General features: G+C 66.5%; 54 protein-coding genes (1 of these 54 cut by a window edge). 16 read left to right on the top strand and 38 right to left on the bottom strand.

Annotated features, from left to right (window positions below; translation table 11 throughout):
• Positions 1–1535, bottom strand: the start of a protein-coding gene (locus tag C8C96_RS12540; RefSeq protein WP_121942534.1) for an efflux RND transporter permease subunit. The gene continues 1648 nt to the left of window position 1, outside the view; only the first 1535 of its 3183 coding nucleotides appear in the window; its start codon is at positions 1533–1535; its stop codon lies beyond the left edge, outside the window.
• Between the two features lie 8 nt (positions 1536–1543).
• The gene (locus C8C96_RS12535; RefSeq protein ID WP_121943996.1) at positions 1544–2767 is read right to left on the bottom strand and encodes an efflux RND transporter periplasmic adaptor subunit; all 1224 of its coding nucleotides are present in this window, start codon (positions 2765–2767) and stop codon (positions 1544–1546) included.
• Between the two features lie 242 nt (positions 2768–3009).
• Between C8C96_RS12535 and hpnC the strand changes: the two genes are divergently transcribed.
• From hpnC to C8C96_RS12490, 8 genes are all read left to right on the top strand, one after another.
• On the top strand, positions 3010–3918 hold the full coding sequence (gene hpnC / locus C8C96_RS12530; RefSeq protein WP_370107355.1) for a squalene synthase HpnC: 909 nt from the start codon (positions 3010–3012) through the stop codon (positions 3916–3918).
• A gap of 317 nt (positions 3919–4235) precedes the next feature.
• Positions 4236–5645 carry an L-serine ammonia-lyase gene (locus C8C96_RS12525; RefSeq protein WP_121942532.1) on the top strand — a complete coding sequence of 470 codons (1410 nt, stop codon included), beginning with the start codon at positions 4236–4238 and terminating at the stop codon, positions 5643–5645.
• 150 nt (positions 5646–5795) lie between these two features.
• On the top strand, positions 5796–6635 hold the full coding sequence (hpnD, locus tag C8C96_RS12520) for a presqualene diphosphate synthase HpnD (RefSeq protein WP_121942531.1): 840 nt from the start codon (positions 5796–5798) through the stop codon (positions 6633–6635).
• Between the two features lie 51 nt (positions 6636–6686).
• Positions 6687–7973, top strand: a complete 1287-nt coding sequence (gene hpnE / locus C8C96_RS12515) for a hydroxysqualene dehydroxylase HpnE (protein WP_233584321.1) — start codon at positions 6687–6689, stop codon at positions 7971–7973.
• Between the two features lie 169 nt (positions 7974–8142).
• Positions 8143–9153: a tripartite tricarboxylate transporter substrate binding protein gene (locus C8C96_RS12510; RefSeq protein ID WP_056064501.1), complete on the top strand. Its 1011-nt coding sequence runs from the start codon at positions 8143–8145 to the stop codon at positions 9151–9153.
• Between the two features lie 530 nt (positions 9154–9683).
• Complete coding sequence (locus tag C8C96_RS12500; RefSeq protein WP_121942528.1) at positions 9684–10352, top strand: response regulator; 669 nt, start codon at positions 9684–9686, stop codon at positions 10350–10352.
• A 3-nt stretch (positions 10353–10355) separates the two neighbouring features.
• Entirely contained in the window at positions 10356–11744 is a 1389-nt protein-coding gene (locus C8C96_RS12495) for a sensor histidine kinase (RefSeq protein ID WP_121942527.1), read from the top strand.
• A gap of 35 nt (positions 11745–11779) precedes the next feature.
• Positions 11780–12829, top strand: coding sequence for a tripartite tricarboxylate transporter substrate-binding protein (locus C8C96_RS12490; RefSeq protein WP_199737472.1), 1050 nt, complete (start codon positions 11780–11782; stop codon positions 12827–12829).
• 46 nt (positions 12830–12875) lie between these two features.
• On the opposite strand, the gene C8C96_RS12485 is transcribed toward C8C96_RS12490, so the two are convergent.
• The 12 genes from C8C96_RS12485 to C8C96_RS12430 all read right to left on the bottom strand — a co-directional run bounded on the left by C8C96_RS12485 (position 12876) and on the right by C8C96_RS12430 (position 23167).
• Positions 12876–14165: a FimV family protein gene (locus tag C8C96_RS12485; RefSeq protein WP_121942525.1), complete on the bottom strand. Its 1290-nt coding sequence runs from the start codon at positions 14163–14165 to the stop codon at positions 12876–12878.
• 143 nt (positions 14166–14308) lie between these two features.
• On the bottom strand, positions 14309–14521 hold the full coding sequence (locus tag C8C96_RS12480; RefSeq protein ID WP_056064510.1) for a DUF2788 domain-containing protein: 213 nt from the start codon (positions 14519–14521) through the stop codon (positions 14309–14311).
• A complete protein-coding gene (locus C8C96_RS12475; protein ID WP_121942524.1) occupies positions 14518–15381 on the bottom strand; it encodes a DUF2189 domain-containing protein in 864 nt (287 codons plus the stop codon). The genes C8C96_RS12480 and C8C96_RS12475 overlap by 4 nt, the downstream gene beginning before the upstream one ends.
• Positions 15382–15493: 112 nt before the next feature.
• A complete protein-coding gene (locus C8C96_RS12470; RefSeq protein WP_121943995.1) occupies positions 15494–16201 on the bottom strand; it encodes an HAD-IA family hydrolase in 708 nt (235 codons plus the stop codon).
• Between the two features lie 100 nt (positions 16202–16301).
• Entirely contained in the window at positions 16302–17378 is a 1077-nt protein-coding gene (locus tag C8C96_RS12465) for a LacI family DNA-binding transcriptional regulator (RefSeq protein ID WP_056064515.1), read from the bottom strand.
• Positions 17375–18400, bottom strand: coding sequence for a D-glycerate dehydrogenase (locus tag C8C96_RS12460; RefSeq protein ID WP_121942523.1), 1026 nt, complete (start codon positions 18398–18400; stop codon positions 17375–17377). The genes C8C96_RS12465 and C8C96_RS12460 overlap by 4 nt, the downstream gene beginning before the upstream one ends.
• A complete protein-coding gene (locus tag C8C96_RS12455; RefSeq protein WP_056747114.1) occupies positions 18397–19347 on the bottom strand; it encodes a sugar kinase in 951 nt (316 codons plus the stop codon). The genes C8C96_RS12460 and C8C96_RS12455 overlap by 4 nt, the downstream gene beginning before the upstream one ends.
• Positions 19344–20090, bottom strand: a complete 747-nt coding sequence (locus tag C8C96_RS12450; RefSeq protein ID WP_121942522.1) for a sugar phosphate isomerase/epimerase — start codon at positions 20088–20090, stop codon at positions 19344–19346. Before C8C96_RS12450 ends, C8C96_RS12455 begins: the two co-directional genes overlap by 4 nt.
• A gap of 62 nt (positions 20091–20152) precedes the next feature.
• Positions 20153–20932, bottom strand: a complete 780-nt coding sequence (locus tag C8C96_RS12445; protein ID WP_056064526.1) for an amino acid ABC transporter ATP-binding protein — start codon at positions 20930–20932, stop codon at positions 20153–20155.
• 27 nt (positions 20933–20959) lie between these two features.
• On the bottom strand, positions 20960–21766 hold the full coding sequence (locus C8C96_RS12440; RefSeq protein WP_015014908.1) for a transporter substrate-binding domain-containing protein: 807 nt from the start codon (positions 21764–21766) through the stop codon (positions 20960–20962).
• Positions 21767–21829: 63 nt separating this feature from the next.
• Positions 21830–22483 (bottom strand): amino acid ABC transporter permease, encoded by a 654-nt coding sequence (locus C8C96_RS12435; protein WP_056064532.1) that lies wholly within the window; start codon positions 22481–22483, stop codon positions 21830–21832.
• Between the two features lie 12 nt (positions 22484–22495).
• Positions 22496–23167, bottom strand: a complete 672-nt coding sequence (locus C8C96_RS12430) for an amino acid ABC transporter permease (RefSeq protein WP_056064535.1) — start codon at positions 23165–23167, stop codon at positions 22496–22498.
• Between the two features lie 202 nt (positions 23168–23369).
• Between C8C96_RS12430 and hemH the strand changes: the two genes are divergently transcribed.
• The 4 genes from hemH (at position 23370) to C8C96_RS12410 (ending at position 28773) form a co-directional block, all read left to right on the top strand.
• Entirely contained in the window at positions 23370–24482 is a 1113-nt protein-coding gene (gene hemH / locus C8C96_RS12425; RefSeq protein ID WP_108498418.1) for a ferrochelatase, read from the top strand.
• Between the two features lie 201 nt (positions 24483–24683).
• Positions 24684–27167, top strand: coding sequence for a Lon protease family protein (locus C8C96_RS12420; protein WP_121942521.1), 2484 nt, complete (start codon positions 24684–24686; stop codon positions 27165–27167).
• Between the two features lie 208 nt (positions 27168–27375).
• Positions 27376–27795 (top strand): hypothetical protein, encoded by a 420-nt coding sequence (locus C8C96_RS12415; RefSeq protein ID WP_121942520.1) that lies wholly within the window; start codon positions 27376–27378, stop codon positions 27793–27795.
• 102 nt (positions 27796–27897) lie between these two features.
• Complete coding sequence (locus C8C96_RS12410) at positions 27898–28773, top strand: RES domain-containing protein (protein WP_158605759.1); 876 nt, start codon at positions 27898–27900, stop codon at positions 28771–28773.
• A gap of 155 nt (positions 28774–28928) precedes the next feature.
• On the opposite strand, the gene C8C96_RS12405 is transcribed toward C8C96_RS12410, so the two are convergent.
• The 4 genes from C8C96_RS12405 to C8C96_RS12390 all read right to left on the bottom strand — a co-directional run bounded on the left by C8C96_RS12405 (position 28929) and on the right by C8C96_RS12390 (position 32193).
• Positions 28929–29816, bottom strand: coding sequence for an alpha/beta fold hydrolase (locus C8C96_RS12405; RefSeq protein WP_121942518.1), 888 nt, complete (start codon positions 29814–29816; stop codon positions 28929–28931).
• 71 nt (positions 29817–29887) lie between these two features.
• On the bottom strand, positions 29888–30688 hold the full coding sequence (locus C8C96_RS12400) for an alpha/beta fold hydrolase (protein WP_121942517.1): 801 nt from the start codon (positions 30686–30688) through the stop codon (positions 29888–29890).
• A 165-nt stretch (positions 30689–30853) separates the two neighbouring features.
• The gene (locus C8C96_RS12395; RefSeq protein ID WP_121942516.1) at positions 30854–31279 is read right to left on the bottom strand and encodes a hypothetical protein; all 426 of its coding nucleotides are present in this window, start codon (positions 31277–31279) and stop codon (positions 30854–30856) included.
• 215 nt (positions 31280–31494) lie between these two features.
• Complete coding sequence (locus C8C96_RS12390; RefSeq protein ID WP_056747103.1) at positions 31495–32193, bottom strand: class I SAM-dependent methyltransferase; 699 nt, start codon at positions 32191–32193, stop codon at positions 31495–31497.
• A 144-nt stretch (positions 32194–32337) separates the two neighbouring features.
• On the opposite strand from C8C96_RS12390, the gene C8C96_RS12385 reads away from it, so the two are divergent.
• The 3 genes from C8C96_RS12385 (at position 32338) to C8C96_RS24860 (ending at position 33877) form a co-directional block, all read left to right on the top strand.
• Positions 32338–33219, top strand: a complete 882-nt coding sequence (locus C8C96_RS12385) for a LysR family transcriptional regulator (protein WP_121942515.1) — start codon at positions 32338–32340, stop codon at positions 33217–33219.
• A gap of 113 nt (positions 33220–33332) precedes the next feature.
• Positions 33333–33581 (top strand): DUF2805 domain-containing protein, encoded by a 249-nt coding sequence (locus C8C96_RS12380; RefSeq protein ID WP_056747101.1) that lies wholly within the window; start codon positions 33333–33335, stop codon positions 33579–33581.
• Between the two features lie 128 nt (positions 33582–33709).
• On the top strand, positions 33710–33877 hold the full coding sequence (locus tag C8C96_RS24860) for a hypothetical protein (protein ID WP_158605758.1): 168 nt from the start codon (positions 33710–33712) through the stop codon (positions 33875–33877).
• Between the two features lie 43 nt (positions 33878–33920).
• Here the strand turns inward: C8C96_RS24860 and C8C96_RS12375 are convergent, their stop codons facing one another.
• From C8C96_RS12375 to C8C96_RS12340, 8 genes are all read right to left on the bottom strand, one after another.
• Complete coding sequence (locus C8C96_RS12375; protein ID WP_121942514.1) at positions 33921–34946, bottom strand: phosphotransferase enzyme family protein; 1026 nt, start codon at positions 34944–34946, stop codon at positions 33921–33923.
• Positions 34947–35080: 134 nt separating this feature from the next.
• Positions 35081–35818, bottom strand: coding sequence for an SDR family NAD(P)-dependent oxidoreductase (locus C8C96_RS12370; RefSeq protein ID WP_121942513.1), 738 nt, complete (start codon positions 35816–35818; stop codon positions 35081–35083).
• A gap of 47 nt (positions 35819–35865) precedes the next feature.
• Entirely contained in the window at positions 35866–37428 is a 1563-nt protein-coding gene (locus C8C96_RS12365) for a cryptochrome/photolyase family protein (RefSeq protein ID WP_121942512.1), read from the bottom strand.
• Positions 37425–38741, bottom strand: a complete 1317-nt coding sequence (locus C8C96_RS12360; protein ID WP_121942511.1) for a DASH family cryptochrome — start codon at positions 38739–38741, stop codon at positions 37425–37427. The genes C8C96_RS12365 and C8C96_RS12360 overlap by 4 nt, the downstream gene beginning before the upstream one ends.
• Positions 38738–38911 carry a DUF2256 domain-containing protein gene (locus tag C8C96_RS12355; RefSeq protein WP_121942510.1) on the bottom strand — a complete coding sequence of 58 codons (174 nt, stop codon included), beginning with the start codon at positions 38909–38911 and terminating at the stop codon, positions 38738–38740. The genes C8C96_RS12360 and C8C96_RS12355 overlap by 4 nt, the downstream gene beginning before the upstream one ends.
• A 3-nt stretch (positions 38912–38914) precedes the next feature.
• Complete coding sequence (locus C8C96_RS12350; RefSeq protein ID WP_121942509.1) at positions 38915–40486, bottom strand: FAD-binding domain-containing protein; 1572 nt, start codon at positions 40484–40486, stop codon at positions 38915–38917.
• A 23-nt stretch (positions 40487–40509) separates the two neighbouring features.
• Positions 40510–41517: an NAD(P)/FAD-dependent oxidoreductase gene (locus tag C8C96_RS12345; RefSeq protein WP_121942508.1), complete on the bottom strand. Its 1008-nt coding sequence runs from the start codon at positions 41515–41517 to the stop codon at positions 40510–40512.
• Between the two features lie 11 nt (positions 41518–41528).
• The gene (locus C8C96_RS12340) at positions 41529–42095 is read right to left on the bottom strand and encodes a lipocalin family protein (RefSeq protein WP_121942507.1); all 567 of its coding nucleotides are present in this window, start codon (positions 42093–42095) and stop codon (positions 41529–41531) included.
• A 116-nt stretch (positions 42096–42211) separates the two neighbouring features.
• Here C8C96_RS12340 and C8C96_RS12335 point away from each other — a divergent pair, with 116 nt between their 5' ends.
• A complete protein-coding gene (locus tag C8C96_RS12335; protein WP_056064575.1) occupies positions 42212–42454 on the top strand; it encodes a glutaredoxin in 243 nt (80 codons plus the stop codon).
• A gap of 169 nt (positions 42455–42623) precedes the next feature.
• Here C8C96_RS12335 and C8C96_RS12330 read toward each other — a convergent pair whose 3' ends face one another.
• The 12 genes from C8C96_RS12330 to C8C96_RS12275 all read right to left on the bottom strand — a co-directional run bounded on the left by C8C96_RS12330 (position 42624) and on the right by C8C96_RS12275 (position 56643).
• Positions 42624–43091 carry a DM13 domain-containing protein gene (locus tag C8C96_RS12330; RefSeq protein WP_121942506.1) on the bottom strand — a complete coding sequence of 156 codons (468 nt, stop codon included), beginning with the start codon at positions 43089–43091 and terminating at the stop codon, positions 42624–42626.
• A 45-nt stretch (positions 43092–43136) separates the two neighbouring features.
• On the bottom strand, positions 43137–44003 hold the full coding sequence (locus C8C96_RS12325) for an alpha/beta fold hydrolase (RefSeq protein ID WP_121942505.1): 867 nt from the start codon (positions 44001–44003) through the stop codon (positions 43137–43139).
• A gap of 48 nt (positions 44004–44051) precedes the next feature.
• Positions 44052–45218 carry an ABC transporter substrate-binding protein gene (locus tag C8C96_RS12320; protein WP_121942504.1) on the bottom strand — a complete coding sequence of 389 codons (1167 nt, stop codon included), beginning with the start codon at positions 45216–45218 and terminating at the stop codon, positions 44052–44054.
• A gap of 99 nt (positions 45219–45317) precedes the next feature.
• Positions 45318–47474 (bottom strand): D-(-)-3-hydroxybutyrate oligomer hydrolase, encoded by a 2157-nt coding sequence (locus tag C8C96_RS12315; RefSeq protein WP_121942503.1) that lies wholly within the window; start codon positions 47472–47474, stop codon positions 45318–45320.
• Between the two features lie 93 nt (positions 47475–47567).
• Entirely contained in the window at positions 47568–48641 is a 1074-nt protein-coding gene (locus tag C8C96_RS12310) for a branched-chain amino acid ABC transporter permease (protein ID WP_056640192.1), read from the bottom strand.
• A gap of 16 nt (positions 48642–48657) precedes the next feature.
• Positions 48658–49644 carry a branched-chain amino acid ABC transporter permease gene (locus C8C96_RS12305; RefSeq protein ID WP_056064590.1) on the bottom strand — a complete coding sequence of 329 codons (987 nt, stop codon included), beginning with the start codon at positions 49642–49644 and terminating at the stop codon, positions 48658–48660.
• Positions 49645–49759: 115 nt separating this feature from the next.
• Positions 49760–50497, bottom strand: coding sequence for an ABC transporter ATP-binding protein (locus C8C96_RS12300; RefSeq protein ID WP_121942502.1), 738 nt, complete (start codon positions 50495–50497; stop codon positions 49760–49762).
• Positions 50494–51276, bottom strand: coding sequence for an ABC transporter ATP-binding protein (locus C8C96_RS12295; RefSeq protein ID WP_056064596.1), 783 nt, complete (start codon positions 51274–51276; stop codon positions 50494–50496). Before C8C96_RS12295 ends, C8C96_RS12300 begins: the two co-directional genes overlap by 4 nt.
• A gap of 82 nt (positions 51277–51358) precedes the next feature.
• A complete protein-coding gene (locus C8C96_RS12290) occupies positions 51359–52843 on the bottom strand; it encodes a PHB depolymerase family esterase (RefSeq protein ID WP_121942501.1) in 1485 nt (494 codons plus the stop codon).
• A gap of 185 nt (positions 52844–53028) precedes the next feature.
• On the bottom strand, positions 53029–54222 hold the full coding sequence (locus C8C96_RS12285) for a substrate-binding domain-containing protein (protein ID WP_056064604.1): 1194 nt from the start codon (positions 54220–54222) through the stop codon (positions 53029–53031).
• A gap of 151 nt (positions 54223–54373) precedes the next feature.
• Positions 54374–55885, bottom strand: a complete 1512-nt coding sequence (locus C8C96_RS12280) for a sigma-54-dependent Fis family transcriptional regulator (protein WP_121942500.1) — start codon at positions 55883–55885, stop codon at positions 54374–54376.
• Between the two features lie 119 nt (positions 55886–56004).
• Positions 56005–56643, bottom strand: coding sequence for a DUF2325 domain-containing protein (locus C8C96_RS12275; protein ID WP_121942499.1), 639 nt, complete (start codon positions 56641–56643; stop codon positions 56005–56007).
• Positions 56644–56684 lie beyond the last annotated feature (41 nt).

Raw genomic sequence — 56684 nt, 5'->3', positions numbered from 1 at the left:
CCGAGGTAAGGAACGAAGTAGACCGACACGAACCAGCTGAGCACCAGCGCAATCACCGTCACGGCAAAGATGGCAAAGGTGTATTCACCCGTGGTGGACTTGGCCAGGCCGATGGGCAAGAAGCCCGCCGCCGTGATCAGCGTGCCCGTGAGCATGGGCATAGCCGTGATCTCGTAGGCAAAGGTGGCGGCGCGCACCTTGTCATAGCCCTCTTCGAGCTTGAGCACCATCATCTCCACCGCAATGATGGCGTCGTCCACCAGCAGGCCCAGCGCGATGATGAGCGAGCCCAGCGAAATCTTGTGCAGCCCGATGCCCCAGTACCACATGGCCAGGAACGTGACGGCCAGCACCAGCGGGATCGTGATGCCCACCACCAGCCCCGGGCGGGGGTCGATGTACCAGCGCTTCCACAGCGGGTTGTTGCCGGGCCGCTTGTGGACGCCCAGGCTGATGAAGCTCACCGCCAGCACGATGACCACTGCCTCGATCAGCACCTTGACAAACTCGTTCACCGAGGTGGACACCGCCTTGGGCTGGTCTTGCACGTTGACCAGTTTCACGCCCGCCGGCAACGTGCCAGCGATGCGGTCGGTGGTGGTGTGCAGGGCCTTGCCCAGCGCAATGATGTCGCCGCCCTTGGACATGGAGACGCCCAGCGCAATCACCTCGCGCCCCTGGTGGCGCACCTTCACGCCCGGTGGGTCCACATAGCCGCGCTGCACTTCGGCGATATCGCCCAGGCGCAGTTGCGCGCCCGAGGGGCCACGGATCGGCATCGCGCGCAGGTCCTCGATGGCGTTGAACTGGCCTTGCACGCGCACCTGCACCTGGTCTTGCGGGGTCTGGATGGTGCCCGCGCTTTCCACTGCGTTTTGCTGGCCCAGCTGGGCCAGCACCTGGTTCATGTCCAGGCCCAGTTGCGACAGGCGCTTTTGCGAGATCTCGATGAAGAGCTTTTCGTCCTGCACGCCAAACAGCTCGACCTTCGCCACATCGGGCACGCGCAGCAGCTGCTGGCGCGCGTCATCGGCAAACTGCTTGAGCTCTGCGTAGCTGAATCCCTCGGACTCCAGCGCGTAGATCACGCCATACACATCACCAAAGTCGTCATTGAAGAACGGGCCCTGAATGCCTTGGGGCAAGGTGTAGCGCATGTCGCCCACCTTCTTGCGCACGCTGTACCAGACGTTGGCCACGTCGCCGGGCTTGGAGGAGTCCTTGATCTGGAAAATGATCTGCGACTCGCCGGGCTTGGAATAGCTGCGGATCTTGTCGGCGTACGGCACTTCCTGCAGCGTGCGCTCGATCTTGTCGGTGACCTGCTCGGCCACCTGCTGGGCCGTGGCACCGGGCCAGTAGGTGCGCACCACCATGGCACGGAAGGTGAACGGAGGGTCTTCGTCCTGCCCCAGCTGGAAGTAGGCGGCAAAGCCCAGCAGCATCAACACCACCATGAGGTAGCGGGTGAGCGCAGGATGGTCGAGCGCCCATTTGGAGAGGTTGAACCCCTCTTTGGGTTGGATTTGCGTCATGGCGGGCCTCAGTTGGCGGCAGAGGCCGTGGCGGTGGCGGGTGCAGCAGCGGCCGCCGGAGCCGATGGCACCGCCGGCATTGCTACCGATTCAGGAGCTGTCTGTGCTTTATTCACTGGCGCCTGGGCCACTTTTGGCTGGTATACCGTCACTTTTTGGCCGGGAGACAGCACATGCACGCCAGTGGCCACCACCTGCATGCCGGGGGTCAGGCCCCCTGCCACCACGGCATCGTTGCCGTCGGCCGTGGCGATCTGCACCACCTGCGACTTGACGGTGCTGGTCGCCGGGTCGTACACCCACACGGCGGTGGACTGGCCCTCCTGACGCAGCGCGCTCGTGGGCAGCTTGATGGCGGCAATGCCGGCATGGCTCAGTGCCTTGGGCGTGGCGTACACGGTGGCGCCCAGCGCTGGGGCGTCCGCAGCGTCAATGGCCACCTTGACCTGGAAGGTACGGGTCGCAGCGTCGGCGCTCGCAGCCACTTCGCGCACGCGGCCCGTCAGGGTCGCGCCGCCAGACCAGCCGCGCACAGCCACCTCGGAGCCCGTCGTGATCTGCGCCACCTTGTCCTCGGGCACAGCAAACACCACGTCGCGCGGGCCGTCCTGCGCAATACGCACCACCGGCGCACCGGCCGACACTACCTGGCCCGGCTCGGCATCGATGCCCGTCACCACGCCCGACACGTCGGCCACCAGCGTGGTGTAGGCCGCTTGGTTGCCCTGCGACGACAGCTGCGCGCGCGCCTGGTCCAGCGTGGCCTGGGCGGCCTTGAGAGTGGCCTCACGGCGTTCCAGCTCGGCACCGCTGATGAAGTTCTGGTCCTTGAGCGCCTGGTAACGCTTGAGGTCCGCCGCCGCCAGATCACGCTGCGTGGTGGCCGATGCGAGTTGCGCACGCGCCGCATCAGCCGCCAGCTGGTAGTCCTTGGGGTCCAGTTGCGCCAGCACCTGCCCGGCCTTCACGCGCTGACCCAGCTCGGCCTGGCGCTGCACGATCTTGCCCGCCACGCGAAAGCCCAGGCGCGACTCCACCCGCGCGCGCACCTCGCCCGAATACTCCAGGCTGGACTGCAGCGCGCCCACGCCCACCGTCATCAGCTTGACGGAGCGCACGGGCTCCTCAGGCGGTGCGGGACGCGAACAGGCGGCCAGCACGGTAGCGGTGGCCAGCACCAGCAAAAGCCTGGAATGCCGTGAAGAGGGCCGCAGGGCGGAGGATGTGCGCATGGGAAATCCGGTGAAAAAAGAAGGGGCCACAAGGATCAGCAAGCAAGACGCAGGCCGGAGTGCCCGCGCAGCAACAGTACACCAGACACCCGCCAACCAGCCACCCGCAGCCATGCAGGGCGCTTGTGAACAGATGCAGGGGCCAGCCGCCTTGTCCCCCACTGGATTGGTTTTTATGATTACTGACTGACCGGTTAGTAATCTATGAGAAGCCCTTGAGCTTGTCAAGCGACAATCCGGGTGTGAACGACCGTCCCAGCCCCTCTCCCCACCCCGGCGCAGCCTCCGCGCCACAGCCCACTGCGACTGATGCGGTGGCGCCTCCTGTCACCCATTACGAAAACTTCCCCGTAGCATCCCTGCTGTGCCCGCCCCACCTGCGCCAGCCGATTGCCGCCATCTACGGCTTTGCGCGCACGGCGGACGACATTGCCGACGAAGGCGATGCCCTGCCCGCCGCCCGGCTGGCAGACCTGGCGGCCTACCTGGCCGATCTGCGCGCGATTGCCCAGGGCCAGGCGCCCTCGCCCCGCTGGGCCAGCGTGTTTTTGCCGCTGCAAGGCGTGTTGCGCAGCCATCAGCTGCCCGTGCCGCTGCTGGAAGACCTGCTGAGCGCCTTTGCCCAGGACGTCGAAAAAACCCGTGACGGCGAGGGCTACGCCGACCGCGACGAGCTGCTGGACTACTGCCGCCGCTCGGCCAACCCGGTGGGCCGGCTGCTGCTGCACCTGTATGGCGTGCACGACGCCGAAGCGCTGCGCCAGAGCGACGCCATCTGCACGGCGCTGCAGCTCATCAACTTCTGGCAGGACCTGTCCGTGGACATTCCCCGGGGCCGCCACTACCTGCCGCGCTCCGACTGCGTAGCGTATGGCGCCTGTCAGTCTGAGTTGCTGGCGCTGCAAAGCACCCGCGAGAACGCCCGCCTGATTGCCGACTGCGCCCACTGGGCGCGCACCACGATGCAAAGCGGCGCCCCCTTGGTGGACCGCCTGCCCGGCCGCACCGGCTGGGAGCTGCGGCTGGTGGTGCAAGGCGGCCTGCGCATCCTCGACAAGGTCGAGGCCCTCAAAGGGGGCAGCCTGCACACCCGGCCCAAGCTCCGTGGCTGGGACTGGTGCGTGATGCTGGGCCGCGCGCTGGTGATGTAAGAAAGATTCATGGGCCACAAGGCGGGCTCACACATTGGCCTGCCAGCGCACCACGCAGTGCCCAAACGGCCTGTAGCGCATGATTCATACACGCCAAAAGCTACTTAATTGATAGCAAATCATTGGAATGCCTCTCGCCCTTGACCCGGCAGGGGCAGGGATAGCGAGCATGCCCCGGCCACCGCACCCGGTTAGCCTCGCGGCCACCGTGGCAGGGCGGCGGCCAACACCCCCACCCTGCCGGCCCGTGCCCGCGCGCCACAAGCGCAGGGGCACCTTTAACACTGGTTCTCTGAGCCCAGGGTCACCCCCCAACTATGTCCGTCAGCGTTTTCGACCTCTTCAAGATCGGCATCGGGCCGTCCAGCTCCCACACCGTGGGGCCCATGATTGCCGCCCGGCAGTTTGCCTGCCATGCGCGCGACACCGTCGGCCTGGCGGCGGTGCACCAGGTGAGCGTGGAGCTGTTCGGCTCCCTCTCAGCCACCGGCGTGGGCCACGGCACCGACCGCGCCGTGCTGCTCGGTCTGGCCGGGCACGAGCCAGACCACATCGACCCCGACCAGATCGCCCCCACCATCGCACAGATCCGCCAGAGCGGCACGCTGGCGTTGCTGGGCGAGCATGCCGTGCCGTTTGTCGAAAAGGACCACCTGCTGTTTCGCCGTAAAAGCCTGCCGCTGCATCCCAATGGCATGGTCTTCCATGCACTGGATGCGCAGGGCAACGACATCGCCATGCGTGAGTACTACTCGGTGGGCGGCGGCTTTGTGGTCGATGCTGCGGGCCAGCGCGTGCTCAACACGCCTGCCAGCGCCGGCGCCGATACCGCAGGCCATGGCCAGGGCCTGCCATACCCGTTCCGCACCGGGGCCGAGCTGCTGGCGCAGTGCCGCACTACGGGCCAGAGCATGGCCCAGCTCATGGCCGCCAACGAACAGCACTGGCGCAGCCCGGCCGAGGTGCGGCGCCAGCTGCTGGCCATCTGGCAGACCATGGCGGGCGCCGTGCAGCGCGGCTGCGCCAGCACTGGCACCCTGCCCGGCCCCATGCATGTGCGCCGCCGCGCGGCCGAGCTGCACAAGAACCTGAGCCGCTCGCCTGAGGCCGCCCTGCGCGACCCGCTCTCCATGCTGGACTGGGTGAACCTGTACGCCATGGCCGTGAACGAAGAAAACGCCGCTGGCGGCCGCGTGGTGACGGCGCCCACCAACGGTGCGGCAGGCGTGATCCCGGCCGTGCTGCACTACTACGTCAACTTTCTGCAGGGCCCCATCCCGGCCAACGACGACGGCATTGCCACCTTTTTGCTCACCGCAGGTGCCATTGGCATCATCTACAAGGAGAACGCATCGCTCTCCGGCGCCGAGGTGGGCTGCCAGGGCGAAGTGGGCGTGGCCTGCTCCATGGCCGCTGGCGCGCTGGCCGCCGTGATGGGCGGCACGCCCGAGCAGGTGGAGAACGCGGCCGAGATCGGCATGGAGCACAACCTGGGCATGACCTGCGACCCCGTGGGCGGTCTGGTGCAGATCCCCTGCATCGAGCGCAACGCCATGGGCGCGATCAAGGCCATCAACGCCGCCCGCATGGCGCTGCGTGGCGACGGGCAGCACGTGGTCTCGCTCGACAAGGTCATCAAGACCATGATGCAGACCGGCGCGGACATGAAGGTCAAGTACAAGGAAACATCGCGCGGCGGGCTGGCGGTGAATGTGGTCGAATGCTGACCCCCGCCGCCCTGATGCCTTGCAGTGCCAACGCCTGAATGCTATTCATTAAATAGCATTCAGACCATATTGCACTAGCGCCTCCGCCCCAAAAGGCTTCAAACCCTGCCACCCCGCCTGCCGGGGTGCGCCATGGGACAATCTCGCCCCATGACACCGCAGCAGTACGTACAGCAAAAAGCCGTGGCCTCGGGCAGCAGCTTCTATTACGCCTTTCTCTTTCTGCCTGCCCCGCGCCGCGCGGCCATCACGGCGTTCTATGCGTTTTGCCGCGAAGTGGACGATGTGGTCGATGAAGTGAGCGACCCTGGCGTGGCCCGCACCAAGCTGGCCTGGTGGCAGGCCGAAGTGAGCAAGGCCTACGCGGGCCAGCCCACGCACCCCGTGATGCTGGCGCTGATGCCGCTGGCGGCCGACTACGGCATCGAACAGCGCCACCTGCAGGCCGTGATCGACGGCTGCCAGATGGACCTGGAGCAGACGCGCTACCTCGACTTTGCAGGCCTGCAGGGCTACTGCCACCTGGTGGCGGGCGTCGTGGGCGAGGTCGCAGCGCGCATCTTCGGCCAGACCGACCCGCGCACCACCGAATACGCCCACCGGCTGGGCCTGGCGTTCCAGCTCACCAACATCATCCGCGACGTGGGCGAGGACGCCATGCTGGGCCGCATTTACCTGCCCGTCAGCGAGCTGCAGCAGTTCGACGTGAAGGCGCACGAGATCTTGAAGCGCCAGTACTCCGACCGGTTCACCGCACTCATGCGTTTTCAGGCCGAGCGTGCGCACCGGCTGTACGACGAGGCCTTTGCCCTGCTGCCCGACGCGGACCGCCGCACCCAAAAGCCCGGCCTGATGATGGCCAGCATCTACCGCACCCTGCTGCGCGAGATCGAGCACGAAAACTTCCAGGTGCTGCACCAGCGCATCCGCCTCACGCCGCTGCGCAAGTTCTGGCTGGCCTGGAAGATGCAAGCCCTGGGCAGGATGTAGCCCGGCGTGGCACCGCAGAAAGTCGCCGTCATCGGGGCTGGCTGGGCCGGCATGGCTGCTGCCATCGCCCACCGGCAGGCCGGCCGCCAGGTCACCGTGTTCGAGGCCGCGCGCACCGTGGGCGGCCGCGCCCGCGCCGTGCGGGGTGTGCTGCCCGATGGCACAGCGGCCACGCTCGACAACGGCCAGCACATCCTGATTGGTGCCTACACCGAGAGCCTGCGCCTGATGCGCCTGGTGGGCATGGACCCTGCCACCGCGCTGCTGCGCCTGCCGCTGACCCTGCAGTTCCCCGATGGCCAGGGCCTGCAACTGCCCGACCTGCCCCCGCCGCTGGATGCGCTGCTGGGCATCGCGCGCGCCAAAGGCTGGAGCTGGCAAGACAAGATCGCTCTGCTGCGCACGGCCACGGCCTGGCAACTGCGCGGCTTTCGCTGCGCGCCCCACACCTCGGTGGCAGACCTGTGTGCCCCGCTCACGCCCCGGCTGATGGCCGAGTTCATCGACCCGCTGTGCGTGTCGGCACTCAACACCCCCGCACGCGAGGCCAGTGGCCAGGTGTTTTTGCGGGTGCTGCAAGACAGCCTGTTCAGCGGGCGCGGTGGCTCCAACCTGCTGCTGCCCCGCACCGACCTGGGCGCGCTGTTCCCCGAGGCCGCGATGCGCTGGCTGGTGCAGCAAGGCGGCCAGGTGATCACCGGCCAACGCATCCAGCGGCTCGTGCCCCTGCCCAGCGGACGCTGGCAGTTAGCGGGGACTGGGGGTGCGGCGCAAGGCTCAGAAGCAACCGATGCCTTCGACCACATTACCCTGGCCTGCCCCTCGTGGGAGGCCGCCCGTCTGGTCGATGGCCTTGCCACCACGGCGGGCCTGGCCGCTGCCGCCCGCTGGAGCGCCACCGCCGGCGCCCTGCGGTTTGAGGCCATCACCACCGTTTACGCCCACGCCCTTGGCGCGCGCTTGCCCCTGCCCATGCTGGCGCTGCGCAACACGGCAGAGCACCCGGCGCAGTTCGTGTTCGACCGGGGCCAGCTCGACGGCCAGCAGGGGTTGCTGGCCTTTGTGGTGAGCGCCAGCGATGGCGACCGGGCGCTCATCGAGCAACAGGTGCTGCAGCAAGCCGCTGCGCAGCTGGGCCTGCCGGGCCTGCGCCCTGTGCAGACCGTGGTCGAAAAGCGCGCCACGTTTGCATGCACCCCCGGCCTGCAGCGGCCCGCCATGCAGGTGCTGCCGGGGCTGACGGCCTGCGGCGACTATGTGGAGGGCCCCTACCCGGCGACGCTGGAAGGCGCGGTGCTCAGCGGCACCGCCGTGGCGGCCTGCGCGGCAGCGGGCTGACACAACACCACCCGGGCCAGCAGGCCACCCCCGGGTAACTACCAAGCCCGCTGACAGCATTCCGAAAGCACGACCCAGGCACCATGGCGCCACTCGCATACCGCATGCGCCTTGTTCGCCTTTGGGCGCGCTGGCCTTTCGGCCTTTTGTTTTGACGGAGACACCCCCCATGCTTTCACACGAACACCCCGCCCTCTGGTCCCCCACCCGCCGCCATCTGCTGGGAGCCAGCGGCGCGCTGGCCCTGGGCGGCCTGCTGCCCGCTGGTGCCTCGGCCCAGGCGGCCTGGCCGTCCAAGTCGGTGCGGTTTGTGGTGCCGTTCGCGCCGGGCGGCAGCTCGGAGATCGTGGCCCGCTCCACCGCTGCCGAGCTGGGCAAGACGCTGGGCCAGAGCGTGTATGTGGACAACAAGCCGGGCGCCGCAGGCAACATCGCCATGGGTGAAGTGGCACGCTCTGACGACCAGCACACGCTGATCCTGGGCCACATCGGCACACTGGCCGTCAACCCCTTCATCTTCGACAAGCTGCCCTACGACGCCAACAAGGACTTCAAGCCCGTGAGCCTGCTGGCCAAGGTGCCCAGCCTGTACGTGGTGCACCCCGACGTGCCCGCCAAGAACCTCAAGGAGTTCATCGCCTACGCCAAGAAGAACCCGGCCAAGCTCAGCTATGGCTCGGCGGGCAACGGCAGCGCAGGCCACCTGGCGTTTGAATACCTCAAGATGACCGCCGATATCTTCATGCTGCACGTGCCCTACCGTGGCACCGGCCCCATGATGACCGACCTGCTCTCGGGCCGCCTTGATGCCGCCGCCGTGGGCGCCGCCGCCCTGCTGCCCTTCATCAAGGCCGGCAAGGTGCGCTGCATTGCCACCGGCTCGGCCAAGCGCCTGCCCCAGCTGCCCGACGTGGCCACGGTGGCCGAACAGGGCTTTCCGGGCTTTGAGATGACGCAGTGGTACGGCATGCTGGCGCCCGCCAACCTGGCCCCGGCCAACCTCGACAAGCTGGCGGCCGAAACCGCCAAGGCCGTCAAGGCCCCCGGCTCGCTAGAGCGCCTGAACGCGGACGCGGCCGAGGCCATTGGCGGCACGCCCGCGCAGTTCGCGCAGTTCATTGCGTCCGAACAGGAGCGCTGGAAGAAAGTGCTGCTGCGGGCGAAAGTGAAGCCTGATTGAGTAGACGCAGCGCTGGGGACGCTGTTCAGCGCAACAGCCCCCAACCAACGGACAGCCCCACCGCGTAAAGCGCACCCACAACAACGCAGGCCCTCAACCACCCCTCGTTGTGTGGCGTCTCGGGCAAATCACCGCTGCCCAGAGCCGAAATCAGCCCGGCCAGAAAATGTGCAAGCCCTGTCAGGGCGTCCAGCAACAGGCTAGGCGCCAAGGCGCCGCACACGGCACCCGACATAGCGCCTGCCGCAAACAATGTACTCATGGCCACTGAGGCGCCTCCCATCGCTGACCAACCCAATCCCCACAACAAAGCGAGCAAGGCACCCGCACCAATGCCAAGCAGTGCGCAGGCGCCTCGGAAAACCCATCCCGAAGCCCACCAACCGCCCGCATCACGCCATCGGGCCTTGTATCGCGACGCCGTCTGATCACGCTTGTTCATCCCACCACCTTTTCGATCCGTGCATCGTAGTCGCACCCCATCCACGGAAGGCCTCTGCTCCAGGCCCCCTTCGCAGTAGCATCCCCCCATGCGCATTCTCCTGGCCGAAGACGACCACAACCTGGGCACCTGGCTGAGCCGCGCGCTGGAGCATGCGGGCATCCAGGTCGAATGGGTGAACGATGGCCGCCTGGCCGACCGCGCGCTGCAGCAGCACGACAACTACGACGCACTGGTGCTGGACCTGGGCCTGCCCGGGCTGGACGGGCAGGCGGTGCTGCAGCGCTTGCGCGATCGCGACCAGCGCCTGCCCGCGTTGATCCTGACGGCACGTGATTCGCTGGACGAGCGCGTGCGCTCGCTCAACGCGGGAGCAGACGACTTTCTGGCCAAACCCTTCGAGCTGGCAGAGCTGGAGGCACGCCTGCACGCCCTGGTGCGCCGCGCGCGCGGCAACGAGCACCAGCGCCAGGCCTGCGGTGCGCTGGTGTACGACAGCGCCCGCAAGCAGTTCACCCTGCGCGGCGAGCCCCTGACCCTGTCCCCGCGCGAACATGCCGTGCTGCGCGTGCTGGTGCAGCGCAGCGGCGAGCCGTTTTCCAAGCAGCAGATCCTGGACCGCGTGTTCACCGACGATGACGATGTGCACCCCGAAGCCGTCGAGGTGTTTGTGCACCGCCTGCGCAAGCGGCTGGATGGCAGTGGTGTGCGCATCACCACGTTGCGCGGCCTGGGCTATGCGCTGGAGGCGGACTGACCGATGGGCCTGACCGCACGACTGCGCCGCGCCAGCCTGTGGCGGCTGCTGGCCATGCTGCTGCTGCCGCTGCTGGCCCTGGTGACGGGCGTGGAGCTGTGGATGACCCGGCACGATGCGCTGGAGGCCGCCAACGCGGCCTACGACCGCTCGCTGCTCGGCGCGCTCAAGTCCATCGACGCCAACATCTCCACCGCCTCGGGCGGCCTGTCGGCCGAGTTGCCGTACAGCATGCTGGAATTCTTTGAACTCACGGCCAGCGGCAATGTGTACTTTCGCGTGGCGTCGTCCGACGGGCTGGTGGAGCTGGGCAATGCCGACCTGCCCCTGCCCGCCGGGCCGCTGGAGCCTGGCGTACCGCGTTTTTATGACGCTACCTACTTTGGAGAGTCCGTGCGACTGGCCGCCTACCGCCGCGCGCTGGACCGTGCGGAGCCGGCATCCACCGTGCTGGTGCAGGTGGCCGAAAGCACGCGGTCCCGCGAGGACTTCACAGCCCGCTTTGTACGCCGCGCGGTGCAGCGCGACGCGCTGGTGCTGGCCCTGATGGTGCTGGGCACCGCAGCGCTGCTAGCCGTGGCGCTGCGCCCGCTGGCGCGGCTGGCGCGCGAGGTACAGGCCCGCAGCGGCGACGACATGACCCCGCTGGCATCCAACGACCTGCCCGCTGACATCCGCCCGCTGGTGGACGCGGTCAACCAGCAGATGGCACGCACGCAAGATCTGGTGACGCAGCAGCGGCAATTTCTGGACGATGCCTCGCACCAGCTGCGCACCCACCTCACCACGCTGCAGATGCAGATCGACTACGCGCGCCGCGAGGGCGACACCACGCAGGTGCAGCACACGCTGGCAGCCATCGGAGGCGAGATCGCCCGCGCCACGCGCAGCACCCAGCAACTGCTGGCGCTGGGCCGCAGCGACACAGCGGCGGTGGAGCTGACGCCCTTTGACCTGGCCGCGCTGCTGCGCACGGTGGCGCTGGAGCTGCTGCCCCAGGCGCGCGCCAAGCAGATCGACTTTGGCATCCATACGCCCTCCGCTGGCATCGAGGCCGTGGGCGACAGTGGCCTGCTGCGCGAGGCCCTGACCAATCTGGCAGCCAATGCCATCGCCTACACCCCGGCGCAGGGCACCGTCACCGTGTCGGCCGCGGGTGACAGCCTGGGCTGGAGCATCTGCGTGGAGGACAACGGCCCCGGTCTGCCCGCCGAGGAGCGCGACGCACTGGGCCAGCGCTACCGGCGCGGCTCGCAGGCCACGGCGGGCGGCTCCGGCCTGGGGCTGGCCATTGCGCGGTCGATTGCCGAGCGGCACCGGGGCAGCCTGCGGCTGCAGGCGCGCGCTGAAGGGCCAGGGCTCCTGGCAATACTCTGGTGGCCCCGCGCCTGACACAGTCTGCTGAACAAGTGAACGCTCCACACCCCATGCCGCAGCCCTTGCCCACCACAGACCGCCCGCTGACATCGCCTTGCAGCCGCCGCCAGCTGCTGCAGACGCTCGCGGCCGCCGCCAGCGCTGGCGCGGGCCTGGCGCCATTGCCGGCGGCGGCCGACGCATCCCGTGAACCGGCGGAATGCATTGCGCCCTCACGCCCCGGCGGCGGATTTGACCTGACCTGTGGTCTGGCCTCACAGGCACTGCAGGCCGTGCGCCCTGGCCGCACGCCGCTGCGCACCCGCTACCTGCCCGGCGGCATTGGCGCGGTGGCATTTGACCAAGTGGCCACCGGCCGCCTGGGAGGGCCCGGCACGCTGGTGGCGTTCTCTAGCGGCTCGCTGCTCAACATGGCGCAGGGCCGCTTCGGCCCACACCCGGTGAGCGCCGTGCGCTGGATAGCGACGCTGGGAAACGACTACGGCGTGGTGGCTGTGCACCGCGACGCCCCCTACCAGCGCTTGCAGGACGTGGTCACCGCCTTGCAAAAAGATTCGGGCCGCGTGGTGTTTGGCGCCGGCGGCACGCTGGGCAGCCAGGACTGGGTCAAGGCCGCGCTGCTGGTGCGCGCAGCGGGGCAAGACCACAAGCGCATGCGTTTTGTATCGTTTGAAGGCGGCGGCGAAGCGCTCAAGGCGCTGGGCGGCCGGCACATCGACATCTTCACCGGCGACGCGGCCGAGGCCACCCGGGCCGCTGCAGAAGGCCTGCCGGTGCGCATCCTGGCGGTGCTGGCACCCGCGCGGCTGCCCGGCACACTGGCCGCCCTGCCCACGGCACGCGAGCAGGGCATTGACCTGCAATGGACCACCGTGCGCGGCCTCTACATGGCTGCCAGCGTGCCGGACGCGGCTGCCCACGCCTGGACGACCGCCCTGCAGGAAGCCCAGGCGGCGCCCGGGTATGCCGCGTTGTGCGCCCGCCATGGGCTGTACCCCTTTGCGCTGAGTGGCACGGCCCTGGACGACTATGTGCAACGCAGCCTGGCCGACTATCGCCGCCTGGCGCAGGATCTGGGGCTGCGGTCCTGGCCGCGTTGATCTGCGCTGCGCACCACCTCCTGAGCGATTGGTCCGCTGACCGTCCCTACGCGGGCAAGGCACCCACTCCTTGTAGTCCGGGCAACCCGGCAGGCCGGTCATCGGCAGGTAGCACTGCTGTGCGGCGCTCGGCCTCGGCGTCTCCCGCTGCGGGCAAGGAAGACTGCGCCACATAGGCCGTCAGGGTGTTGCGCCACTCTTCGTTCGATGCGTCCATGGCGTGTCGCATGCGCGCCAGCAGCCAGCCTGCTGCCCCGACCGTCAAGGCCAGCATAGCCAGAAGCCCATACACCAAGGACGCCGGGAAATGCCCTGCATTCAGCTGTTCCACACGGGCCAGTAATGCGAGCGTGGCCTGATGGTCTTGCTCGGCCTGCGCGCGCATGCGATCCACTTCCACCTGCAAGGCCTGCATGCGCGCGCCGGGGGATCCCGCGCCATCCGGCGCGTTGACCTCCGCAGCCGAAGCCGCCACCGGCATCAGTGTTGCGCCGTCGGACGGAGCCCCTTCGCCCGAGGCGGGCGGCGTGACCAGCGCCGTCAACGGCTCCATCACCAGCCGGGGCTTGGAAGGTCCAGGCGCAACAGGTGCCGCTGCTGGAGCCACCGAGGCGGTGGACGATGCCGACGCCTGTGCCGGGGGCGCTGCTGCGGCCTCGGGCGCCATGCTGGGCGCGGTGCTGAGTGGCTCCTGAGGCGCCGTCTGCGCAGTGCTGGTCGCGGAAGCCACTGCCGCTGTGTCAGGGGACGGGCTGCGCGCAACGGGAGCCCCGGCAGACTTTGCGGCCAGTTTCGTGCCCTTGCGCTCTACCCGGCTGGCGGCCAACGCCTTGCGCGGCCGCGAGGGGCCCATTGCGGTTGCAGAAGACGCTTCTCCGGCAGCCACCCCAGCCGACCGTGAGGGGGAGGCATCTGCCAACGGCACCTCCCAGGGAATCGCCACTGGCTTCAGCCCGGCCGCAACGGTGGCGGGCAGATCGGCCAGAAAGGTGTATTCGCGCGTCACCCGACCCGTGCAATGCACGGAGACCTGGGCCGTCAGCACCGGCTCGTCGGCCAGATGGGAGGACTGCACCCGCAGCACCGGGTTGCGCTCCGGTTCGCCCGGCCGCACGCTCACCTGGACTCGGCCTGCCGGCACGGCCACATCGCCAGACACCAGCCGCGCTTGCGGGCACAAGGCGTCCACCGACATGCCGGGGTCCAGCTGGACTTCAAAGCCCAGGTCGATGGGCTGTCCCAGCCACACCTTGCCTTGCGGCGCGCCCAGGGACAGGGCTTCCGCCGCCTCGGCCAGCAGCCCCAGGACGACGACGATCAGGGAGTTACGAAGCATCACAACCACCTCCAGCCATTGCAATTAGTTTCTACATGAAACAAAACACAACGGAAAGAAATGAATGCGCAAGCATCAGTGCCAGACCCCGGACAGATCGCGGTTGGGTGCGCCTGGCGTTGAGCAACGAGCCGTGTGGCCCGCTACCGCTCCAGCCACCACTGAATCACCACCTTGGCCAGAAACCCCAGAAAACCCACGCCCAGGCCCAGGAAGAGCACGAAGGTGCCAAAGCGTCCGGCCTTCGATTCCCACGCCAGCTGCCCGATGATGAACAGCATGTACGCGATGAACGCCCCCACCCCGTAGGTGAGGAAGAAGCCCGAGATCTGCGCCTCGGTAAATCCAAAAATCACGATGTCCCTCCAGGCCAGCGCACAGGGGCAGCTGGCACAGCGGGGGCCACCATGTCACGCTCGGGCAGGCTGGATGCATCCACCAGGTCGCGGTACGCGTGCCAGCTGGCATGCCCCAGCATGGGCATCACAGCGATCAGGCCCAGCAGCAGGGAGCCCAGGCCCAGCAAGGTAAAGCCCAGGATGATCGCTGCCCAGAACGCCATCGGCAGCGGGTTGGTGATGACCGCCTGCCAGCCGGTGAGCACGGCCTGCAGCAGCGTGGCGCGGCGGTCCAGCAGCAGCGGCATGGCCACCACGCTGGATGCAAAAATGGGCGCCGCCATCAGGCTGCCCAGCGCCAGCCAGATTTCAAACAACCAGCCGTCACGCGCCATGACCACGTGGCGCAAAAAGTCGAGTGGTGTCTCGATGGGCACGGGCGCCAGCAGCGTGATGAGCGCCGCAGATGTCATGACCCAGCCCGAGGCGGCCAGCGCCAGCAGGGCCCCGAACTGCAGCATGCACCAATAGTCGCTGCCCCATTTGTTCACATGGCTGTTCTGCCAGTTGAGCCAGGTCTTGAGCACCACGCCCAGGTTGGCGGCTTCGCCACGCTCCAGCGCGCGGCTCAGCGCATACAGGCTGGTGGCCAGCACTGGCGCCACCACCAGAAAGCCCGACAGAGCCCCCGCCAGCAACCAGAAGCGGTGGTGCGCCACCGCAAAGATGGCGGCGCCAAACAGTGTCAGTGCCAAGCCATGCGCAAAACTGATCCAGCCCGCCCGTGCCATGTCGCGCCAGGCCAGCACCAGCCAGGTCATGGGCTGCATCAGGCCGATGGTGCGGATGGCGGGCAACGGGGGGGGAGTACGGGGCATGGTGGGAGGGGTCGCTGAGCGACGATGGAGTGTGACTTGATCGGGCCGCGGCTTCAACCGGCGCGCGCCCAAACCTTGACCTGAGGCAAGAAACCGAACCCAGCGGAACCGGTCAGTCCAACAGCCGGCACAGCGCGGTAAGGCTGTCCACCGTGGCATGGGGCGGTGTGTCGTCGTGCGGCCAGGGGTGGTTGGCGCTGTTGATCCACACCGCCTGCATGCCTGCATTCAGCGCGCCCTGCGCATCCAGTGTGGCGTCGTCGCCCACGTGCAGCACCTCGTGGGGCAGCACATCCACGGCCGTGGCGGCCGCATGGAAGATGCGCACATCGGGTTTGGCGATGCCAAAGTCCGACGCGCTGATGCTGTGGCGAAAGTAGTGGCCGATGCCGATGCGGTGAATATCGGCATTGCCGTTGGACACCGCCACCACCGGGTAGCGCGCTGACAAGAAAGCCAGCGTATCGTGCGCATCGGCAAACAGCTCCACCCGCTGGCGCTCGGCAAAGAACAAATCAAACGCCGGTTCGGCCAGCGCGGGCTCGTCACCGGCCTGCGTTAGCGCCAGCCGGATGGACTCGCGCCGCAGCGCGCTCAGGTCGCCCTTCAGGTCGGGGCGCAGGGTCACCATCTGGTTGCGGATGGCGCGCAGCGCCTCGGTGTCCGAGAAGAGTGCCGCCGTGGCAGGCGCGTGGTGGGTCAGCCAGTCCAGCAGCACACTCTCAGCCCGCGTGATGGTGGGCCAGATGGGCCAGAGCGTGTCGTCCAGATCGATGGAGATCGCACGGATGCGGGAGGTGTCCAGAGAGGGATTTGGCACAGGGCGCACCTGAAGGATGAAGGCGAAAAAAGAGGCCCCGGCGATGCACCGGGGCGAGGGCCGCAAAGCATACCGCAGGCCTTTGCGGAATGCAGTGCGCTCAACCCGGGTCTGGCGCGCCCGCAGGCCCCAACGAAGACCCGCGCACCACCAGCAGCCCGGGGAGCAGGCTCTCGCGTGCAGGACCCTGCAGGCCATTGATGCGCTCCAGCAGGCACTGCGCTGCGCGTTGCCCGATGGCATCGGTGGGCTGGGCCACGGCGCTCAGGCCGGGCCGGATCAGCGACGCCCACTCAGGGTCGTCAAAGCCCACAAAACCCAGCTGCTGCCCAAACGTCCACCCCATGCGCGAGACGGCCGCCGCCACCCGCAGCGTGACCACCGAATTGCCCGCCACCACCGCGCAGCGCTCGCCGGGCCGGGCCTGCCGCAGCAGATCGGTGAGCGCCTGGTCCAGCACCTCATCGCCCTGCTCGGCCGCCAGCTCCAGCACCGCGCCGCGCACCGCCGAGCCCTTGGAGGACACCAGCGCACGGAAGGCCTCCGTGCGCTCGATGCGGGAACTCACGCCCAACAAGGGCTGGGTGATGTAAAGCAGGCGCTGCCAGCCTTGCTGCTGCAGGTGGGCACAGGCTTCGCGCATGGCGCCCTGGTTGTCCAGCGAGACGAAGTCTGCCGCCAGCCCGGCGTGGCGCCGGTCCACCAGCACGGCGGGCTTGCCGTGCAAGGTGTTCACATCCGCCTGCCCCTCGCCCTGCCCCAGCGTGTTGAGGATGAAGCCATCCACCTGGTAGCTGGCCAGCGCGTCGATGGCCGCGCGCTCGCGCTCGCGGTCGTTGCCCAGGTTGAACAGCATGACCAGGTAGCCCGCGTCCTGGCAGGCTTTCTCGGCGCCCCGCAACACGGCCACCGAATAGGGGTTGGTGATGTCGGCCACCACCAGGCCAATGAGCCGCGAGCGGCCATGGCTCAGCGCCTGGGCCATGGGGCTGGGCACATAGGCCAGCTTGGCGATGGCCGCCTCGACCCGCGCAGCAATGTCGGGGCTGAGCAGGCGTTCGCGGTGGTTGAAGTAGCGCGACACCGTGGCCTTGGACACACCTGCCTCGGCCGCCACATCGGCGATGGTGGGACGGGCGCGCAGCGTGGCGGAGGGTGCGGGTGTCGGCGGGCTCATGCGGGTACGGCGTTGTACACGGCGGCGGGCCGTTCGCCCGCCAGGGCCTGCAGCAGGTTGGTGGTGGCCAGCGTCGCCATGGCATGGCGCGTGTCGTGCGTGGCCGAGCCAATGTGCGGCAGCGGGGTCACGCGTGAGTGGGTACGCAGGGGGGACGCCAGCGGCAGCGGCTCGGTGGCAAACACATCGAGCCCCGCTGCACGCAGGGGGCCATGGTCCAATGCGCGCAACAGGTCTTGTTCCACCACGGTGGCACCCCGGCCGCCGTTGATGAAGATGGCGCCGGGCTTCATGGCCGCAAACAGCTCGGCATTGACCATGCCCCGTGTGCTGTCCGACAAGGGCAGCATGGCCACCACAAAGTCCGACTGCGCCAGCAACGCGGGCAGCGGCGTGTGGATGGCCTTGCCCTGCAACTCAGGGGCCTGGGTCGCCAAGTCCACCGGGCGGCGGGCGTGGTACATCACGGGCATGCCAAACCCCAGTGCGGCGCGGCGCGCCACGGCCTGGCCAATGCGGCCAAATCCGAGCAGGCCCAGCGTCTTGCCATGCACATCGCTGCCAAACAGGTCTTCTCCAATATTCTTTGTCCACCGGCCCTCGCGCACCAGCTGCGACAGCTCCACCAGCCTGCGGCTGGTGGCCATGAGGAGGGCAAACACCGAGTCTGCCACCGTTTCGTCGAGCACTCCGGGGGTGTGGCACAGCATGATGCCGCGCGCCTGCAGCACGTCCAGCGCGTAGTTGTCCACGCCCACCGAAATGCTGGACACCACCTGCAGCCAGGGCGCACGCGCCAGCACGGCAGCATCGATGGGAAAGCTGGAGCCGATGAGCCCGTGCGCCTGCGCCAGCGCTGCGTCAAACCGCGCGCGCTCGTCGGGCTTGCGCGGGTCGGCCACTGTCACGTCGTGCACGGCTGTCAACCGCGCGAGCTGGTCGGGCGGTAGCTCGCGAAACACCAGCACCTGCTTGCGCGCTGGGCCTGTGCTGGCGTCTGTAGAAGGTGGCGCCAGGCTCACAGGCCCGCCTCCTGCAGTTGTGCCCGGGTGGGCAACCCCTCGGTGTCGCCCAGCACCTGCACGGCACGCGCACCAATCCAGGCGCCACGGCGCACGGCGGCGGGCACAGTCAGGCCTTCCAGCAGCGCGCTGATCACGCCCACCGCAAAGCCGTCGCCCGCGCCCACGGTGTCCACCACCTGGGCCACGGGCACGCCGGGCACGCGGCCGGTGCCGGCCACGTCGCTGTCGTAGTACGCGCCCTCGGGGCCAAGCTTGACCACCACCAGCTTGGCGCCCCGCTCACGGTAAAAGCGCGCCACACCCTCAGGGGTGGTTTCGCCGGTCAAAAACACGCCCTCTTCCATGCCCGGTAGCACCCAGTCGGCATAGGTGGCCAGGGTGTTGATCCAGTGGCGCATGGTCTCGGGCGACGACCACAAAGTGGGGCGCAGGTTGGGGTCGAACGAGATGGTGCGGCCTGCAGCACGCATCACCTCCAGCGTGCGGATGGCGGCCTGCAGGCTGGTGTCGGAGATGGCGGCAAACACGCCTGTGGCATGCAGGTGGCGCGCGGACCGCAGCCAGGGCTCGTCAACATCGGCGGGCCCCATCTGGCTGGCGGCGGAGCCCTTGCGGTGGTATTCCACCTGCGGGTCGCGGCCATCGGTCACGCGCTCCTTGAACTGGAAGCCCGTGCGCTGCGTGGCATCACACACCACGTGCGAGCAATCGATGCCTTCGCCCTGCATGGCGGCCAGCAGCGCGCGGCCCATGGAGTCGGTACCCAGGCGGCTGGCCCAGCCCACCTTCAGGCCCAAGCGCGCGAGGCCAATGGCCACATTGGTCTCGGCCCCGGCCGTGCGCTTGTGAAAGCCGGTGGCGTTCTCCAGCGGGCCGGGCTCGTTGGCCACCAGCAGCAGCATGGCCTCGCCAAACAATGCAACGTCGAAGACTGAATCGCTCATGCAGCCTCCCGTGCAGCGCGGATAAAAGCCACTTGCTCGCGCGTGACAGCCACCAGGTCGTCGCCCACCAGCGGGTATTCAATGGCATGCGGCACATCGGCTGGCAAGGCACGCAACACGGCGCGCCAGGGCGCCACCGAATCGGCCAGCGGCACCGCCACCCACTTGGCGGGCAGGCGCTGCACGCCCTTGCAGTGCACATAGCGCACATAGGGTGCCAGTGCCTGCGCGGCCTGCAGCGGGCATTCGCCCTGCCAGTGCCAGTTGCCCATGTCAAAGGTCATGCCCAGGTCGAGCCCAGCCTGCGCCTGGGCTGCAAAAAACGCCTGCATGGCGGCCAGCGTGCCGGCGGTGGCGGTCTGGTCGTTCTCGATCACCAGCTCCACCTGCGGGGCGGCCTGCAGCACGGCCTGGAGGCGGTGCAGCGAGGCATGCGACGGCGAGCCAAAGCCGCCAATCGACATCTTCAGGCGCGGTGCACGCAGCACCTGGGCGGCCTGCACGCCACGCGCCAGGGCTGCTTCATCCAGCTCGCCCTGCGCGGTCCACAGGCCTTCGGGGCTGGAGTACACCGCCGCCCGGCCCGCCAGCGCGGGCAGCTCGGTGGCCGCATCGCGCAGCAGCTCGCCACGCACCTCCACGCCGTCCGCGCCCGCTTGCTGGGCCAGGTCGGTGCACCACAGCTGGCCGTGGCGACCGGTTTCGGCCGCGCCGAAGGAGGACAGGGAAATCAATACCTTCATGTGTTTCTTTCAGGCCGCGCCCCCACGGGGCGAAGGCCATCAACCGCACGACCTGTCAGGTCTCAATGTGCGTGGTGGGAACTCAGGATCTGGCCCAGGAACTGCCGCGTCTTGTCGTGCTGCGGCTGGCCAAAGAACTGCTGCGGCGGCGCCTGCTCCAGGATCTTGCCGTCGGCCATGAAGATCACCCGGTCGGCCACGCTGCGGGCAAAGCCCATCTCGTGCGTCACGCAGAGCATGGTCATGCCGTCTTCGGCCAGGCTGATCATGGTGTCCAGCACTTCCTTGACCATCTCGGGGTCGAGCGCCGAGGTAGGCTCGTCAAACAGCATCACCTTGGGCGCCATGCACAGCGCCCGCGCAATGGCCACGCGCTGCTGCTGCCCACCCGACAACTGGCTGGGGTGCTTATGCGCCTGCTCGGGGATGCGCACGCGGGTCAGGTACTTCATGGCCACTTCTTCGGCTTGTGCTTTGCTCATGCCGCGCGAACGCATAGGAGCCAGCGTGCAGTTTTCCAGAATGGTCAGGTGCGGGAAGAGGTTGAACTGCTGGAACACCATGCCCACTTCGGCGCGCACGGCATCCACGTTCTTGCCGCCAGCGGTCAGGTCGATGCCATCGACCTCGATGCGGCCCTTTTGCACCGTCTCCAGCCGGTTGATGCAGCGAATCAGCGTGGACTTGCCCGAGCCCGATGGCCCGCAGATCACGATTCGCTCCCCTTGCCGCACCGACAGGTTGATGTCGGTGAGCACCTGGAAGCTGTCGTACCACTTGTTGACCCCTTCCATGCGGATGATCGGCGGTGTGCCGGGGGCGGTCGTGACTGCGTCGCTCATCAATGGCTCCTTATCGTTCAGGCAGGCTTACTGCAGCTTGGGCAGGTCAGCGCCCAGCCACTTCTGGTACAGCTTGTTCAGCTCGCCATTGGCAGTGTTGCGTGCCACAAAGTCGTTCACGGCCTTGGTCAGCTCGTCCTGGCCAGGGCGCAGTGCGATGCCCATGGCCTGCTGCAGCAGGTTGAACTTGTTCTCGAACGTGTTGGCGGGCACGCGCTTGGCGATCTGCGCCGCCACCGTGACCGAGCAGCCAATCGCATCGACCTGGCCCGAGATCAGCGCCTGCATGGCCGATGCATCGTCGTCAAAGCGGCGGATCTCGGTGCCCTCGGGCGCCGCCTTGGTCACAGCCACATCCTGCGTGCTGGCGCGGGCCACGCCCACGCGCACGGTCTTCAGGTCTGCCGCGCTCTTGATGTTGGCGCCCGTCTTGCCGTACAGCACGATGGTGGCGGCCGCATAGGGCTGCGAGAACTGCACCTGCTTGGCACGCTCGGGCGTGATGGCGAGCGACGCCACCAGCACGTCGACCTTGTTGGTCAGCAAAAACGGAATGCGGTTGGGGCCGGTGACGGGCACGATGTTGGCCTTCACGCCCAGGTCCTTGGCCAGCAGCTTGGCCACGTCGGCGTCGTAGCCGTCGGGCTGGTTTTGGGCGTTGGTGGTGCCGTAGGGCGGAAAGTCGACCAGCATGCCGATGGTGATCTCACCCTTCTTCTTGATGTCCGCCACGGACTGGGCCGAGGCCAGCGGCGCAAAGGCCGTGAGCGCGGCACCCAGGCCCAAGGCGGCCAAAGCGGCGGTGGCGGTGCGGCGTTGCAAAGAAAAAGTCATCGCATGTCTCCTGGTGGTTGGTGTGAACGAGAACAGAAAGAAAAGAGGATGGCGGCGCGTGGGTCAGCGCGCCAGAGCACGGGCGCGCTTGCGCTCCATGCGTGCGGCCAGCAGCGACAGCGGCCAGCAGATCACGAAGTACAGCGCAGCCACGGTGGTGAACACATGCAGCGGCTGGAAGGTGGCGTTGTTGATGATCTGCCCCGCCCGCGTGATCTCGGTGAAGCCGATGATGGCCGCCAGCGATGTGCCCTTGATGATCTGCACCACGTAGCCCACCGTGGGCGGCAGCGCGATCTTGAAAGCCTGGGGCAGCACTACAAACCGCATGCGGGCCACGTACTTGAGGTTCAGGGCCTGCGCAGCCTCCCACTGTCCACGTGGCACCGCTTCGATGCAGCCGCGCCAGATCTCGGCCAGAAACGCCGCGCTGTTCAGCACCAGCGCCACGCCCGCCGCCACCCAGGGGTTGATGTCAAACCCCAGCACGGGCGCACCAAAGAAGATGAGGAACAGCTGCAGCAGCAGCGGCGTGCCCTGGAACACCTGGATGAACACGCGCGATGCATTGCGTGCCGCAGCGTTCTCTGAGGTGCGCGACAGCGCCACCACCAGCCCCAGCAGCGCACCGCCCACAAAGGCAATGGCCGACAACGCCAGCGTCCACTGCGCGGCCTGCACGATGAAAAGAAACTCGGAGAGTCCGAAAGTACGCATGGCAGGTATTCCTCAGCGACGGTCTGGGTAATTCAGCATGCGCTGATAGATCAGCTTGAACAGCGCCGAGAAACTCAGCGCCAGCGCCAGGTAGATGGCCGTCACCACGATGTAGATCTCGAAGCTGCGGAAGGTCTGCGACTGCAGGTTGGCCGCCACCGAGGTCAGGTCGTCCGCCGAGATCACCGACACCACGGCCGAGCTGAGCATCAGCAAGATGAACTGGCTGGTGAGCGCCGGGTAGATGGCCTTGAGCGCGGGCTTGAGGATGACGAACCGAAAGATCTCCCACGGCTTGAGGTTGAGCGCCTTGCCCGCCTCGATCTGCCCCTTGGGAATGGACTCGATGCCCGCCCGCACGATCTCTGCCGCATAGGCCCCCAGGTTGACCACCATGGCTGTCAGCGCTGCGGTGTAGGGCGACCAGCGCAGGCCGATGGATGGCAGCGCGAAGAAGAAGAAAAACAGCTGCACCAAAAACGGCGTGTTGCGGATGACCTCGATGTACGCATTGATCAAAAACCGCAGCCAGCCCGGCCCGCCGGTCTTGCCCCAGGCGCAAAAGATGGCCACCACCAGTCCCAGCAAAGTGGCGGTAAGCGACAGCTGCACGGTGATCCAGGTGCCCTTGAGCAGCAAGGGCCACGCGGCAAACACGGCATCGAACTGGAACTGGTAATTCACGGTGGACAGTCGTTATTCCAAAGTGGCGCCAGTTTATGAAACCGGTTTCATAACCACATCAGGGAATACCCGATGCACTCCAAAAAGGGGCTGAAAACACCTGAAGACGCCATGCCCGGCACTGATCTCGCAGGCGGCTGTGTGCCGGGCGGCAAATAGGCTCCCAGCCCGCACTGGCCCGGCGCGTGGGTGAAAATGCCGCATGCCTTCCTTCCACCCCGAACCCCCTTTCACCCACGGCCAGGCCGACCGCACCGCTGTGCTGCTGTGCAACCTGGGCACGCCCGACGAACCCACGGCCCCGGCCGTGCGCCGCTATCTGGCGCAGTTCCTGGGTGACCACCGCGTGGTGGAGATCCCCAAGCTGCTGTGGATGCCCATCCTGCACGGCATCATCCTGCGCACGCGCCCGGCCAAGTCGGCCGCCAAATACGCCAGCATCTGGACACCCGAGGGCTCGCCCCTGGCGCACTGGACGGCCAAGCAGGCCACGCTGCTGCGCGGCTGGCTGGGCGAGGCAGGCCACGCGGTGCTGGTGCGCCACGCCATGCGCTACGGCAACCCCTCCATCGCCAGCCAGCTCGATGCGCTAAAGGCCGAGGGCGCCACGCGCATCCTCATCCTGCCGCTGTACCCGCAGTACTCCGCCACCACCACAGCCAGCGTGTTTGACGCCGTCTACACTTGGGCCGCCGCTACGCGCAACGTGCCCGAACTGCGGTTCGTCAACCACTACCACGACGCCCCCGGCTACATCGACGCCCTGGCCCGCACCATCGAAACGCACTGGAAGCACCACGGCCAGCCCGACCAGCTGGTGATGAGCTTTCATGGCGTGCCCGAGCGCACCCTGCACCTGGGCGACCCCTACCACTGCGAGGCCCGCAAGACCGGCCGCCTGCTGGCCGAGCGCCTGGGCCTGCGCGAGGAGCGCTACCGCATCACCTTCCAGTCGCGTTTTGGCAAGGCCAAGTGGCTGGAGCCCTACACCCAGCCCACCATCGAGGCGCTGGGCAAGGCGGGCACGCGGCGGGTGGACGTGGTGTGCCCCGGCTTCACCAGCGACTGCCTGGAGACGCTGGAAGAAATCAACATGGAAGTGCGCGAGGCCTTCTTGCACGCGGGCGGCAAGGAGTTTCACTACATCCCCTGCCTGAACGACAACCACCACTGGATCACCGCGCTGAGCCGCGTGGCACAGCAGCACCTGGCGGGCTGGCCCACCGAGGCCCCCACCGCCGCCGCACTGGCCGATGCGCGCAGCCACGCGCTGGCCGGTGGTGCACCTGCCGGGGTTTGCCCGGTGGCGCACTGATACGCATGCCCATGCCGTTGCGCATGCCAAAGCGAATGGCACTGGGTGGCCTGCGCGCCCGGCGCCAGTCACTACATTATTGATAGCACCCAGGGCATATTGCACTAGCGCATCTGCCCGTTTTGGCTCATATTTTGGTTGCCAGATGCTGCACGGCTGCCTGCCACGCCCACCGCACCGCCCCCTCCTACACCCACATCAATGCCCGCTTTTGCCCTTGCCCCCCACCAGTTGCGTCTGACCATTGACCCCGCCACGCTGGGCTTTGCCAGCACCGCCGAGCTGCAAGACCTGCCCCTGCCCTGGATCGGGCAAGAGCGTGCCCAGGCCGCCGCGCAATTTGGCCTGGCGATGCAGCAGCCGGACTACCACCTGTTTGTGCTGGGCGAAGTGGGCAGCGGGCGGGCGTCATTGCTGCGCCAGGCCATGCAGGCTGAGGCCGCAAAACGCGCGGTGCCGCCCGACCTGTGCTACCTGCACCACTTTGACCAGCCCGACCGCCCCCGTGCGCTGCGCCTGCCCGCAGGCGAGGGCCGCCTGCTGCGCCAGGGCCTGGCCGACATGGCACGCAGCCTGCAGGCCGACATCCCCAAACGCCTGACCAGCCCCGACTTCAAGGCCGAGGCCGAGCGCATCGAGAAGACCTGGCAAACGCAAGAGAGCGAAGCATTTGCAACGCTGGACGCATTTGCCGAGGCGCGCCAGTTCCGCCTGAGCCGCGAGGCCGGGCACATGGTGTTCACCCTCACCGGCCCCAAGGGGCAGCCGCTGACCGAAGGCGAAGCGCGCGCCCTGCCCCGCGAGCGCCGTGCCGAGATCGACGCCGCCGAGCTGGAGCTGCGCGCCGAGATCGCCAAGTTTCTGGAAACCACCCGCCCGCTGGAGCGCGCGCGCGACGACGCCCTGACCGCCCTGCGCCGCCAGACCATCAAGCCGCTGGTGGAGCACGCGCTGCACGGCATCCGCCAGGGCCTGCGCAAGCAGATCAAGGACGCCGTCAAGCTCACGCAGTGGCTGGACCAGGTGGAACGCGCCGTGCTGGACCACATCGACCTGTTCGAGCCAGGTGACGCTGAAAAAGGCCAGGACGCCGAAGACGACCGCAAGGACGCGCTGGACGACCTGCTGGCCCGCTGCCAGGTGAACGTGGTGGTGGACAACCACGGCCGCACCAGCGCCCCGGTGGTGGTGGAAGACAACCCCACAGCCCGCACCCTGTTTGGCAGCATCGAACACGGCGCAGATGCCGACACCGTGCAGGCTGACCACGCCAGCATCCATGCGGGCAGCCTGCTCAAGGCGCATGGAGGCTTCATCCTGCTGCACCTGCACGACCTGGCCGCCGAAGAAGGCCTGTGGCCGCGCCTGCGCCGCTTTCTGCGCTGCGGGCGTTTGCAGATCGAGGACGGCGGCGGTGGCGGCCCCGCCCATGCGCCAGGCGGCGCCGTGGCACTGCAGCCCGAGCCGGTGGACGTGGATGTGAAGATCGTGCTGATCGGGTCGGTAGAGGAGTACTACGCCCTGCAAGAGGCCGACCCCGACGCCGCGCGGCGCTTTCGCGTGAAAGTGGACTTTTCAGACCGGTTCATCGCCACCCCCGGCACCCACCAGTCCTCGGCCATCCTGGTCGCGCATTGCTGCAAAAAGCGCGGCCTGCCCCACTTTGCCGCCGACGCCGTGGCCCTGCTGCTGGAGCAATCACACCGCGAGGCCGACGACCAAGGCCGCCAAAGCGCGCGCTTTGCCCACACCGAAGCACTCGCCATCGAAAGCGCCGCCCTGTGCAAGGCCCGCGCAGGCAGCCTGGTGCAAGCCGCCGACGTACAAGCCGCCCTGGCCGCCCGCACCCTGCGCCACAACCAACCCGAAGAAGAACTGCACGAGTCCATCACCGAAGGTGAGCGCCTGATCACGCTGCAGGGCTCCATCACCGGCCAGATCAACGCCATGACGCAGATCGACCTGGGCGATTACCGCTTCGGCTTTCCGGTGCGCATCACCGCGCGCACCTTTGCCGGGCAAGAGGGCCTGCTCAACATCGAGCGCGAGGTCGATATGTCCGGCCCCATCCACGACAAAGGCGTGCTCATCCTGCACAGCTACCTCACTGCGCTGTTCAGCCACGTGGCGCCGCTGGCACTGAATGCGTCCATCGTGTTCGAGCAGGAATACAGCGGCGTGGAAGGCGACTCCGCCTCGTGCGCCGAGCTGTACGCGCTGCTGTCCAGCCTGTCAGGCCTGCCCCTGCGCCAGGGCATCGCCGTGACCGGCGCATTGAACCAGCACGGCGAAGTGCTGCCCGTGGGCGGCATCAACGAAAAGATCGAAGGCTGGTTCCGCGCCTGCGCGACGGCGGGGCTGGACGGCACCCACGGCGTGCTCATCCCCGCCCGCAACCAGCGCCACCTGATGCTGGACCGCAGCGTGCTGGACGCGGTGGAGCGCGGGCTGTTCCACGTCTACACCATGGGGCATGTGAGCGAAGGGATTGCGCTGCTGACGGGCGAGGCATCAGGCATGAGCCCAGCGGAATTGCTGCAGGCGCAGGCCGACGAACTGGCCGACCGTGCTACCGCTGTGGAAGATACGGTGATGCAGCGGGCGGAATTGACGCTGCGTGCTTATCGGAGGGCTTGCCAGGTGGCGGGGGGTGCGCGGAGGGGGCGTGGGGGGCGGGGGCGGTAACGGGCCAGGACTCGTGCAGTTCAGATTTCTGCGTACTGGCTGCATGACAGCTACCACCGGCAGTCCTTGCCACTCAACAACCTTACGTTGTTGGCAAACGAGGGATACGCCCATTTGCGATAGGGTATAAAGATGGTTAAAACGTGGTTCAGTTATGTGTCTGCCATAATCTACGTCCCATCTCCTCAACCTCATCAACAAGGCAATCATGGAAGCAAACGCAGCCCGCCAAGACTCTGGCCAGTCTGGATTTGGTCTGTTCGACACCGTGCCTGATGACCTTTTGCAGTTCGGCCACGGGGCGACTTTTGACGCTAAAAAGGCCGCCCAGTTTTTGTCCCTCAAGAAGGCTGACGTAGGCCGGATTGCAGCTGTCGCAGAGTCCTCCGTCCGCTGGGATAGCAACATCCCAGAGGCAGTTCTGGTTCGGATGGAAGAGATAGCCTCAACTATCAATCTGGTTGCAAGGCAGTTTTCAGGGGATCCCGAGAAAACAGTTGCTTGGTTTCGAGCCAGAAACCCCCTGCTGGGAGACGTATCGCCTCGCGACATGATTCGCCTGGGTCGGTACGACAGACTGCGCCGATTTATCATCCAAGCGATGACAAATCAGGTACAGGTCAAGTAATTGAAAGGGCGCAGCAGAAAGCCGGTCCCACCAGCACCCCGGGGTGCTGCCGCAGGCACGCCTCCAATCAAAGGAATTCTTGAGTTAGACCGCTTCAACGAAGTGTCTCTCGAACGCTGGAGCGAACTCTCAGCAGACCTGGATGAACTCCAGGACATTCTTTACTTCAATCTCGAGCCTGAGCGACGCCGTCGGCGCCCCGACCTGCTCGCGGCTTTGCAAGAAACGCCGCCTGAATCCTTGCAACTCGAGAACTGGGTCCGGATTGTTGACTACCAGTGGACCCTTCATCCGCTGTCGGCGGCCGGTAGCCTTACCAGCATTGGCGGGCGATTCAACGCCGGAACCGAGATCGACAGCCAGATTTTCAGTCCGTGGCCGTCTCTGTATTTAGCGTCCGATCACGCAACAGCGTATCGGGAGAAATTCCAAATCGAGGCGGGCCAGTTGGTCGAAGGATTAAGCCCGGAGGAATTGGCTCTTACCCCGGGCAAAAGCCACACCACCGTTGTCCTCAATGGCAAGCTTTCGCGCGTCTTCCCTCTGACGCCAACGACTCTCGGACCTGTGGCACGAATCCTCGGCAAGATAAAGATGCCAGACAGGGCTGAGCGGATCAAGAAGAAGCTGAAGTTCAATCCAAACGATCTGCGCATGATGACAACTGGAAAGCAACTCCACGACGCAGCTGCTCTTCACAATTGGCGTGTGCTCCCCATTCAATTTGGCTTGCCCGCGCCAAGCCAAATCTTGTCTGAACTCATCAGGGCTGCAGATTTCGAAGCTATTGCGTACCAGTCCAGTAAGAGTGGGGGCAAGTGCCTGGCCATCTTCTTGGATCGCCTCGCGCCAGGGTCTTTCATTGAGCTGTCAGGCAATCCTCCTGCAGGTGCAATAGCGCGTCTCGATGAAACAACAGCTGAACAGCTGGCCGGCTGGGCTCAACTGGGCATCAAGCCTCCCCGAGTGTCTGAATAGAGGAGTCACGACCACTCGTCCGCGCCGCAATATACACAGTGCACTCGACATGTCCGGTCACATGCGAGGCTACCACTCACCCAAGGAATCTGAGCAACCGCAATCAGTCGCGAAACATGCATTGACCAGCTCAACAACGCAACACCGAGCACCCACTACATCACCCCGACACGTTCCCGCAGCCACGCCACCACATCCCCCGTCACCTCATCCCGATTCGTCTCATTCAAGATCTCATGCCGCGCCGCCGGGTACAGCTTGACCGTGACATCGACCACCCCGGCATCCCGATACCGCTGCCCCAGTTGCTGAATCAACACCCCACCTGCGGCCAGCGGGTCTGCGTCGCCGGATGCGATCAGGACGGGCAAGTCGCTGCGGATGCGCGCGAGCAGCGCGGGGTCGGCCAGCCGGGGCGCGGGGGCGAAGAGCGAGGGAATCACATCGGGTGGCACGTCCCAGCCGCACCACGGGTCGACCACGTAGGCATCGACCTCCGCAGCGTCGCGCGACAGCCATTCGTAGCCGGTGCGGTGCTCAAAGCCTGAGTTGAATGCCGCGAGCCCGGCGGGGGCATCAGCAGGCGCATTGGCCATGGCGGCGGCCAACAGGTCGAGGGCGGTGGAGCCTGACAGGATGACGCCGGACCAGGTGGAGGAGTGGTCGAGGATGGCCGCCTGCGCTGCAAACGAGCCCATGGAGTGGCCGAACAAAAAGAGCGGGAGCTGCTGCGGCCCATGCTGTGCGCGCAGCAGCGCGCCGAACTGGGCCACGTCGGCAATGAGGCCGCTGAAGCCTGCGCTGCCAAAGTCACCCAGCTTGCCACCTGCCGTGCGCCCGTGGCCGCGATGGTCCACGGCGTGGACGATGAAGCCTGCGGCGTTGAGGGCCCGCGCAAAGCGGTCATAGCGCTCGCCATGCTCGGCAAGGCCGTGGGAGATTTGAACGACGCCCACCGGTTGACCCGGAGTTTGGGCCCAGGTGTAGGTGGTGACCTGGGTGCCGTCTGCGTTGGACTGGAAGGAGGAGGTGGTGGTGCTCATCGTTTCATTCTGGCACGGGGTCTGGCCGGCACGCCACGATGAAATTGCCACAGGCGTGGCCGCCATCGCTTTCAGCGTGGCGCGCGGGCCGCTTGCAGTGCTGCGCGAATCGCGCTGACCACGGCTTCGGGCTTCTCCAGTGGAATGCCGTGCCCGCTGTCGACCCACACCTGGGTGGAGCCGGGGTAGAGGTGGGCGAAGTCGGCGCGTTTTTGGCGCACCTCTTCAGCCAGCGCAGATGAAGCCCCAGGGGTTTGCAGTGCGCTCAGCACAAACACGGGCAGGGTTGGGTCCACCGGCAGGCTGACAACGCGCTGCCCGGTGGCGTCCAGCGCTGCCAGCTCTTGTTTGACCACATCAGAGGTGCCCAGGCGGAAGGCCACTTTCAGCCATGTCGGCCACAGGTCGGGGTTGCCAGCCCCGCGCATCTGCTCGGGGTGTGTGGAGTCCACCAGCACCAGTGCCGCCACCTCTGCGGGGTATTGGCGCGCATACAGCTGCATATACAGGCCGCCCAGCGAGTGGCCGACCAGCACATAGGGCGGCGGTAGCTGGCGGGCCCTGAGCAAGGCCCGCAGCTCTTGCACCACCTGCGCCCCATCGCGCGGCTGGGGGGAGGCATCGCTGCGGCCGTAGCCCGCGCGGTTGTAGGCCAGCGCGCGGGTCTCTGCCACGGTGTCGGGCCAGACCTTGGACCACCAGTCCAGCCGGGCGCCCAGCCCGTTCTCAAACACCACCACGGGGGTGCCCAGCCCTGCCTGCACGTATTCCACCGTGCGCCCGTCCACCGTGTCGGTGGTGGCGCCGGGCAAGCTGGCGCAACCGCTCAAGCAGACTGCCAGCAGCAGGCTGGCCCAGTGCCATCGGTTCATGGTCTCAAGTCCTTTGCATACAGGTTCATGGCCCGCAGGCCAAAGCAGCGCGGTGCCATTGAGAGCGGCTAACAAAACTCAGCGAAGCGGTTCTGGCCAGGCGCTGTGTCGCAGGCAGTACGACAAGACACAGCAACGACGCCAGAAGATTTTTGTGAGCCGCTCTTAGCAGCGGCCCGCCGTGCGCAGCAGTGCATTGCATTCTTTGGCCGCAGCGCGGCCCTGTGGCTGAGCAGCTGCTGCCGGTGCCTGGGCGCCACCATTGCCCGCGCCGCCCACCATGGCGGTGCAGACGGCGTCGGAATGGGGTGTCTGACCGAAGCTCATGGCCTTCTGAAAGCCCGTTGCACCGTACAGGTAGCACCGGTAGCTGGCGCCGTCGCGGGTGTTGACGGTGTAGTTGATGCGGCCGCCGGTTTCCTCCTGCCGGTCGGTGATGGTGAACTGGCCTGCCGTGCGGCCAATGGCTTGCGCAGTGCGCTGCTCCAGCCCCGCCTGGTCGAGGGTGGATGCGCAGCCGGTGAGGAATGCCACAGCGGCGACGAGGCCAGCGGCGGAGGTGAGAGACAGGGGGTGGTTGCGATGGTTCATGGTGTGAGTGGCATTGATGGGGGGTTGTGGGTGAGCGAGCGGAGCCGTGGGGGCAAGAGGTGGGTGATGACGGCAGGGCCGCAGCAAATCGAATATCTGGGGACCCTTCTGCGGCGCATGGGATGAACGCAGGGGCCGACAACACATCCGTGGGCAAGGCTCCGCCCGGCGGCCTTGTAAAGCCGCCAGCCTGTGTTGAAGTGGGTGGGTAAAACTCAGCCCGGTTTGCGGGCCACGATGAAGGCGCGGATGTCCTTGCCGCGCGTGCCATGCCGCTCGGTACAGACGATTTGCAGGCCCTGTTGCACCATGGCTGAGCGGAGCCGCTGTTCGTCAAAGGACAGCACCGGAGGGGCCTTGCCGATGGCGCGCATCAGGGGCACGGCCAGGTAGGGGATCAGCGGGTTCATCTCTGCGATGCAGGCGGTCTTGGAGATCAGCAGCCCACCCGGGCGCAGCACCTTCACCAGTTGCCTGAGCGCGTCGTCCAAGTCGGTCATCAGGTGCAGCACGTTGAAAGCCAGCACCGCGTCGTAAACCTCTGGCCCTGGTGCCATGGCCTCTGCGTCGGCCACGGCGAAGCGTAAGGCTGCTGACGGTTGCGCGGCCAGCCGTTGGTGGGCGATGGCGATCATCTGCGACGACACATCGGTGGCCAGTAGGCTGCGGGTGAATGGCGCCAGCCGCAGCGCCGTGCTGCCGGTGCCGCAGCCAATCTCCAGCACGTCATGCTGGGGCGACAGCAGGCCTTGCACGCGCTGCAAGGTGGCCTCGTACCCTGCCAGGTCGGCAATGGGGTCGGCGGCGTATTTGGGTGCAATGCGGTCCCAGAAGCGCGCTTTGGCTGACGCAGCCGGCGGGGTGGCGGCGGAGGGCAATGCGCGAGAGACGGGGGCAATGGCAGAAGACGACATGGTGTGCAGACCGGGTGAAGTGCTGAAGCAGCGAGGTACAGAGGCAGTTTGTGGAGGTAGGTCCAATGAGCAACACCCAGATGCTATCCATGCATTGAAGCTCAGGAAACTGCGGTAAATTGCAGTGAACATATACGTTTACGCATGGATAACCTCGACTGGAACCAACTGAAGGCTTTTTTGCAAACGGCGCAAACCGGCTCGCTGTCGGCCGCCGCACGCAAGCTGGGCCTCACCCAGCCCACGCTGAGCCGGCAGGTGGCGGCCATTGAGCAGCAGATGGGCGTGACGCTGTTTGAGCGCGTGGGCAAATCCATGGTGCTCACGCCCACCGGGCTGGACCTGCTGGAACATGCCCGAGCCATGGGCACTGCTGCAGAGGCCCTGGGCCTGGCCGCCAGCGGGCGGTCGCAGGCGGTGGGGGGCGTGGTGTCGGTGTCAGCCACCGATGTAGTGGCGACGCACTTGCTGCCCCCCATCCTGCAACGCCTGCGGGCACAGGAGCCAGGCATTGCCGTGGAAGTCATCGCCTCCAACGCGCTGAGCGACCTGCTGCGCCGCGAGGCCGACATTGCCATCCGCCACGTTCAGCCCGAGCAGCCCGAGCTGATCGCCCGCCTGGTGCGCGAGGCCCGCGCTTGCTTTTACGCGTCGGAGAGCTGGGTGCAGGCCCACGGCCACCCGCGCAGCGCGGAGGACGCAGTGAATGCGGAGTTTGTGGGGTCAGACCGCAACGGCCAGTACCTGGCGTATCTGCGTCAGTACGGTTTGAGCCTGAGCGAAGACAACTTCACCTGCTACGCCGACCACACCGCCGCCCACTGGGCGCTGGTGCGCCAGGGCATGGGTATTGGCGCCATGATGGACGAGATCGCCCGCGAAACGCCGGGCATCGTCCGCGTGCTGGACGATGTGGCGCCGGTGCGTTTTCCCGTCTGGCTGGTGTCGCACCGCGAGCTGCGCACATCGCGGCGGATTCGGGTGGTGTTTGAGGCGTTGGCCGAGGGGCTGGCGTTAGATCGCTGAACGCCCGCGCCAAGGGGTCGTGGAGGGCTTGCATGGCAAGGGTGAAAGGGCCACCGCAGCGCAAGGAGAAAGCAGGCGCACTACCCTCGCGCCACCACCTGAACACACTGACCATGACCACACCGCGCGCCGCCGACTTGCCGAGCACCCACCCGAGCGCGCCGCTGGACGCCGCCACCGTGGGCGAGATCATCCAGATGGCGCTGAGCGACCACGTGAGCTTTGCGCAAATCCGCGCCGTCCATGGTCTGCACCACGATCAAGTCAAGGTGCTGATGCGCACGCACCTGGCGCCGGGCAGCTACAGGGCGTGGCGCAAGCGGGTGAGGGAGTTTGGAGAGCGCCGGGAGAACTACAAGTAGGCGGTGGGCAAGCGCCGCCCAGCACCTGTTCAGCACCTGTTCAGCCTGGTACCGGCAACATGGCGGCAAGGGTCAAGGCGGCATCTGACCCCGACCCTTCTCCACCTCTAGCCGCTGCAGGAACCACCATGAACACCGACCTCAAGAACTTTGTGCTCCCCATCGCCCGGGCCGTGTCCGCCACGCTGTTTTTTGTGTTCAGCGTGGCCTTTCTCTCGGTCCCGAACAGCCTGGAGCAAGACCCCAGCGATGCGCAGCAACTGACGCATCCAGTGGCCCCACGCCACATGACCTGAGCCTGGGTGCCAGCGCAACCCATCGGGGCTCGGCCAAGGCCCATCAAGCGGGCAAATCCAGGCGGGCCCAGGCGGCCATCACATCCGGCTGCTTCTTGATCCAGTCGGCAGACATCATGTTGGCGCCCCAGTGGTGGATGCGCGCCACGCCCTCCCCCATGTTCCACAGGTGCCTCAATTGCACGAAGAGCGGCAGGGCGGCGAGGTCGGCATCGGTGACATGACCGCCGCCTGCGCGGTAGCCAGCCAGGTACTGCTGCCAGCGCTTGAGCAAGGCTTCGTCGGGCTCCATGGGGGCCTTGCGCGGCAGGTTCGACCAAAGCCATACACACAGGTCATAAGCCAGGAACCCCGGCCCGGCATCATCAAAGTCGAAGAAGGCGGCGCGGCGCACTCCCTCGGCATCGGTGTACACATGGTTGTTGAAGCCATGCGTGTCGCCGTGGCACATCACGCGGGTCAAGGTGCTTTCAACATCCGCCAGCTCACCCAGAAGGCGGTGGATCAGTTCGCGGTAGGCATCCAGCACGGTGGGGGCCAGCTCGGGGTGGGCGGCAAGGTACTCCAGCGTGCGGCCCGCCAGGTGGTGGCCGTCCAGCACGTAGAGGCTTGCGGGGCCTGTGTAGCTTTGCGCGGCGCTGTGAATCTGGGCCAGCGTGGCGCCGGTCAGGTGCAGGTCTTCGGGGGTATCGGGCACAGCGCCTTCGCAGTGACGGAAGAGGACCAGCACACGAGGGCCCTCCGGGAACGACAGGGTCACGCTGGTCGTGCCTTTCGCCGCCAACACCGGAGAGGCCACACCCACGCCCTGCGCTTCCAGATGTGCCAGCAGTGCGACCTCAAAATCCACGTTGAACGGACCGCGCGGTCGGATGGCGCAGAGCCTTGCCACGTAGCGGCTGCCGTCCGCTGTTCGCACAGCGTAGTTGTCATTGAGGTTGCGGCGGATCAGGTAGCACTGCTGCACGGGCAGGCCGTAGTGGCGCTCCACCCACTGCGCCACAGACGCGGCTGAGGCCGTGGTGTGGGAGGCAACCAGTGTTGTGTCGGGCGATGGAGTTGAATGCATGCGGCATTCTGCATGCGAGCACTACGGCGGTCGCGCACGGACAGTGGCACATGGCGTGCCTTTGAGCAAAAGGCCTGCCAGCGCTTACTGCTGGTACGCAAGCAGTATCAAAACCATAGCACCGCGCGCCACGCTTACCAGGGGAGTGGCGCGCCACTGTAGGCGTAGAAGCCGCCCGTCTCCTCGGGTGCGAGCCCATCCAGCACCCGCAGCATGTCGCCCGCCGCATCCGCCGCCGGACGGCCTATTTCTGCGCCATTGAAAGGGGCCGACAACGCCGAGTTGACGGTGCCCGGGTGCAGCGCCACCAGCACGGCCTGCGGGTGGGTGCGGGCCACTTCGATGGACGCCGTTTTGACCAGCATGTTGAGCGCGGCCTTGCTGGCGCGGTAGCTGTACCAGCCGCCCAGGCGGTTGTCGCCAATGCTGCCCACCTTGGCCGAGAGCACCGCCAGCAGGCCGCGCCCCTGCTTGGGTAACAGCGGTGCAAAGTGGGCCAGCACCAGCGCGGGGCCAAAGGTGTTGGCGCGGAAGGTGGCTTCCATCTGCGCGTAGTTCAACTGGCCCAGGCGCTTTTCAGGCATGCCGTGGGGACCATGCAGCATGCCAGCGGCGTGGATGATGCAGTGCCACGGCCCCTGGGCCTTGAGCTGGTGGGCGGCGGCGGCGATGGTAGCTTCGTCAGCCAAATCGACCGCCGGGTGGGTGTGGCGGCCCAGCCCCACGACCAAGGCGCAGCGCGGATCGGCCTGCAGGTGGGCGAGGAAGGCACTGCCGATGGCACCGGTGGAGCCGATGACCAGGGCACGGTAGCCATCAGGCAGCGACTGCAAAGAATTGAACGGCGTTGCGGCGGGTTGTGCTTGAGACATGGCTCGGTCCTGCGGTGAGGGTATCGTGGGGTGGTTCGGCAAGCGGGCTACAGCGCGTCCAGCCGCGTGCGCAGGCTGGTCGCATGCTCGCGCAGCGCATCCAGCTGCGGGCCCTGCATCTTCTGCAACTGGCGGTACACCATGCCAAGGCGGAAGTTGTTGCCCAGCGTGCCCTCGTTGCGCGCAAAAAAATCCCAATACAGTGCGTTGTAGGGGCAGGCCCGCTCTCCCACCTTTTGCTTTTTGTCGTAGTGGCAACCCTTGCAGTAGTCGCTCATGCGGTCGATGTAGGCGGCGCTGCTCACATAGGGTTTGGTGGCCAGCAGGCCGCCGTCGGCAAACTGGCTCATGCCCACGGTGTTGGGCACTTCCACCCATTCAAAGGCGTCGATGTACACGCCCAGGTACCAGCGGTGCACGGCAGCAGGCTCGAGCCCCGCCAGCAGCGCAAAGTTGCCAATCACCATAAGGCGTTGGATGTGGTGGGCATACGCCTGCTCCAGCGACTGGCCCACGGCGTGCTGCATGCAGCGCATCTGGGTTTTGCCCGTCCAGAACCATTCGGGCAGCGGCGTGCTATGGCCCAGCGCGTTGCGCTCGTCGTAGCCGGGCATGTGGGCCCAGTAGATGCCGCGCACATATTCGCGCCAGCCAAGGATCTGGCGGACAAATCCCTCCACCGCGGGCAGGGGCGCATCGCCTGCGTGGTACGCGGCCTGGGCGCGCTGCACCACCTCGTGCGGGCGCAGCATTTTGGTGTTGAGGGCAAAGGACAGCAGGGAGTGAAAGAGCCTGCTGCTCTTTGTGCTCATGGCGTCTTCATACGCGCCAAAGTGCGGCAGCGTGGTGGTGATGAAGTGATCCAGCCACGCCAGTGCCTCAGCCCGGTTCAGCGGCCAGCGCAATGCATGGGCCTGCGGGTTGCCAAAGCTTTGTACGCCTGCGGCCTGGATGGTGGCCCACAGGGCGCTGTGGTCGTGCGTGGGCCGGGCATCGGGCGGCAGCGCGGGTGTGCCGGGCCAGGGCTTGCGGTTGTCGTGATCGTAGTTCCACTGGCCGCCTTCGGGCTCGCCAGCCTCGTCGATCAGCACGCTGTGGCGCTGGCGCATGCGGCGGTAGAAGTGCTCCATGAGCCACTGTTTGCGTCCTTGGAACACCTCGGCCATTTCGGTGCGGGTGGTATAGAAGTGTTCGCTGCTGACGGCCTGCACGGCAAAGGCTTGCTCTGCGCCCCAGGTGCGCAGTTGCTGGTCCAGCCGCCATTCGTCGGGGTGCTGGTATTGCAGCGTGTGCGCACCGTAGTGGGCCATGAGGGCGGCCAGGTTGTCGGGCATCGACTGGCGGTTGCTGGCGTCATCAATCGCCACGTAGCGCACGCGGTGCCCGGCCTCGCGCAGGTGGCGGGCCAGGTCGCGCATGGCGGCAAAAATGGCGAGTATCTTTTGCGCGTGGTGCAGCACATAGTCGGTCTCTTGCCGCACTTCCATCAGCACGTAGACCACGCCCTCGTCCGGCGTGGCAAACCATGAATGCTCGGGGTTGAGCTGGTCGCCCAGCAGCAGGCGCAGGGTGTGGGCACGCTGTAGGGTGGAGGGTTGTGGCGTGGTCATGCCGTGCCCCACATGCGGCGGTAGCTGCCGTCGGCGTCGTGGTCTTGCGCCTGCTTGACGGGGTTGAAGCGCCGCCCCCCGCGCGGGTCGGTGCCGCGCCCCGCGATGTAGAGCCAGTTGGCCTGGTTGCTGTACACGTCGTAGTCCACCAGTTGCGATTCAAACCACGCCGCGCCCGCGCACCCGTCGCCCCGCAGGTCGTAGATGAGGTAGCTGGCCACCACCTGGCGCAGGCGGTTGCTGAGGTAGCCTGTGGCAGCCAGCTCGCGCATGGCGGCATCGACCAGGGGCTGGCCGGTATCGCCCCGGCACCACCGCTCAAACCCGCGCGGGTTGTGCGGGGCGGGCGGTAGTTCTGACAGGCCACGCGCCCGGTACAGCGCTGCACCGTATTGCAGGTGCAGCAGCCGAAAGTAGTCGCGCCACAGCAGCTCAAACCACAGCCAGTAGCTGCCGTCATTGGCGCCGTGGTCGCGCTCAAAGGTTTTTAAATCGGCATAGATCTGGCGCGGAGACAGCGCACCCGTGGCCAGCCAGGGCGAGAACTTGCTGGAGTAGTCCAGCCCCGTGAGCCCGTTGCGCGTGTCCTTGTAGCTGTGGGGCAACTTGCGGGCCAGGTACTGCGCGAGGTGGGCCAGCGCAGCGGCCTCGCTGCCATCACAGGCAGCGGTGCCGTAGGGGAAGGATGAGCGGGCATCGCTGCCCTGCGGCGGCGCGGGTTGCAGGATGGCTGCGGTGCCCTGCTCTGCCCCCACGGCCTGCAGCACATGCGCGGGCACATCGGGTGGCGGGGGCAGTTTGGTCGGTAGCGGCAATGGCGCGGCGGGGGCGATGCCCGCGCGCTCTACCTTCTGGCGAAAGCTGGTGAACACGCCGGGCAACTGCTCCACCGGCCAGGGCATGCGCGCCGGAGGCAGCAAGCTGCTGTGCCACACGGTACGCACCTGCAAGCCAGCGGCGCGCAGTGCGGCCACCTCGGCTTGTTCGTAGGGGGCGGCAATGTCTTCGCACACCACGGTGGTGGCACCCACGGCCTGGGCGAGTTGGGGCAAGGCGGTGGCAGGCGGGGCCTGGCAGATGAGCAGTGGGTTGCCCAGCGCGCTCGTTTGTTGATGCAGCCCGCGCAGCGCTGCGGCGGTGAAGGCGCGGCGGTGAGCGCCCACGCGGGCAAAGCCCCACGGCGTGGATTCATCAGGCGCAGGCAAGCACACCACGGGCAGCAGGTGCGTGGCACCGCTGGTGAGGGCTGAACGCAGCGCGGGTTGGTCGTGCAGGCGCAGGTCGTTACGAAACCAGAACAGCACGGTACTCATGCAGCGCCCCCCCCTGAGGCCTTGTCGGTGCGTTTGCGTTCGCTGCGGCAGCGGTCGGAGCAGTACTTCACCTCGTCCCACACCTTCTCCCACTTCTTGCGCCAGGTGAAGGGCAGACCGCAGTGTTGGCAGGTCTTTTGCGGCAGGTCGGATTTTTTGCGCATGCGCATGGTTCAGAAGTCCAGGGTTTGCTGCTGGGGGTGCTGGGCGGCGTTGCGTGCGCGAGCCCGGGCGCGTGCCTGGGGGCTGCCGCCATCGCGAAACTGGCGGGAGCCGTGCTTTTCCACAATCGCAGCCTGGGCGGCGCGCACGGCTGGCTGGGCGCGCAGGCCGTGCACGCGGGCCTTGGCGGTGCGGGTGGCGGTGTCCAACTCCACTAGCGGCACGGCAATGTCGTGGCCTACACGCACGCCGCAGCGGGCCTGCACATCGGGCGGCATGCGCCAGGGCTCCAGCACCCAGGCATCGGGCACGCGGCGCAAGGCGGGCAGCCACTGGCGCACAAAGTGACCGTGGGGGTCGTGGTCTTGCGCCTGCTTGATGGGGCTGTAGATGCGGGTGGTGTTGATGCCCGTGGTGCCCGCCTGCATCTGCATCTGACTCCAGTGGATGCCGGGTTCGTAATCGAGAAACTGGCGGGCCAGCCATTCACCCACGGGCCGCCAGTGCAGCCACAGCGGGTACGAGGCCACCGACACCAGCATGGCCCGCATGCGGAAGTTGATCCATCCCGTCTCGCGCAGCATGGCCACGCAGGCATCGACCATGGGCCAGCCGGTGCGCCCTGCAACCAGGGCCTCGAAGTGGGCGTGGTTCCATTCGCCTTCGCGCAGGCCGTTGTAGCCCCGGTGCAGGTTGTGGTGCTCCAGCGCGGGTTCCGATTCAAGCTTCTGGATGAAATGGCAGTGCCAGTGCAGGCGGCTCATGAAGGCCGTCAAGCCTTTGCGCTGCCACGCAGCTCCAAAGTCAGTGCTGGCCTTGAGTTGCTGCTGGCGCCGCTGGGTGGCCTGCACCACCTCGCGCATGCCCAGGCAACCCAATGCCAGGTAGGGCGACAGGCGCGAGCAGGCGCTGGGCGCTGTCAGCGGCGACGAGATGCCGCCCCGGTAGCCCTGGCTGCGCTCCGCCAAAAATTCTTGCAGCACGCGCAGGCCTTCTTTGCGCCCCCCGCGCTGGCGCTGGGGTGGGTCGTGCGCGGGCAGGCCCAGTTCAGCCCCGCTGGGCCAGGGCTGTGCAGGCCACGGCAACGTAAGGGCCTGCAAGAGATCGGGCCCGGGGGCGAGCACCACTGGTGCGTGCATGTGGGCCTGCCAGCGTCCCTGCCAATCGTCGCGTGAGCGCAGGCGGCGCACCACGCCGTGCTGCGGCCATTCGCGCCATGCCACGCCCTGCGTGCGGCACCACCGGCTCACGGCCAAGTCGCGGGAATAGGTGTGGGCGTTGCCGGTTTCTTCGTGCGCCCCAAGAGTGTGGAACGGGGCCAGTGCATACAGGCGGGCCAGCACGTCCACCACCTCGCCCACGGCCACCTGCAGCGTGGCGCCGCGCCGTTGCAGGGCCTGGGCTAGGTCGTGCAGGCTTTCTCGCAGAAAGTGGTAGTGCTGCAGGGCGGCATCAGGCTGCGCCCAGAGGCTGGGCTCGACGACGTACAGACACAGCACCGGGCCCTGGGCGGCGGCGTGCTGCAGCGGGGCGTGGTCGTGCACACGCAAGTCGCGCTTGAACCAGACCACGGTGTAGCTCATGGCACAAGCCCTGTGCGCACAGATCAGGCGGCTGCGACCTGTCGCGCCAGTGCCAGGCCGCTGAGCCAGGCGCCCTCGACCTTGCCGCCATTCAGCCAGTCACCACACAGCCCCAGGCAGGCATTGGCGTCCCACCAGCAGCCCAAGGTCAGTGCGGGTTCGGTATCCGCATAGCGCCAGCGGTGCGCCGTGGCAGCCAGGGGTGTGGGGCCGCCCAGGGCCGTAAAGGCGGCGAGCAAGGCAGCGGTGACGCTGTCCGCGCTGTCTTCGATATGCGCCTCGCTCCACTCGGCACTGGCGTGCAAAAGCCACGTTTCTGGCCCCGTACGGCCGGGCTTGCTGCTATCGCGTGCCACCCAGCGCAGCGGGCCGGTGTTGATGAAGGCGCCGTCCCACGGCAAGGCCACAGGCGAGGCATAACGCAACATGACGGCCCAGCTGCCCCGCATGCGGGCGCTGCCTGCGACCGCAGCGCCGGCGGGGGCCACCTGGGTCAACAGCGGCGCCACCTGAGGCGCAGGCACAGCCAGCAGTACAGCGCGGTAGCGCTGCGCATGCAGCCCCTGCTCTGCGCAAGTGATGGCCCATCCGTCTGGGTGCCGCTCCAGCCGCTGCACGGTGGTCTGCCACTGGGTGTGGGCGCGCTCACCGGCCTGCGCCAGGCCCTGCACCAGCCAAGCAGCGGGCGATGTCATGCGCGGTGTACCCACAAAACGCTCAAGGGGCGTGTGCGGGGTGGTCCACGCTGTGCCGTCAAAACTCGCCAGGCGTGCGCCCCATGGGGCGGCCACACCGGCCTGCTGCCACCGGGCAACTTCGGAGCGAAAAGCGGCGTCACGTGCGGTGAAATACTGCGCGCCGTGGTCGCACTGCCAGGGTCTGTTGTCGTCCTCCGCGCGCCGGGTGCTCATGCGGCCCGACGGCCCCCGACTCTTGTCGAAAACATGCACCGTGTGCCCCGCCTGAAGCAGTGCCTGTGCACACGACAGGCCCGCCAGACCTGCACCGATGACAGCGATGGGTTGTGACATCGTCAAAACACTCATGGCTGCGGGTCAGTGCGTTCTTGGGCTACCCAGATCAGCGCCTGGGTATCGATGCCCAATGCCTGTGCGCGGGCCAAAAGTTGCTCGCGCACAGCAGGCTGCAGCTGCTTCGTCCGTGACAGGATCCAGCAGTAGCTGCGGTCCGGCCCCACCACCAGCGCCCATTGGTAATCGGCATCCAGCGCGGCCACGTGGTAGCCGCCGTAGAACGGGCCAAAGAACGAGACCTTGAGCGAGGCGGTGTTGGTGTCGCCGGTGAATTTGGCTTTGCCCTCCGCCTGACGCCAATCGCCCTTGCCCGTATCGAAACCGCGGTTGAGCACACGCACGCTGCCATCTGCCTGGCGCTGGTAGGTGGCGCTCACGTCCGTCATGCCGCGCTCGAAAGAATGGTCCAGCCGCGCCACCTCGTACCAGCGGCCTTCGTATCGGGCCAGATCAAACGGGGTGACGGGGGTGACACCGGGAGGTAGCGAGGTGGATGAGCAGCCCACCAAGGCCACGACAAAAGACGCCGCTAAAAGCAGCACCGAACGGCGGACCCAAGGAAATAGCAGAGCCATAAATTACCAATCAGTCACAAAACAAACCGAATAGTAAACCACTCCGCCGCAGCCACGGTACAAGCCTGAGGTCGGCGCGGTCTCATGACCCACTCCACGCCCCGTAAACTCGCACCATGACCCTTCAAATCACCGTGTATTCCAAGTCTGCCTGCCCGCAGTGCGAGTCGGCCAAGATGCTCCTCAAATCCCGCTCCCTGCCCTACGAGGAAATCAAGATCGATGACGAAGCCGAGCGCTTGGCGTTCTATGCCAAGTGCGGGCCATCGGTGCGGCAGATGCCACAAATTTTCATCAATGACCAGCGTGTGGGCGGACTCGCCGGGTTGCAAGCCGCGCTGGCGCAGCTGGGCGCCTGAACGCCTTTTCAGACATCAGCGGGGAGTGCAATCGGGGTGCGTGGATGCCTTGGACGCCCCGCATGGGCTGATGCACATGCCACTAGCCGGGGCGCCCAGTCCCCCTTCGTGACTCCACGCCTTCCGGCAGAGCGCTTGCACACACCCTGAAAGACCTTGAACAGTCGTTCTACCGGTACTGCGCGGCCGTGATGAACTGGCCGAAGGTCTCACACCACACGATCACGGTGTTGAACCGTGCGGGGTCCACGCCCTGCGGCACCGGAACGATGAAGTTGTTAAACGTCTTCACATCCCCCACCCGCAGCATTTGTGGCTTGAGGCGCTGAAAGTCAGCCTCTGTCTCCACAAACGCAGGCGACAGGTACAGCTTGTAGTCCGGCCCCGGTGCCAGCTTGCCTGCCAGGCTGATGGCTTGCGGGCCAATCGACACCGCGCCCTCGCCCCAGTGCAGGGCGTCGCTGTCCTTCAGATCGCGGCGAAAGGTGGCTTTCCATGCTGCCGTGGGCAGGCTTGCCTGCACCTCCTGCAGCGTAGGGGCTGCGGGCGCGATCAGGATCGGCAACCAGTACACACCCGCAGCGAACCCCACAGCGAGGGAGAGCAAATGCGAGGCGATCAACAAGAACGGTTTCATGGCGGTAGGCAACAAACAGTTGGAGCCAATGTACCGCCAGTCGCGTCACCCCGCCCGAGCCAAAAACCCGTCTACCAGTGCGAAATGCTCGGGCACGTTCAGTGCTGGCGCATGGCCGCAACCGGGCACCTCGACCACCTGGGCAAGCCCCCGGGCACCCGGGCCGCGGGTGAGCATTTCGGCGGTGACATCCGGGAGCACCAGGTCAGACTCCGCCCCGCGCAGGCACAGCACCGGAATGCTGAGCGCGTCGTAGTGGTCCCAGATCAGGTAGTCATTGGCATGGTGCGTGAACTGCTGCACCATGGCAGGGTCGTAGTGCGGCGTCACACGTCCGTCGGCAAGGCGGCGCGTGCTGCTCTCGGTCAGCAGACGCCACTGCGCGTCGCTCAGCCAGCCGTAAGGCTTGTAGACCTGCCTGAAGAATGCCTCCAGCTCCATCACCGTATCGAACGCCGGCGGGTGGCCCGCGTAGGCCTTGATGCGCTCCAGCGCGGCATCGGCCAGGCGCGGGGCGTTGTCGTTGAGCAGCAGGCTGGTGATGCGGCCCTTGAGCTGCGGCTCGAACAGACCCGATGCGCACACCGTGCCAATGGCTCCACCCATCGACGTGCCCACCCAGTGCGCTTTCTCGATCCCCAACTGGTCAAACAGGCCGGCCGCAATGCGCGCGTAGAACGACAGGCGGTACTCGTCCTGCGGCGCGCGCGCCCACTGGCTCAGGCCCCGGCCCAGGGTGTCGGGGCAGATCACGCGGTAGCGCGGTGCCAGGTGCGCGGCCAGCTCGTCCATGTCGCGCCCGGTGCGCGCAAGACCATGCCATGCAATCACCACGGGCGCGTCACGCGCACCCCACTCCATGTAGTGGATTTCATAGCCAGCACAGGCGGCGTAGTGCGAGGTGGGGGACATGATGGCGACCTTGTGGAACAGAGAAGAAAAAAGTGAAGCGTCGGCGGCTCACTTCATGAGGCGGCCGTTGCTGCCGATGACGGTAACCTCGACATAGCGCGAGCCGATGCGGTTGGTGGGCGAATAGCCCAGCGTGATGCCGCCGAGGTCATAACTTTGCAATGACTCCAGCGCCTTCACCACCTTGGCGCGTGTGGGCGCAGGCCCGGCGCGGCGCAGGGCCTCGACCAGCACCTTGGCGCCCAAAAACTGCTCGAAGCTGGTGTAGTTGACCTCGGCCTCAGGCGCGTACTTCTTCAGCAACGTCTGGTACTCGCGCACCACGGGCAGTTGCGGGCGGTAGGGGTACGGCACTACCTGACTGATGCCCAGGCCGTGGGCGTTCTTCAGGCCCGCGAGCTTCACCAGCTCCGTCGGGTCCACCACCGAGATGTTGTACAGCTGCGCGCCGCCGCCCTCCTCGCGGTACCGCTGGATGAAGGCCGCTGCGGGCTTGTTCACCGCGATCATGATGACCGCATGCACATCGGCGGCCTTGATGGCCTTGACGGCGTCATCCACCTTGTCGGTATTGCGCTCGTAGCCCGCAGACACCACGAGCTTGAGGCCACGCTTGGCCAGTGCGGCCTCCACGCCCGCCAGGCCCGCCTTGCCGAATCCGTCATCCTGGTACATCACGGCCACGCGGTTCATGCCCAGGGTGGTGAGCTGCTGCACCATGTGCTCGGTTTCGTCCACATAGCCCGCACGCACATGAAAGATCCAGGGGTTGAACGGGCTGCGCAACGACTCGCCACCGGTGTACGGCGCCACCAGCGCGGCGCCGCCCTGCTCCAGCACGCCATCGGACAGCAGCTGGGTGATGTTGGCCGTGCCTGCAAAGCCGTAGAGCGCCACCACCTCGGGCTTGGCCAGCAGCTCGCGGGTGCGGGCCACCGTGTCCGCCACCTTGTAGCCATCGTCGGCCACCGCCTGGCGAATGCTGGCGCCGTGCACGCCACCCTGTGCATTGACCCAGTCAAAATAAATCTTGCCGCCCAGCACCATCTGTGCGCCGGTGCTGGCCAGCACGCCAGACAGCGGGGCCACCTGCCCCACCACCACATCGGCAGCCCTCGCGGGCACCGAAACGCCTGCGGCCAGTGCCACCATCAGCGCGCCACTCCACGTCAGGGCGGCCGACGCGCGGCGTGCCCAACTCTTCACAGTGTTCATTGGTTCCATCCTTGTGATGACTGCGCATGGATTGGCCCGGGAACATGCACCTGCAGTGCACGAGTCCCGGGCTTCCACATAGGTCGTTCAGCGTCCCGGTCAGTCGGGGATGGAAATGGCGCCCGCCGTGATGGCAATGGCGTTGGCGGCAGCGGGCGTGGCGGCCAGCGGCGGCACGTTGGCGGCGGTGATGGCCGGGGCGCTGCCCGGTGTGCCGCCACGTGGCACCGTGCGCACCACCTGGCTGGCGGGCAGCGCCTTGCCGTTGGCGAGGTGGTCGTACACGGCGTCGAGCGCATGGTTCAGGTACACGTGCAGCGGTACGTAGCGGCTGTCATAACCCGGCAGCACGGTGGGCAAGCCGATGAAGCTGTCGAAGTGCTGGGCATTGGCCACTTCCACATAGCTGAGCTTGCTGGCGGCGCCTTCGACCTTCTTGTTCAGCGCAGCGTAGGGGCGCGAGGTGTGGCTCACGGGCAGCAGTGCATCGGCACGGCCATGCACGATGACGGCAGGCTTGCCGCGCAGGTTGCCGTTGCGGCGGGTTTCGTCCACACCGGCCTGCAGCTTCTTGGCAGCAGCGTCGTTGCCGGTGACGAGGTTGCGCAGGCACAGCGCACCGCTCAGGTTCCAGTCGGCCACGCCAGCGTCCGACACCGACAGAAAGTCGCGTGCCGGGCCCAGCTTGCCCAGGTTGTTGACCAGGTTGATGCCGCCCGATGGAGGCACGCCATTGCCCGTGGCAAACATGCCAGCGAGGGCTGCGGGTGCCAGTGATGTCACCGCGCCCGTAGCCGCTGTGGCCGCGTAGCTGAAGCCGCACAGGTGGTCCTTGACACTGGCACGCGACAGGCTGTTGGCGAACGTGACGGCCACCGCCGGAGCGACTTCAAAAGCAGCCAGCGACGCATGCAGGTCGTTGGACTCCGGCTCCCAGCCGTAGGCGCGCAGCTTTTGCAAAGCCTCCTCGGCCTGCGTGGCCGTGGTGGAGGCCGTGAGCAGGCCTGCGGATTTGAGCGAAGCGCAGCGATTGGGCGCAATCGGCAGGGCCGCACTGCCAAAGCCGGCGGCAAAAGCAGCTGCATAAGGGCTGGTGCTGACCGACGGCGCCAGCGATGCGCAGGCCTGGTACAGGTTGGCGTAGGTCGTGAAGTCCACCAGCGTCTTGCCAGTGACGGCCACATCGGCGCTGCCACGGCGCACCGTGACGCCGGGGTTGGCAGGCATCTCGATGGCGGGCTCGGACACTGCCACGCCGCTGATCAGACCCTGCGTGTCCAGCTCGGCCGCAGCAATCGCGGAGCCGCCACCGTTGGAGATGCTGGAGGCAATCACGATGGTGTTGGCCGGGGTCAGCGTCTTCAGGCGCTGGCCCGCCGCATCGGTGGCGCCGTAACGCTGGTTGAGCACGTAGTAGGCAAACTCCACGGCCTGCAAGGTGGTGGTGCCCCAGTCCTTCTCGGCGTTCTGGCCCGAGTGCGCGTGCTTGAACGCAAAACGATTGGGCGTGGCGGTGTTGAAAGCGGCCAGCTCGGTGGCCGTGAGGCCCGCGTTGAAGGCTGCGGCCTTGCCCGCTGCGGCGGCCGTGGTGCGCGTGCCGTCCATCAGCGGCACGGTGTCGTTTTGCAGGTCGTGCGGAGCACCGCCCGTGCCCTTGTCAGAGTACGCCACGGCGCAGCCCTTCTTCAGGCCCCACTCGCCCGTGGAGATACCGCCGTACACGCCGCGCGACCCCGAAGCCGTGGCGGTGATCATGCAGGGCTTCTTAGGGTCGAAGCTGGCAGGCACCTGCACCATGAGGGTGACGTTCTTGCGGCCCGTGCCGTCGTCGGCAAACGCGATGTATTCGGTGCCCGCCACCTTGCCCTCACCGGTGGTGACCTTGCCCTGCGCATCCACATTGGGGCCATACAGCGTGCCGTAGCCGCCCGCCGCCGTCATGTCGAGCATGGCGCGGTAATTGGTGTGGATGGCGGTGCGGCGCAGCTCGGCCGCCGTGGGCTTGAGCGGGTCGGCGTGGGCCGGTGGCACGGAGGCCGCCAGGCCTGTGGCGCCCAGACCCGCGGTGAGCAGATCGTTGCTGTTGCCGTCGTACGTGGCCTCGCTGATGGCGCCCAGGTAGGCGGGCTTGGTGTTGAGTGCGGCGCTGTCGCCATCACTGCCGCCGCAGGCGGCCAGCACGGCTGCAGCCAGCACGGCGGGAACGAACGGACGAGAAAAGGGACGAAAACGCGGGTTCTTCATGCTCATCTTCATGTGCTTGTCTCCTGGAGTTTTTTCTTTGCGTCTTTGTTGCACAGCTCACCCACACACCCAGGCCACGCCAGTCACCCGGCGCGGACAGGCCACTCACCCCACCTTGCGCGCAGCTGCCGCGCGCAGGCGCCCCACCACACCGGTGGGGAAGTAGTAAACGGACAGAACGAACAGCACGCCCAGCCACAGCAGCCAGCGGTCGGGCGACAGCAGCGCCGACAGCCAGGGCAGGCCCGACGTGGCCTCACTGCCCAGGCGCAGCAGATCCTGCAGGTAGCTTTGCGCCACCAGAAAGAGCACGGCGCCAATGGCCGAGCCGTAGATGGTGCCCATGCCGCCGATCACCACGATGAGCAGGCAGTCCATCATGATTTCGAAGCTCAGGGACGTATCCGGCCCGTTGTAACGCAGCCAGAGCGCGAGCATGGCGCCTGCCATGGTGGCAAACAGCGCCGACAGCACGCTGGACGTGGTGCGATACACCACCACGCGGTAGCCAATGGCCTCGGCGCGGAACTCGTTCTCGCGGATGGCCTGCAGCACGCGGCCGAAGGGCGAATTGACGATGCGCAGCAGCGCCAGCACCAGCGCCACGGCCGTCACGAAGAGCAGGTAGTAGCAGATCAGCCGCCCATCGATGCTCACGCCCAGGAAGGGGTCGTCAAACGGCTCGAAGCTGGGCGACAGAAACTCGGGCACCTTGAAGGTCAGGCCGTCTTCGCCGCCGGTGATGTCCGACAACTGCGAGGCCAGCGTCTGGAACGCAGCGGCCACGGCCAGCGTGATCATCGCAAAAAAGATGGCCCGCACGCGCAGCGAGAAGAGCCCCACCGCCAGCGACAGCAGCAGCGAGAGCACCAGCGCGCCTGCCAGCCCCACCAGCAGCGCAGACCAGGTGGGCCCCATGCGCGTGGTGGCCACGGCAATGCCATAGGCACCAATGCCAAAGAACATGGTGTGCGCAAAGCTCACGATGCCGGTGTAACCCAAGAGCAGGTCAAAGCTGGCGACCAGCACCACAAAGATCAGCACCTTGGCCGCCACGGACAGCGCCTTGACCCCGGGGAAGAGGAAAGGTGCAAAAGCAAGGCCCACAAAGATGGCCACCAGAATCACCGCCAGCACCTTGCTGCGCGGATAGTCGCCGGAGAGAAGTCGGTTCAGCATGTCAGTCGGCTCCTCATCAGCGGTTGGCCACGGGATAGACGCCCTGCGGGCGCCACAAGAGAATGGCCACCATCAACGCGATGTTGGAGAACAGCGCCACCTTGGGCACCAGGAAGCCGGTGTAGTTGGCCATCAGCCCCACCAGCAGCGCACCGATGAGCGCGCCGCCGGTGCTGCCCAGGCCGCCGATGATGATCACGATGAAGATCAGCACGTTGACCTGCGCGCCCATCTGGGGCACCACGTTCTGCTGGTACAGGCCCCACATCACACCGCCCAGGCCCGCCAGGGCCGAGCCCACCACAAACACGCCCACAAACAGGCGGCGGATGCGGTAGCCAAGGGACTCGACCATCTCGCGGTCCTGCACGCCGGCGCGGATCAGCAGGCCGACCTTGGTGCGCGACAGCGTCCAGGCCAGCACCCCAAACACCAGCAGGCCCACGGCCACCGCGACGAGGCGGTATTTTTCGATGGCAGCATCGCCCACCAGCAGCGAGCCGCGCATGCCCTCGGGCAATGGCAGCGGGATCTGCGCGGGGCCCCAGATGACCTTGATGAGCTCTTCACCAATGATCATGCCGCCCATGGTGATGAGGATCTGCTTCAGGTGCTGGCCGTACACCGGCCGCACGATGAAGCGCTCGAACGCCAGGCCCACGGCCCCGGCCACTGCCATGGCCACCACCATGGCGGGCAGCACGGCCATCAGGTTGCGCCACAGCTCGGCACTCTGGGTGTAGTCGCCCATGGCGCCCAGCACGCTGGTGGCCACAAACGCACCCAGCGCAATGAACACGCCATGGCCAAAGTTCAGCACATCCATCAGGCCAAACACCAGCGTGAGGCCCGAGGCAATGATGAAGATGATCATGCCCATGGCCAGCCCCGCCACCGTGAGCGTGAGCCAGGTGCTGGGCGAGCCGATGAAGGGCAGCACCAGCAGCGCCAGCGCCGGCACCAGCGCCAGGGGCTTCCAGTCGAAATCGCGGGTGACGCTCATGCCCGACCTCCAGCGGCAGTCGCCGCACCACGTACATTAGCTACATATTTGATAGCTGCCAGGGCAATAGATACCTGCACTACCGCCCGAAAACATCTGAAATTGCTCACACGACTCATAGCGCCAACCCCAGCAGCGAGCGCTGCAGTTCTTCGTCTTGCGCCAGCGCGGCCATGCTGCCCGCATGCACCACCTGGCCGTTGTCCATCACGGCCACGGTGTCACCCAGCCGCTTGGCAAAGTTGATGTTCTGCTCGACGAGCAGGATGGTCACGCCGCTCTTCTTGAGCTGGTCGAACGCATCGATCATGTTGTTGATGATGGCGGGCGCGAGGCCCTTGCTGGGCTCATCCACGATGAGCAGATCGCGCGGCTCAACGATGGCGCGGCTCACGGCCACCATCTGCTTTTGGCCGCCGCTGAGCTTGCCGGCGGGGTGGTTCCAGAACTTCTCCACCGCGGGGAAGAGCTTGAAGATCCACTGCAAGCGCGCCTCGTCCATCTGCGCGGCGTTGCGGGCACTGCGTGCGGCCAGCAGCATGTTTTCCTTCACCGTGAGGTCGGCAAAGATGCCCATGTTCTCGGGCACATAGGCGATGTTCATGCCCGCAATGGCGGGGGTGTTCATGGCCGTGATGTCTTTGCCACCAAAGTGGATGGAGCCCTGCGACGCATGCCACAGGCCCATGATGGTGCGCAGCGTGGTCGTCTTGCCTGCGCCGTTGCGGCCCAGCAGCATGGTGAGCTGCCCTTTAGGCACAGCCAGGTCAACGCCGTGCAGGATGTGGTACGCCCCGATGTGCGTGTGCACACCCTTGAGTTCGAGCAGGTTGGTCGTTGGTGTCGTGCTCATGCGGCCTCCTTCTCTGCGTCCTTGGAGACGCCCAGGTAAGCCTCTTGCACCACGGGCGATGCGATCACCTCGGCTGGCGGGCCATCGGCCACCAGCGTGCCGTTGGTCAGCACGATGATGCGGTCGGCCAGTTCGCGCACCACGTCCATCTTGTGCTCCACCAGCAGGATGATCTTGGTCTTGTCCTTCTTCAGCTCGCGGATCAGGTTCAGGATCACGGGCGCCTCGTCGTGGCTCATGCCGGCCGTGGGCTCGTCGAACATGTAGACCTGCGGCTCCAGTGCCATGAGCAACGCCACTTCGAGCTTGCGCTGGTCGCCGTGCGGCAGGCTGGCCACTGGAGTGTCGGCCCGGTCGGTCATGGCCACGGCTTGCAGGATCACGCGGGCGCGCTGGGTCAGCGCGCTGTGGTCGCTCCAGATGCTCCACAGGTTCATGCCCCGGCGGTGCTTGCCCTCTTGCGTGGCCTGCACGGCCAGGCGCACGTTCTCCAGCACGCTGAGGTTGGGGAACAGGTTGGTGAGCTGGAAGGCCCGGCCCAGGCCCGCGTGGGTGCGTGCCGAGACGGACTGGCCCGTGAGGTCCTGCCCGCCCAGCGTGACGCTGCCGCTGGTGGCCTTGAGTTGCCCCGAGATCAGGTTGAAGTAGGTGGTCTTGCCCGCGCCGTTGGGGCCCACGATGGCGGTCAGCGTGCCGGGCTCGAACGAGCAGGTCACGCCGTTGACCGCCACGTGGCCGCCAAAGCGGATGGTCAAGTCCTTGGTGGCCAAGGTGCTCATGGGTGGGGGTTCACTTTCACGGTCTGAGTCAATCGATGAAATGGGTGGGGCGCCCTGCCCTGCGGCAGCGCGCCCCGGCACTTTAGGGGCAGGTGCCGATCACGTAGTAGTTGGTGCTGGTCTGCTTCAAGGTGTTGGTGACGAACACGTTCCACAGGCCCATGCTCTGGTTGGAGCCCAGCGCATAGGTGTAGCCCCCGGCGGCATACGCGCGCCCGGCCAGGGTGTGCGCATAGTTGCTGGCGGTGGTGCAGGTGGCGGTGCCACCGCCCGATGCGGCCAGCGTGGTGCCCGAAGCTGCGGCCGATGTGGCGCCCTCGGCCCCGTTGGCATCGGCCGCGCGCACCGTCCAGCTGTAGGTGGTGGACGCGGCCAGACCGGTGTCGGTGTAGCTGGTGGCAGTCACAGGCAGCGCGTTGACCTTGTTGGCGTTGCGGTACACGTTGTAGCTGGCCGCGCCCGTGACGGCGGCCCAGCCGATGGCCATGCTGCTGGCCGTGGCGCCCGACGTGCTCACGCCCGTGGGGGCTGGCAGGGCCACAGGGTCGGGGGGCGTGGTGCCGCCCGTGCCGCTGGAGACGCGGTCCACCATGGCCTTGACGGCCGCCATTTGCGGGCCCGACTTCTTGGAGTAGTTGGCGCTGTCATAGCCCCACCAGTCCCAGCAGCTGTTGGTGGCTGCGGTGCTGGTCTGCGGGTACAGCATCACGATGTTGTTGGTGTCAGCCCAGCGGTTGTAGCCGGTGTTGCGCACGTACTGCTGCTGCACATCGCTGATGTTCTGCTTGCAGCCATGCAGCACCACATGCAGCTTGCAGGTGGCTGTGCCGCCAGCCTGGCAGGCCTGGGGCACATAGGCCCAGCCCGTGGTGGCCATGCCATGGTTGGTGATGAATTCGCTCTGGTTGAACTCGATGTAATTGCCGGCGGGCAGGGTGGCGTTGTTGCGGGCGTTCAACGTGCCGTACAGGTGCTGCAGCATGGCACCAGCCAAGTCGAAGTTGCAGTCGCTGATATAGGGCGCGCCCTTGGTGGAGCAGGCGTTGCCGTAGTCGTCCGTCACCATGGCGTGTTCGGCCGCAATGTCCTTCTTGTAGACCACATTGGCGGCGGGCACGAAGCTGTTGTAGTAGGTGCGCAGCGCGTCCATCACCCCAGTCTTGACCACACTGTCGAGCGAGCCCGAGAACAGGTAGACCTTGGAGTTCTGCAGATTGGCCACGGGGTCGATCACGCCCTGGCTGGCCCAGGTGTTGGTGGTGCTGACCAGCGTGCTGGTGGGGATGCCTGACGGGCTGGCCATGCAGCGCCCGGTGGCGTTGACGACCGAGCCCTCGGCGCAATAGAACGGGCCGCCCGCCACCACGCCCGCGCCCTTGGCAAACGTTGCCGAATACGCCACGTGCAGCTGCACGGCCATGAAGCCGCCCGAGGACAGGCCCGATACCGTGGTCTGTGTCTTGTCGATCTTGAGTGCTGGCAGGTTGACGGCAGCGTGAACACTGCCCACGCCACACAGTGCCATCGCAGCCCCTGCTGCTGCCGCCCGGATGAAATTGAAAGCCATGTTGTCTTGTCTCCAAATAATTTTTGAGAAAAACCGACCCAGCCCCCGTGTACACCCGGGGGTTCATGCATCAATTCACTGGAAAAAGAGGGGCGGCCGCCCCTGCGGGATGGACCCCGAAGGAGCAGGACGGGGGTCCTGTCCGACGGGCCTCGCTAACTCACTAACGGAATCAAAAGACCGGCTTATCGCTTGTTGCGAATCGGCACGTTCATTTCTTCAGGCTTGATCTCGCGCACCAGCTCGGGCACGCCCCAGGCAAAGGCCGGGTCCACCTTGATCTTGAAGTGGTACATGCTCTGCATGGCCTGGTGGTCTTCCTTGCGGAAGGTCATCTTGCCCTTGGGCGTCTCGAAGCTCATGCCCTCCATGGTCTTGATGAGCTTGTTGGTGTTGGTGTCGCCGTTCGTGGCCTTGAGGGCCGTGACCAGCGCCATGGCAGAGCTGAAGCCGCCGGCCGTGAAGAAGTCTGGCGGGGTCTTGAACTCCTTGTAGTGCGCAGCCACCATGGCTTCGTTCACGGGGTTCTTGGGGATGCCGAAGTAGTAGTACGTGGCGCCTTCCATGCCGGGGAAGTTCTTGTAGGCCGCCATGGCGGGCAGGATATTGCCGCCGGTGGCGATCTCGATGCCATAGCGCTTGAGGTCCATGTCAGCGATCTTGAACGGATTGCCCGCACCGGCCCAGATGATGAAGATGACCTTGCGGCCTGGCACGTCCTTGAGCTTGTCGATCAGGCGCTGGGCACCGGCGGTGAAGTCGGTGGTGGTGGTGGGCAGGTATTCCTCGTGCACCAGCTTGGCGTTCTTGAGCGCGTCCTTGAAGGCCTTCACGCCATCGCGGCCGAAGGCATAGTCCTGCGCCAGCGTCGCCACCGTCACGCCCGCCTTGTCGATGGCCACGGCGTTGGAGATCGCGTCCTGGCTGCTGTTGCGGCCAGTGCGAAAGATGTACTTGTTCCACTTGTCGCCGGTGATGGCGTCGGCCACGGCGGGCTCCACCAGCAGGATCTTCTTGTATTCCTCGGCCACGGGCAGCAGGGCCAGGGCAACGCCGCTGGAGGTGGGGCCGACGGCAATGTCGGCCTTGTCATCCGAGTAGGCCGAGGCCAGCAGGCTCTTGCCCAGGTCAGGCTTGCCCTGGTCGTCCTTCTCGATCACGACGAGCTTCTTGCCATTGACGGTCATGCTGCCGCCGGTGGCGTAGTTCAGGCCCATCATCAGGCCGGTCTGGGTCTGCTTGCCATAGGCCTCCAGCGGACCCGTCTTGCTGTACACGTGGGCAATGCGGATTTCACCGGTCTGCGCGAACGCGGGGGCAGAAAGTGCGGCGGCGGTAACGGCTGCGGAAGCGAGGGCGACCAGAGTGCGACGGTGCATGGCGATGTCTCCTGTTGTGATGCTTCTTTATTGCACAGTCTGTGCCAGCAGCCAAGTGCTTGATTTCAAAGATACTTTTGCTGACACCCTGGCGACACTGCCTGATTTCAATACACATTGAATGTCTAATTTTTAGACATTTGCCTGATTTTTATTCAGGGTTTTCCAGACGTCCATAGAGCGTGGCGCGCGAGATGCCCAGCTGGCGAGCAGTGGCCAGCTTGTTGCCGCCATGGGCTTTGAGCGCAGCCGCGATGGCCTTGCGCTCCAGCTCCGCCACCTGCTCGGCCAGCGGGCGCAGGTATCGGCTTTCGTCCTCGGCATCGGCGGCGTGGCCCGGGTCCTGCACCGGGGCGGGGGCGGCGGGCTCCACGCCCGCTTCGCGCAGGATGCGTTCGAGCTGCGCGGCGTCGATGGACTGCGAGTCGCTGCGCATCACCGCCTGCTCCAGCACATTGCGCAGCTCACGGATGTTGCCGCGCCAGGGCTGGCCCGCCAGCAGGGCCATTGCATCGGGCAGCAACTCGGGCGGCGCGGTGCCGTTGCGCAGGGCTAGGTCTTCGCCCAACGCTTCGACCAAGGCAGGAATGTCGCTGCGCCGCACGCGCAGCGGCGGCACACGCACCGGCAGCACATGCAGGCGGTAGAACAAATCCTCGCGGAATTTGCCCTCGCGCACCAGGGACGCCAAATCGCGCGATGTCGCGGCCAGGATGCGCACATTGAAGGGCACGAGCTTGTTGCTGCCCAGCGGCTCGATCTCGCCCTCTTGCAGCGCCCGCAGCAGCTTGGCCTGCAGGCTTTGGGGCATGTCGCCGATTTCGTCGAGGAACAGCGTGCCGCCATCGGCCAGCTTGAACTTGCCGTCGCGGCCCTTGCGGTCGGCGCCGGTGTAGGCGCCAGGCGCCACGCCGAAGAACTCGGCCTCGAGCAGCGTGTCGGGCACGGCGGCGATGTTGACGCTGACGAAAGGGCCACTGGCGCGGCTGGACGCTGCGTGGATCGCGTGGGCCAGGAGCTCCTTGCCGGTCCCCGTCTCGCCCAGCAGCAGCACGGGGCTGCTCGACTGCGCTGCACGGCGCGCCTGGCGCTTGACCTCGGCCGCCGCGGGGCTGGAACCGATGAAGCTGGCAAAGGTGTACTTGGACCGCCGCTCGCCGTCGCCCGCCACCGCCAGGCTGCGGCGGCGCTGGCTGGCCAGCTCGCGCCGGGCGTCGTCCAGGTCGCGCTGCAACAGCGCAAACTTGCTGATGAGGGGCTGCAGCGTGGTCTCGGGATGGTCGAACAGCACGATGCCAATGGCGCCGATCACGCGGTCCGCGTCGTCGCGCAGCGGAATGCGGCTGACCACAAAGGTGCCCGCCTTGTTGGTCAGCAGGTCGATCAGCACGGGCTGGCCCGTTTCGAGCACGCGGCGCATCTGGGTGTTGGGGATGACCTCTTCCACCGTGCGGCCCACGAACTGGTCCACCGACGAAAAACCCAGGTCCGGCAGAAAGCGCTGGTAGCCCTCATTCACCCACACGATGCGCCCACTGCGATCCACCAGGAACATGCCCTGGCTGACGCTGGAGAACAGCTGGAACATGGAGCGTGCCGCCAGTTCCAGAATGCCCTGGGCATCCAGCGGCAGTGCGGGGGCGTCATCAGCGAGCAAGGGCATCCGTGGATGGTAGCGCGCCGGCGGGGCGCAGGATCTGTCCCCCACAGGCAGCAGACGCCCGGCATGGAGTCATGACGCTACAAATTAGATAGCTACCTAGGCAAATGGCACTAGCGCTATCAGGCGTTTTTATCCAAAACCGGAGTCAAAGAGGTGTACAGGGATGCCTCACATGCTGCCAGCGGCTGGTCCACCAAGATGCAGGGCTTGCCCGTGCGGCGGCACTGGTCCTGCACGCGCCAGTAGGCGTCGTGGCTGATGCAGCCTGTCTGGCAAATCACCAGGTCAGCGGCGGCCAGGCTGGCGTCGAAGGCCGCACCCGCGTCTGCGTCCGGATGGGCCTCGACCACCACGGGCACGCGCACCCTGCGGGGGTGTGCCGAAGCACCCGGGGGCGCGGCGCTGGTTGCCCCACCCAGCTCCGGGTGGCTCACTGCCCTGGTATCTGACTGCGCCGCCAGTCGCCAGCGCAGGCATTCCCGCGACAAGGTCGCAATGCGCTCCGCCAGCACAGCGATATGGCGTGCCATGGTCTGACGGCGGGATAGCCCCGGCACAGCAGCCCGTAGCTGCGCCAGCTCGTCGTACGCCATGGCCAGCCGCGTATCGCGCACCACCAGCGCCCCACGCAGCCGCACCACCTCGGCCTGCAGCGCCTGGATCTCGGCGGCCTGCGCCGTCAGGGCCGCGCTGCAACGCCGCTGGGCTTCGCCCCACTGACGACAAAGCACCAGAAACTCCTGCGGAAATGAAGACATGCGCCATCCTGCAAATAAGAACTATTCGCATTTTATGGTAC

The organism is Acidovorax sp. 100 (genome assembly GCF_003688355.1).
In the GTDB taxonomy this organism is placed as follows: domain Bacteria; phylum Pseudomonadota; class Gammaproteobacteria; order Burkholderiales; family Burkholderiaceae_C; genus Acidovorax; species Acidovorax delafieldii.
The sequence above is the reverse complement of the archived record's forward strand: the minus strand, read 5'-3'. Positions and strand labels throughout refer to the sequence as shown.

Bases quoted from the DNA above. Each gene is read 5' to 3' on its own strand.
- C8C96_RS12420 (WP_121942521.1), top strand. From the start codon at position 24,684: ATGCCCGCTTTTGCCCTTGCCCCCCACCAGTTGCGTCTGACCATTGAC.
- C8C96_RS12385 (WP_121942515.1), top strand. From the start codon at position 32,338: ATGGATAACCTCGACTGGAACCAACTGAAGGCTTTTTTGCAAACGGCG.
- C8C96_RS12295 (WP_056064596.1), bottom strand. From the start codon at position 51,276: ATGAGCACCTTGGCCACCAAGGACTTGACCATCCGCTTTGGCGGCCAC.
- C8C96_RS12440 (WP_015014908.1), bottom strand. From the start codon at position 21,766: ATGACTTTTTCTTTGCAACGCCGCACCGCCACCGCCGCTTTGGCCGCC.
- C8C96_RS12525 (WP_121942532.1), top strand. From the start codon at position 4,236: ATGTCCGTCAGCGTTTTCGACCTCTTCAAGATCGGCATCGGGCCGTCC.
- C8C96_RS12325 (WP_121942505.1), bottom strand. From the start codon at position 44,003: ATGTCCCCCACCTCGCACTACGCCGCCTGTGCTGGCTATGAAATCCAC.
- C8C96_RS12280 (WP_121942500.1), bottom strand. From the start codon at position 55,885: ATGCCCTTGCTCGCTGATGACGCCCCCGCACTGCCGCTGGATGCCCAG.
- C8C96_RS12305 (WP_056064590.1), bottom strand. From the start codon at position 49,644: ATGAGCGTCACCCGCGATTTCGACTGGAAGCCCCTGGCGCTGGTGCCG.
- C8C96_RS12340 (WP_121942507.1), bottom strand. From the start codon at position 42,095: ATGGCTCTGCTATTTCCTTGGGTCCGCCGTTCGGTGCTGCTTTTAGCG.
- C8C96_RS12390 (WP_056747103.1), bottom strand. From the start codon at position 32,193: ATGTCGTCTTCTGCCATTGCCCCCGTCTCTCGCGCATTGCCCTCCGCC.
- C8C96_RS12320 (WP_121942504.1), bottom strand. From the start codon at position 45,218: ATGAACACTGTGAAGAGTTGGGCACGCCGCGCGTCGGCCGCCCTGACG.
- C8C96_RS12535 (WP_121943996.1), bottom strand. From the start codon at position 2,767: ATGCGCACATCCTCCGCCCTGCGGCCCTCTTCACGGCATTCCAGGCTT.
- C8C96_RS12455 (WP_056747114.1), bottom strand. From the start codon at position 19,347: ATGAGCGATTCAGTCTTCGACGTTGCATTGTTTGGCGAGGCCATGCTG.
- C8C96_RS12375 (WP_121942514.1), bottom strand. From the start codon at position 34,946: ATGCATTCAACTCCATCGCCCGACACAACACTGGTTGCCTCCCACACC.
- C8C96_RS12490 (WP_199737472.1), top strand. From the start codon at position 11,780: ATGCCGCAGCCCTTGCCCACCACAGACCGCCCGCTGACATCGCCTTGC.
- C8C96_RS12315 (WP_121942503.1), bottom strand. From the start codon at position 47,474: ATGAAGATGAGCATGAAGAACCCGCGTTTTCGTCCCTTTTCTCGTCCG.
- C8C96_RS12365 (WP_121942512.1), bottom strand. From the start codon at position 37,428: ATGACCACGCCACAACCCTCCACCCTACAGCGTGCCCACACCCTGCGC.
- C8C96_RS12300 (WP_121942502.1), bottom strand. From the start codon at position 50,497: ATGAGCACGACACCAACGACCAACCTGCTCGAACTCAAGGGTGTGCAC.
- C8C96_RS12445 (WP_056064526.1), bottom strand. From the start codon at position 20,932: ATGAGCGACGCAGTCACGACCGCCCCCGGCACACCGCCGATCATCCGC.
- C8C96_RS12275 (WP_121942499.1), bottom strand. From the start codon at position 56,643: ATGTCTTCATTTCCGCAGGAGTTTCTGGTGCTTTGTCGTCAGTGGGGC.
- C8C96_RS12350 (WP_121942509.1), bottom strand. From the start codon at position 40,486: ATGAGCTACACCGTGGTCTGGTTCAAGCGCGACTTGCGTGTGCACGAC.
- C8C96_RS12370 (WP_121942513.1), bottom strand. From the start codon at position 35,818: ATGTCTCAAGCACAACCCGCCGCAACGCCGTTCAATTCTTTGCAGTCG.
- C8C96_RS12415 (WP_121942520.1), top strand. From the start codon at position 27,376: ATGGAAGCAAACGCAGCCCGCCAAGACTCTGGCCAGTCTGGATTTGGT.
- hpnD (WP_121942531.1), top strand. From the start codon at position 5,796: ATGACACCGCAGCAGTACGTACAGCAAAAAGCCGTGGCCTCGGGCAGC.
- C8C96_RS24860 (WP_158605758.1), top strand. From the start codon at position 33,710: ATGAACACCGACCTCAAGAACTTTGTGCTCCCCATCGCCCGGGCCGTG.
- C8C96_RS12465 (WP_056064515.1), bottom strand. From the start codon at position 17,378: ATGAGCCCGCCGACACCCGCACCCTCCGCCACGCTGCGCGCCCGTCCC.
- C8C96_RS12510 (WP_056064501.1), top strand. From the start codon at position 8,143: ATGCTTTCACACGAACACCCCGCCCTCTGGTCCCCCACCCGCCGCCAT.
- C8C96_RS12405 (WP_121942518.1), bottom strand. From the start codon at position 29,816: ATGAGCACCACCACCTCCTCCTTCCAGTCCAACGCAGACGGCACCCAG.
- C8C96_RS12485 (WP_121942525.1), bottom strand. From the start codon at position 14,165: ATGCTTCGTAACTCCCTGATCGTCGTCGTCCTGGGGCTGCTGGCCGAG.
- C8C96_RS12290 (WP_121942501.1), bottom strand. From the start codon at position 52,843: ATGGCTTTCAATTTCATCCGGGCGGCAGCAGCAGGGGCTGCGATGGCA.
- C8C96_RS12345 (WP_121942508.1), bottom strand. From the start codon at position 41,517: ATGTCACAACCCATCGCTGTCATCGGTGCAGGTCTGGCGGGCCTGTCG.
- C8C96_RS12435 (WP_056064532.1), bottom strand. From the start codon at position 22,483: ATGCGTACTTTCGGACTCTCCGAGTTTCTTTTCATCGTGCAGGCCGCG.
- C8C96_RS12335 (WP_056064575.1), top strand. From the start codon at position 42,212: ATGACCCTTCAAATCACCGTGTATTCCAAGTCTGCCTGCCCGCAGTGC.
- hemH (WP_108498418.1), top strand. From the start codon at position 23,370: ATGCCTTCCTTCCACCCCGAACCCCCTTTCACCCACGGCCAGGCCGAC.
- hpnE (WP_233584321.1), top strand. From the start codon at position 6,687: ATGGCTGCTGCCATCGCCCACCGGCAGGCCGGCCGCCAGGTCACCGTG.
- C8C96_RS12475 (WP_121942524.1), bottom strand. From the start codon at position 15,381: ATGCCCCGTACTCCCCCCCCGTTGCCCGCCATCCGCACCATCGGCCTG.
- C8C96_RS12360 (WP_121942511.1), bottom strand. From the start codon at position 38,741: ATGAGTACCGTGCTGTTCTGGTTTCGTAACGACCTGCGCCTGCACGAC.
- C8C96_RS12310 (WP_056640192.1), bottom strand. From the start codon at position 48,641: ATGCTGAACCGACTTCTCTCCGGCGACTATCCGCGCAGCAAGGTGCTG.
- C8C96_RS12285 (WP_056064604.1), bottom strand. From the start codon at position 54,222: ATGCACCGTCGCACTCTGGTCGCCCTCGCTTCCGCAGCCGTTACCGCC.
- C8C96_RS12495 (WP_121942527.1), top strand. From the start codon at position 10,356: ATGGGCCTGACCGCACGACTGCGCCGCGCCAGCCTGTGGCGGCTGCTG.
- C8C96_RS12450 (WP_121942522.1), bottom strand. From the start codon at position 20,090: ATGAAGGTATTGATTTCCCTGTCCTCCTTCGGCGCGGCCGAAACCGGT.
- C8C96_RS12380 (WP_056747101.1), top strand. From the start codon at position 33,333: ATGACCACACCGCGCGCCGCCGACTTGCCGAGCACCCACCCGAGCGCG.
- C8C96_RS12500 (WP_121942528.1), top strand. From the start codon at position 9,684: ATGCGCATTCTCCTGGCCGAAGACGACCACAACCTGGGCACCTGGCTG.
- C8C96_RS12395 (WP_121942516.1), bottom strand. From the start codon at position 31,279: ATGAACCATCGCAACCACCCCCTGTCTCTCACCTCCGCCGCTGGCCTC.
- C8C96_RS12400 (WP_121942517.1), bottom strand. From the start codon at position 30,688: ATGAACCGATGGCACTGGGCCAGCCTGCTGCTGGCAGTCTGCTTGAGC.
- C8C96_RS12355 (WP_121942510.1), bottom strand. From the start codon at position 38,911: ATGCGCATGCGCAAAAAATCCGACCTGCCGCAAAAGACCTGCCAACAC.
- C8C96_RS12330 (WP_121942506.1), bottom strand. From the start codon at position 43,091: ATGAAACCGTTCTTGTTGATCGCCTCGCATTTGCTCTCCCTCGCTGTG.